The following is a 55,685-nucleotide window of genomic DNA, read 5'->3' as shown; positions in this document are numbered from 1 at the left end:
TGGGACCGGCTCGGCCGCGACGTGCCGACGATCGTCAACCTGCAGCCGTCCGGCAAGTACCTGATGGAAGAGTTCTACTATGCCGGCGGCCTGCCGGTGGTCATCAGGGCGGTCGGCGAGATGGGGCTTTTGCACAAGGATGCCATCACCGTCACCGGCGACACGCTCTGGAACGGCGTCAAGGACGCGGTGAACTATAACGACGACGTGATCGTGCCGCGCGACAAGGCGCTGACCAAGTCCGGTGGCATCGCGGTGCTGCGCGGCAACCTCGCGCCGAAGGGCTGCGTCCTGAAGCCGTCGGCGGCCTCGCCGCACCTGATGCAGCACAAGGGCCGCGCCGTCGTCTTCGAAAGCATCGAGGACTATCACGCCCGCATCAACCGCGACGATCTCGACATCGACGAGACCTGCATCATGGTGCTGAAGTATTGCGGGCCGAAGGGTTATCCGGGCATGGCGGAGGTCGGCAACATGGGCCTGCCGCCGAAGGTTCTGAAGAAGGGCATCACCGACATGATCCGCATTTCCGACGCGCGCATGTCCGGGACGGCCTACGGCACGGTCATCCTGCACACCGCGCCGGAAGCCGCCGATGGCGGCCCGCTGGCCCTGGTTCAGAACGGTGACATGATCGAGGTCGACGTTCCCGCTCGTTCCATCCGTCTTGATGTTTCGGACGAGGAGCTGGAGCGTCGCCGCGCCGCCTGGGTCAACCCGGTGCAGCCGGTGGTCGGCGGCTATGGCGGCCTCTATGTCAAGACCGTCATGCAGGCCGATACTGGCGCCGATCTCGACTTCCTCGTCGGCGCGCGCGGCGACCGCATTCCGATGGACCGCGACAGCCATTGAGCGGACCAACTTGAAAGCGGGCTTGCAATCCCGCTTTCGGTCCATACGCACGGCCCACAGGAGATGAGATCCGGCCCCAGATTCCCATGGCAAGGCGCCCGGTCAAACACCGCCTCTGACGGGCACTCCTATCTTCATGGCAGCCGTGGCAAGCGCCTGGTCCCTGGTGGCGAGGGCGGAACCCCTCCGGGCCGCCAGTTCCAAATACGCAGCATCATAGACCGTCAATTTCTCGGCTCTTGCAAGCGCAAGAATTTCACGCGTCGCTCGCATGACCGTTTGAGGATCGATTTCGATCGGCAACTGACTGATCAATTCCAGGCGCTGCGTAACGGACGCGGCAGTGATTCTGCCTCGCCGTTCGGCCTGGAGGAGGGCGTTGCCGATTTCGAGATGAAAAAGCGAGGGGACCAAGCCACCCGTCGTCGCCACTTCCTCGCCGATACGATCTGTCTCTTCGCTTGCCTCGTCTTCGAAGCACCATGAGAGCGCGATCGACGCGTCAATAACGATGCTCATCGACGGCCTTCATCGCGCAGGTCCTTCCAGGATACGTCGTCTCCCAACGTGGATTTTTGACGGAGTTCTTTCAGTTCCGCAAAGGCTCTGGTAGCCGCGGTGCTTTCCGTACCGGCGACGGCAACCAGCCTCGCCACCGCGTTTCCATGCTTGGTGATCACGATTTCCTCGCCGCGCGCGGCACGGTCCAGCAGGGAGGAAAACTGCGATTTCGCATCGAATGCGCCGATCTTCATGCTACGCTCCCTGTGCAAACAGGCCAGAAATTTAGGGCAGAATTAACGAAACGGCAATGCCCGAGGCCCCGATGAACTAAACTCAAAGCAAGCTTCAGCGCTTTGCCTTTGACGCACGAACGTTGCTTCGGTTACAGCCGGGACAATACGAGACATTCCGAGTTCCCCCATGTCCCTTGACCGTCTGGCTCCGGCCATCTTCGTCCTGCTCTGGTCGACCGGCTGGGTGGCGGCAAAGTTCGGCGGCATCTATTCGGATCCGCTGACCTTCCTCTCGGTGCGCTATGCGGTCGCGGCGGTGCTGTTTGCCTTGTTCTGCCGGATCGCCGGGGTGCGGTGGCCGAAGGACCGGGCAACGATCCTCCATGCGGTCGTCTCCGGCGCCTTCCTGCACGGCTTCTACCTGGCGGCGGTCTGGTGGGCGGTGGGGCAGGGCGTGCCGGCAGCGTTGTCCGGCATCATCGCGGCGCTTCAGCCGCTGATGACGGCGCTGACGGCGCCCTATATGATCGGCGAGCGGCTGTCGCCGATGCAGAAGGTTGGGATCGTGCTGGGCTTTGCCGGCGTGGCGATCGCCATCTTTCCGAAATTTGCCGGGATTGGCGGTACGGATATCCCGACCGTTGCGCTTCTCGTCAACGTCCTTGGAATGACCTCGGTGACCTATGGCACCATCTACCAGAAGCAGCACCTGCATACCGGCGATATCCGCGCGATTGCCACGCTGCAATATCTCGGAGCCCTGGTCGTGACCGTGCCGCTCGCCCTGCTGCTTGAGCCGTTCGAGGTCCGGCTGTCCTGGGAGTTCCTGGCCCTGCTCGGCTGGTCGGTGCTCGGCATCTCGATGGGGGCGGTGCTGGTTCTGCTCTACCTGATCCGCAGAGGCCAGGTCTCGCGCGCGGCCTCCCTCATCTATCTCGTGCCGCCGCTCGCCGCGATCGAGGCGGCGATCGCCTTTGGAGAGGAACTGACGACGCCGATGATCGTCGGCACGGGCATCGTCGTTATCGGCGTCTATCTCGCCAATCGCAAGGAAGCGCATACGGCGCCGGCCGAATAGCGGGCCACCTGTTAGATACAAAAATGGCGGGCCGAGGCCCGCCATTTGGTGTTCACAAGAAAAGAAACGTTACGCGTGCTCGCGCCGCTGGCCGTTCGGTCGGCGCGACTGGCTGCGATTGCCGCCGTTGTTGGCCCCGTTGCGGCCGCCGTGGTTGCGGTTGCGATGATCGCCCTGCTTCTGGGCGGGACGGCCGGGGGCGTGCCGGTTCGGCGCGCCGTCATGGGCGGCGAGTTCGCCGCGCTCCTGGCGCGGCTCCTGCCGCTTCTGCGGGCGGTCGGTGAAGCCACGGTCGACGATCTGGCCATCGGCCCGGGGGGCAGGACGCTCGCCATTGCGCTGCTGGCCGTTGGCGCCGCGGGCGCCCTGGCCCTGCGGCCTGGGCTGGCGCTGCTGACCGCCATTGCGCTGGCCGCCGCCATTGCGCCCCTTGCGCGACTTTCCGCCCGGACCGGGCAGATCGACCGGAGCCTCGCCGCTGGCAACCGCGATTGAAATGCCCATCAGCTTTTCAATGTCGCGCAGCAGGCGGATGTCGTCCGGCGCGCAGAACGCGATGGCAATACCGTCACGGCCGTTGCGGGCGGTGCGACCGATGCGGTGGACATAGGCGTCCGGCACTTCCGGCAGGTCGTAGTTGTAGACGTGGGTGACGCCCGGAATGTCGATGCCGCGGGCGGCGACGTCGGTCGCCACCAGCACGCGGATCTCGCCGTCGCGGAACGCCTTCAGCGCCCGCTCGCGCTGGCCCTGGCTCTTGTTGCCGTGGATGGAGGCGGCCTTGAAGCCGACGTGGTCGAGATGCTTCATCAGCTTCTCGGCGCCGTGCTTGGTGCGCGAGAAGATCAGCGACAGCCCGTCCGGATTGTCGGTCAGGGTCTGCTTGAGGATCTGCGTCTTGTGATCCTTGCCGGGCACAAAGTGGACGTATTGCTCCACCTTGTCGGCGGCCTTGCCGGGCGGCGTCACCTCGACCTTCAAAGGGTTGGTAAGGTATTCGCCGGCAAGTTCTGCGATCAGCTTCGGCATGGTGGCGGAGAACAGCAGCGTCTGGCGGTTCTTCGGCACCAGCTTCGAGATCTTGCGCAGGTCATGGATGAAGCCGAGGTCCAGCATCTGGTCGGCCTCGTCGAGGACGAGATAGCGACCCTGCGTCAGCGTCACCGACTTGCGGGCGACCAGGTCGAGCAGGCGGCCCGGGGTGGCGACGAGAATGTCGGTGCCGCGGCTCAGCATTTCCGACTGCTTGTTGATCGAGGCGCCGCCGACGACGGTGACGACCCGCAGCGGCGTCTTCTTGACGAAATCGCGCAGGTTGTCGGCGATCTGGTTCACCAGCTCGCGCGTCGGCGCGAGGATAAGGGCGCGGATGTTGCGCGGATCGGGGCGGCGGCCCTCGGCGAGCAGGCGCTCGATCATCGGCAGGCCGAAGGCCGCCGTCTTGCCGGTGCCGGTCTGGGCAAGGCCTATCAGGTCGTTGCCGGCGAGTACCAGCGGGATCGCCTTTTCCTGGATGGGGGTGGGCTTGTCGAAGCCGAGCGCAGCAAGCGCGTCAAGGACGTTCTTCGACAGGCCGAGGTCGTGAAAAGTGGTCAAGTCAATATGCCTTTCGGGGCGCCAAACGCGTCAGCCGGACAGGCACCATGCCGATCCGGTTTCGTCTGGCGTCAAGAACCCCGCGTGATCTGGGAACTTGTGGTTGATATATGCGTCTGGCGCAGTCTTCCGCGCGCTGGCGGAACAGTTCACTTGCGCGCATCCTTCTTCCGCGATCCAATCGGGGATATCGCAGGGCTCGCTCACGCGGCGGCCGGAAGGCAACGCAGGTTCCCATGTCGGTTTTTTGGGCAGGAAAGTCAAGCTCTAGTTTTCGCAGGTGCAGCATCTGGCGCTACCGTCCGGGGAGGGGAACCCCGGGCAGGAACCGTGCGTTGCGCCTAGGCATGTCACGCTATCGAGTTGCCACTGGCCGCGGCAACGAGTGCTGCAGCCGGAAACTGCCAAGGAGTGAAAGACGATGACGAAAACCTGGATCCTCGCCGCCGACGGCAACCAGGCTCGCCTGTTGAAGGGCGTCAATTTCCTCAAGGATGGGCAGAGGAGCCCGGAGCAGGAGATATTCCGCAGCGAGCCGAAGAAGGCGCAGGAGATCATGAGCGACCGGCCGGGGCGCAGCTATTCCTCGCATGGGCCTGGACGCTCGGCGATGGAATACACCAGCGATCCGGTGCGCGACGAGCAGCAGCGCTTCACCGCCGAGGTCGCCGAGAAGCTCGAGTGCTATGCCGGCGCCGACGCGTTCGACCGGCTGATCGTCTGTGCCGCTCCGCAGACGCTTGGGCACCTCCGCGCCATGCTGGGTGCCAAGTCGCGCGAGAAGACGACGGCGGAGATCGACAAGGACTTCACCAATCTTCCCACCGAAAAGCTCGTCGCCTCGGTGCGGTCGATCATGTTCGAGTGATCGTGTGCGGATAGGGATTACCGGCCGCCCCTGGGTGGCGAGCCCGTACGTCATACTCCCTTTGCCTCGGTTGTTCTGCCGGAGAGGCGTTTGCTATTGTTGCTGAATCCGCAGGGAGGTGCCGCCATGCACGTGATGCAAGGTCTGGTCATTTCAATGGTCTGCCTCTGTCCAGCAGCGCTGGCCGCGGCTGAAACGCCCGTCGAGCGCGGAAAATACCTGGTACAGTTCGGCGGCTGCAACGACTGCCATTCGCCGGGCTATTTCTTCGGCAAGACGACGCCCGAGAGCTATCTATCCGGCTCCGATGTCGGCTTCCAGCTGCCGAGCGGCACCTTTGTCCCGCCCAACCTGACGCCGGATGACGAAACCGGGCTCGGCAAGTGGACGGAAGAGGAGATCGTCAACGCCCTGCAGACGGGGGTGCGGCCGGATGGGCGGGTGCTGGCCGAAATCATGCCCTGGCGTGCCTTTGCCAAGTTGACCACCGCCGACGTCAAGGCGATCGCAGGGTTCCTTAAGTCGATGGAGCCGGTCTCCCACGAGGTGCCGGAACCGCTTGGGCCGGGCGAGAAGCCACCATTCCCGGTGCTGACGATCGTGCTTCCCGAAGGCATGGCCGCCCCAGGCAAATGAAGCGGGGCCAGCCGGGCAAGGCACTTCGCGGAACTATCAGGTCAGCGCCAGTGCGTTATGACATTGGCTCAACACATGTCTTCGCCGAGAACGGTCTTAGCTCCAGGAAGGCGTCGGTTCAGAGCTCCGTCGGCGCCCCGCCTTCCGCCTTGCGTCGGGCGACGAAGGCGTCGAGTTCTTCGCTGATCGCCGGATCCAGCGGCGGCTGCACATAGGCCTCGAGCTTTGCCTTGTAGATCCGGTTGGCATGGTCGTAGGTGGTCGGCCGACCGGCCTCCGCCCAGCTGTCGTAGCTCCGCCAGTCCGACAAAATGGGCGAGTAAAATGCGCTGGCGCTGCGGGCCAGCGTGTGCGGCGTGACGAAGTAGTGCCCCCCCGGGCCGACCTCGCGCATCGCATCGAGCCCGAGCGCATCGGGGCTTACATCCAGCGGCGTGAGGAACTCGGCCACCATCTGCAGCATGTCCACGTCGAGAATGAACTTTTCGAACGATGCGGTAAGCCCGCCCTCGCTCCAGCCTGCCGCGTGCATGACAAAGTTGCTGCCGCCTTGCGTCAAGGCCCAAAGCGAAAAGGCCGATTCGTAGGCGGCCTGGGCGTCGAGCGAGTTGGCGGCGTTGGTGTTGGAGCTGCGGTATGGAATGCCGTACTTGCGGGCGAGCTGGCCGCCGGCGATCACGGTCTTCATGTATTCCGGCGTGCCGAAGGCGGGGGTGCCGGTTCGAATATCCACGTTCGACGTGAAGCCGCCATACATGACGGGGGCGCCCTTGCGCACCATCTGGGTGAAGGCGATGCCGCACAGCGCCTCGGCATTCTGCTGGACCAGCGCGCCGGCGAGCGTCACCGGGGCCGTGGCCCCCGCCAGGGTATAGGGAGTGACCACGACCACCTGGTTGCGCGAGGACATCTCGATGATGCCCTGCAGCATCGGCCCGTCGAGGCGGAGCGGCGAGGAGGTGTTGCAGATGGTGAACAGCGACGGCTCCCGTTCCATCTGCTCCACGGTGACGCCGCGGCCGATGCGGGCGATCTCGAGACCATCGACGATGTGGCGACCGCTGAGCGAGGGGACTTGAAACACCTTGTCGGTCAGCTTCACGAGGTCGGAGAGGCAGTCGAGATGCCGCACCGAGGCGTGCAGGTCCACCGGCTCGACCGGGTAGCCACCCGTGGTATGGATGACGTCATAGGACTGCGCCAGCTTCAGGAGCTTACGGAAGTCCTCCTGGTTGCCGGCGCGCCGGCCGCCGTCGCGATCGGCGACGAAGGGAGCGGATGCGATTTGCGCGAAGACGACGTTGTCGGCCCCGATCGCCACGTTGCGCAAGGGATTGCGCGCGTGCATCGTGAATTGCGACGGGACGGAGGCCAGCATCTCGGCGATCAGTCCGCGATCAAAGCGTACCCGGTCGGTGCCGGGCGTTACGTCGGCCCCGGCCGCCTTCATCCGTTCGCGGGCCTCCGGCAGGATCACGTCGATGCCGATCTCCTCGAGTACCGTCAGCGACGCCCGGTGGATAGCTTCGAGGCCATCCTCGGACAGGATGGCGGACTTCGGCGCGGGATTGGTGAGGTTCAGATACTTCGGCGTCGCGGCCGACTGGCGCAGGCGCTCTGCGTTGCGGCCGGCGCGCCGGCGGCGCTCCGTCGGAGCCTCTGAGGCCCGTGCCAGGTGCGGACCGATATTTACGACGTCACCCATGGTGTGTCCCGGTTTGCGGATTCGCAATCGCATCGTGCCACGGGCCAAGTGCGAATGAGCGGTCAATTGCGACAGCAAACCGCGCCGACAAACAAGCGCGGCGACAATTAAAGCGTGTATCGGTGCGGCTCCGCGCACGCCTCGGCAATGCTTTCTTAACCATCTGTTCAAAACCTGCATGCTAGCGATTGCAGCGAAAGGATCCCGCTTCGACGGGAAGACGGGCATGGCCGAGAGTCGAGACGATTTGCTGTATGCCGCTTGCGAGCGGGTCCGATCGCAGGGATTGCCGGCCTATGTCAAGGGCAGCGGCATGCGATATCTCGCGGTCAATGCCGCCTATTGCGCGCTCTTCGGCCGGAGCGAGCAGGACTTCATCGGCCATGGCAGCGAGCAAATCGGCGAGCTCGAAGGCCACGAGGATCGCCACGAGCACGAGCGCCGCTGCCTGGTGTTCGGCAGCGACGAGACAGCGCTCTACCATCACGTGCAAAGCCGTTCCAGCTTCGTCATCACCATGCGTCGCGAGCACGTCTCCGCCGACCTTTCGATCGTCGTCGGCACCTTCGCGCCGGCGGAAGAGGCGCCGGCGGAACGCGTCCCCGTCCAGGCCGCTGTTGCACCTCCGGGCGATCTGGATACGGACGGGGGCGGCACGGCAGAACTAGCGCTGGCTTCGAACGTCGCCGACGGTGCTTCCAAGTCGGCGGCAGACGCAGCGGCCGAGCAGCTGCTCGACGCGATCGGCACCGGTGTTGCCGTCTTCGATCGGGCCGGGCTGTTGATGCATGCCAACCGCGTCATGCGCGAATTCTACCGGGCGCTCGTCGGCGATGCCGCTGACGGCGATCTCGACATACGCATGGTTGTCGAAGCTGTGCACGATGCCGAGGCGCCGGATGACGACGCTGCCGGGCGCGATGCCTGGGTCGCGGAACGGCTCGCCGAATACGAGTTGCCGCTGTTCGAGCGACTCAGTCGCACACTCGCAGGCGGCTGGATGAGGATGGTGACACAGCGACGGCCGGACGGTTCGCTCGTCGTGCTGTGCTCCGACGCTAGCACACTGAAGGAAAACGAGAGCCGGGTGCGCCAGCAGGGCCAGGAGATCGGCCTCTATCGTGCGCTGCTCGACGAATTGCCGGTCGCCACCTACGTGCGCGACGCGAACCAGCGGCTCGTCTTCGCCAACCGCGCCTTCCTGGACCTGGCCGGCACCACGGCAGCCGAAATCGTCGGCAAGACCCCGCAGGAGATGTTCCCCAAACAGGGCGCCCTGTTCCATGCGAAAAACCAGCGCGTGCTCGATGCCGGCGAACTTGTCGAGGCGGAAATCGATTACCTGCGGCCGGACGGAACCACCGTGCCGACCATCTCGCGGAGCTATCGCGTCACCTCGGCGGACAATCGCAACTACCTGATCGGTTCGATCACCGACACGACGCTTCTCAAGCGCCGCGAGAGCCAGCTGATCGAGGCGCGCCGCCAGGCCGAGGCGATCCGGTCGGATCTCGAGAGCATCGTTGCGTCGCTGCCGGTCGGCATCGTCGTGGTCGACGGCAATGCCACGATCGAACTGGTCAACGCGGCGTTCGAGAGCCTCTGGGACGGTGCGTTGCCGAACCTGCGAGGCCAGCAACTGACTGCATTGCTGGCCTTCAAGCGTGCCCGCGGCGAAGCGGCCCGCCCGCAGGCGGCTGCCTCCGACGCCGATGACGAGAGCTGGCTTCACCAGGTTCGGGAGGGTCGCCTTCCCACCCGGGAGCTGAGCTTTGCCAGTGGGCGGACGCTGATCGAATCCGGCCAGGCCATTTCCGGCGGGCGCTGCCTTCTGACGTACATCGACATCACCGAGCGTCGCGAGCACGAGCGCGAAGTGCTGGAGACGCGCAGCGTCCTGGAGGAGGTCGGCAGCCTCGTCAAGGACGCCATGGCGGCGATGAGCCAGGGGCTCCTGATCATCGACCAGGACCGCATCGAACTTGCCAACGAGCGCCTGCTCTGGATGCTCGACGTGCCATGCGAGTTGCTGCGGCCGGGCGCTCCGGTCGAAGACCTGACAGACCACTGTACCCGGCGGGGCGTGTTCGGGCTGGTCGGGGAGCAACGGGTGGAGGTGCGCGATTTCCTGAACCTTCTCGTGCGCGACAAGCAGGCTTCGATCGTCTTTCGCACCAGCAATGCGTGGCTGCAGCTGGAAGCGCGGCCGACGGATCACGGGCGGACCGTTCTGGTGTTTTCCGACATCAGCGAGCTGAAGGCTCGCGAGGACGAGTTGCGCAGCCTGGTGGAGCGCGCCGAGACGGCCGACCGGGCGAAATCGGAATTCCTGGCCAATATGAGTCACGAGATCCGCACGCCGATGAACGGCGTTCTGGGCATGGCCGAACTGTTGGCGAAATCGAACCTCGACACCCGCCAGAAGACCTTCATCGACATCATCGTGAAGTCCGGCAATGCGTTGCTGACCCTCATCAACGACATCCTCGACTTCTCCAAGATCGACGCCGGCCAGATGACGCTGCGCCGTGCCCCCTTCAATCTCCTCGATGCGGTGGAGGACGTGGCCACGCTGCTGGCGTCTAAGGCGGCGGAAAAGGACATCGAATTGATCGTGCGTGCTGCTGCCGACGTCCCGGCGGTCGTGCTCGGCGATGCGGGACGCTTCCGGCAGATCGTCACCAATCTCGTCGGCAACGCCGTGAAGTTCACCGACAGCGGCTACGTCCGGATCGACATGAGCGCGGATAACGTCCAGGACGCAAGGTTCGACCTGACCCTGCGGGTCGAGGATACCGGCGTCGGCATCCCGCAGGACAAGCTCGCGTCCGTGTTCGAGAAGTTCTCGCAGGTCGATTCCTCGTCGACGCGCCGGCACGAGGGCACCGGACTGGGGCTTGCGATCACCGACGGGCTTGCGAAGCTGTTCGGCGGTGTCCTCACGGTCGAAAGCATGGCCGGGCAGGGCTCCATCTTCACCGTTACGCTGCCGTTGGAAATAGAGCAGGCGAGCCGGTCGCAGACGGCCGTTCCGGTCAATATCCGCGGCGCACGAGTGCTCGTCGTCGATCGCAACGAGCAGACGCGGTCGGTCGCGCGCGAGTTGCTGACGGAATGGGGCTTCGACGCCACGGCGGTGTCGAACGCCGAGGAGGCGATGGCGCTGCTAACCGCCGCCACCGCCATCGACATCACCGTCGAGGCGGCGATCGTCGACAGAAACATGCGTGACGATGGCGGGCGCAATCTGATCGAGGTGATCCGCGAGCAATTTCCGGGCACCGCCCGGATCGCAGTGTCCGCGCTCGGAGCGCCGGCGCAGGACAACGGCCTCGAATCGCTCGACATCGACGCACATCTGACGAAGCCGATCCGCGCCGGGCTGCTGCGGGACGCGGTCTGCCAGGTGATCCAGACCGCACGTCAAGGCGGAGTGGCCGGCAAACGGCCTTTCAAACGGAAGCAGCCTGAGGCGGCGGCCGCATCGATGCAGGCCGTCGACGTGCTTGTGGCGGAGGACAACGAGGTCAACCAGATCCTCTTCCGGCAGTTGCTCGGAGGGGGCGGCTACAGTTTCGAGCTGGTGGCCAATGGCGAGCAGGCGGTCGAATTCTTCCGGACGCGCAAGCCGCGGATGATTTTGATGGACGTTTCGATGCCGGTGATGAACGGCCACGAGGCGGCCCGGGCCATCCGCAGCCTCGAGGAGGGGACGGGGGAGCGCGTGCCGATCGTCGCGGTCACGGCGCATGTGCTCGATGGCGATCGCGAGGCCTGTCGGGCCTCCGACATGGACGACTACCTGGCCAAGCCGATCAGCATCGACCGGCTTGAGGAAACGGTGCAGCGCTGGCTGAACCTGGCCGGTAACGGCGCGGAGCGTTCGACGCTCCACTGACAGCCCCCAGGCACGCGCGTGCCCGGAGCCTGCTGCGTGCTGCCGGCGGCGCTAGGGACGGCGGCCGCAGAGCATTTCACGTTTTCCCGCAAAGCCGGGCCGGCGCTCCACAGCGAAGCCGGCGGCGACGAGGTTGCGCCGGACGAAGCCGGCGGCGGCGTAAGTGGCGAAGGTGCCGTCCGACCGGGTATGCGCGAATACCTGCGCCATCAGTTCGGCCGACCACATGTCGGGATTGCGGGATGGCGCGAAGCCGTCGAGGTACCAGGCGTCAAAGACAAGGCCGCTGGTCGTAAGCCGTTCCAGCGCCGGGCCGCAGACGACGGTCAGTCGCGTCTGTTCGTCGAGGCGGAGCGTGATCGTGTCCCGGCTTGCCGCGTCCTTTGGCCAATGCGCGGTCAGCGTCTGCCGTTGCGCATCGATTTCGGGCCAGTGCGCAAGCGCCCGGTCGATTGCGTCGCGCGAGAGCGGAAAGCGCTCGAAGGAGACGAAATGCAGGCTGCTATCGGCGGGGCGCGCCGCGCGCCATTGGCGCCATGTCTCACAGAGGTTCAGGCCGGTGCCGAAGCCGAGCTCGCCAATGGCGAAATCGCCGCCCGGCGTCCAGCGTCCGGGCAGGCCGTTGCCGCCGAGGAACACGTGGCCGCACTCCAGCCGACCGTCCGCACGGCAATAAAAGTGGTCGCCAAACGCCTGGGAGTAGGGCATATCGCCCTCATGCCAGTCGAGGGTCAAGCCGCTCGCCGCGGAGGCGTTTTCAGGAGCATCGTCAGCCATGCCGCCAGTCGATAAGCGCACGACGCCCGCCGGTCAACCGGCGCCGGACGTGCTGGTCGTCGGGGCCGGGGTCATGGGCCTGTGGGCGGCGCTGATGGCGGGCCGCGCCGGGTTGTCGGTGCTCGTCGTGGAACGGCGCGGGATCGGCGCCGGCGCCAGCGGCGGCCTGCTGGGCGCCCTGATGCCGCATCTGCCGGATCGCTGGAACGCCAAGAAGCAGTTCCAGCTCAAGGCGCTCGTTTCGCTCGAGGCGGAGATCGCCGGTCTCGAGGCGGCGACAGGGCTGTCCGCCGGGTACCGGCGAACGGGGCGGCTGATCCCGCTGGCCGCCGCCCATCACCGCGAGCGCGCCCTGCAGCACAGCCGCGACGCCATGGACGCCTGGAACACGAATAGCAGGACTTTCCATTACCAGGTGCAGGATGCCGCCACCATTCCGGATTGGCCGGCGGCGGAGACGGCAGCGGCGGGTGTCGTGTTCGACAGTCTCGCTGCCCGGGTCTCGCCGCGAGGTCTGCTGCAAGCACTTCGTGCCGCTCTGGAGGCCACGCCGCGGGTGCAGCTGCTTGAAGGCGTCGAGGTCGTCGCCATCGAACCCGAAGCCTGCACCGCCGGCCTGGCCGATGGCGGGCAGATCGCGTTCGGGCATGTCATCGTCGCCGCGGGGACCAGCAGCTTCGAACTGCTCGCCGCGCTTGAGCCGTCGCTGCCAGGGTCGCTCGGTTCTGCCGTAAAGGGACAGGCGGCGCTGTTCCGGGGCGACATCGACCCGACTCTGCCGGTGCTTTTCGACCGCGGCATCTATGTGGTTCCGCATGAGGGTGGATACTGTGCCGTCGGCAGCACCAGCGAGAACAGCTTCGACGATCCTGTTTCGACCGATGCCCGGCTCGACGAGGTGATCGCGTCTGCCTGCCGGCTTGCGCCGGTCCTCAAGCGTGCCGCGCTGGTCGAGCGTTGGGCCGGATTGCGTCCGAAGGCGGTCGGGCGCGATCCGATGGCCGGCCGCCACCCGGACTTCCCCGCGGTCAGCCTGATGACCGGCGGCTTCAAGGTCAGCTTCGGCATCGCGCACGAACTGGCCCGCGCCGTGGTCGCGGAAATGGAAAGCGGCAGCCCTTGCAAGCTGCCGCCATCCTTCACCGTCGACGCGCATCTGGAGGCTGCGCGCCGCCAAAGGCCTCAGGATCACATCCAGTAGGGTGGCACCCCGTAATAGTCGTGAATGAGTTCGCCGTTGCGGCGGTTCCACTCGTACTCGGCGTCGCTCCCATAGTGCGGGGCGGCTTCGACCTGTTCCCTGGTCACGTCGATCCGGTAGCCTCCAAGCCCCTCGTCATAGTTCAGCTTCCCCCACGGCAAGGGATAATGGTCGTGGCCAATGCCGAGGAAGCCGCCGAAGCTGAGCACGGCGTAGGAAACCTGACCGCTTCGCTTGTCCAGGATCAGCCGCTCGACCGAGCCGATGTGCTTGCCATCGATGCCGTAGACGGCGGTGCCTTCGACCTTGTCGCTGGCGATGAGCGCGTCGGTTTCGTGGATGTTTGCATCCTGTGAGATCATGGCGGTTGCTCCTTCTGCTGTCGGAAGCGGAACGTGTGTTGCCGACCATTGTTCCGCCCCAGCCTCGCCCAAGGCATGGTCCGCAGGGGGAAACGCAACCGGATTCCGCCTCGACTTTCCGGCGGCTGATGCTACCGTTCGGCCGAACATCAAAGGGTGAATCATGTCCGGAGAAGTCTATCCGCGCGATCTCGTCGGCTACGGCCGCACGCCGCCGAACCCGCTGTGGCCGGGGGATGCGCGCATCGCCGTGCAGTTCGTGGTCAATTATGAAGAGGGCGGCGAAAGCTGCGTGCTCGACGGCGACCCGGCTTCCGAATGCCTGCTGTCGGAGATCGTCGGCGCGCAGGCCTGGCCGGGGCAGCGCAACCTCAACATGGAATCGATCTACGAATACGGCTCGCGCGCCGGCTTCTGGCGGCTTTGGCGGCTGTTCACCGGCCGCAACGTGCCGGTCACCGTCTACGGCGTGACGCTTGCGATGGCGCGCAACCTGGAAGCCGTGGCAGCGATGAAGGAGGCCGGCTGGGAAATCGCCAGCCACGGCTACCGCTGGCTGGAATACAAGGACGTGCCGGAAGAGGTCGAGCGCCAGCACATCCGCGACGCCGTGCGGCTCCACACCGAACTGACCGGATCGCATCCGCTCGGCATGTACCAGGGCAAGCCGTCGGACAACACGCTGCGGCTGGTGATGGAGGAGGGCGGCTTCGTCTATTCCTCCGATTCCTATGCCGACGATCTGCCCTATTGGGTGACGGGGCTGAAGGACGAGCCGTTCCTGATCATCCCCTATACGCTCGAAACAAACGACATGCGTTTCGCCACCCCGCAGGGCTTCAACTCCGGAGACCAGTTCTTCGCCTACCTGAAGGACGCGTTCGACGTCCTCTATCAGGAAGGCAGCGAAGGCAGCCCCAAGATGCTGAATATCGGCCTCCACTGCCGGCTCGTCGGCCGCCCGGGGCGCATCGCGTCGCTTGCCCGATTCGTCGACTACGTGCTGGCGCATGAAAAGGTCTGGGTGCCGCGGCGCATCGACATCGCCCGCCACTGGCATGAGCACCACAAACCCAAGGCAGGTGAGTTTTGATGACGCGTGACGATTTCATCATCCGATTCGGCGGTGTCTTCGAGCATTCGCCCTGGATTGCGGAGCGGGCTTTCGACGCGGGCGCGATCATCGAGCCGCTGACGGCTTCCGCCGTCCATGCAGCCATGACGGCCCAGTTCCAGGCAGCCTCGCCGGAAGAACAGCTTGGCGTCCTGCGCGCCCATCCCGACCTTGCCGGCCGGCTTGCGATCGCCGGCGAATTGACCGAGGACAGCCGCAAGGAACAGGCCGGCGCCGGGCTCGACCGGCTTAGCCCGGTGGAGCACGCCCGATTCACTGCGCTCAACACGGCTTATGTGGAAAAATTCGGCTTTCCCTTCATCATCGCGGTGAAGGGGCTGACGAAAGACGACATCCTTGCCGCCTTCGAGGTGCGCGTCGGCAACAGTCGCGAGCAGGAGTTCGAAACGGCAAAGGCGCAGGTGGAGAAGATCGCGCATCTGCGGCTTGCAGCATTGCTGCCCGGAGAAGCGGCGACTGGCGCCGCCCTCCCGGTTCGGGCCCTCACCAAGGAGGCCTTCGCCCCGTTCGGCACGGTCATCGAAGCCGACCCGTCGACGATGCGCTACATCAATGGCGGCACCACCGAGCGCTACCATGCCTTGGCCGAGGTAGAGGTGGCGGGCGAGGACGCGCGCGTCATCATCAATCTCTTCCGCGGCAGCCCGCGTGCGTTTCCCTACGCCATCGACATGATGGAGCGTCATCCGCTCGGCAGCCAGAGCTTTTCGCCGATCGACGACCGGCCCTGGCTGGTGATCGTCGCCGAGGATGAAGGCGGTCGGCCGGGGAGGCCGCAGGTGTTTCTTGCATCCGGCCGGCAGGGCGTGAACTATCGCCGCAACGTCTGGCACCATCCGCTGATGGCCGTCGGCGCCGCGAGTGACTTCATCGTCGTCGATAGAAGCACTTCGAGCGAGAATCTCGAGGAGCATTTTTACGATCGGCCGTACGTCATCGAGCAGCCGGCCGTGACCGAATGAAGGCGACAAGTCTGCGCCGGCCAAGGCAGGAGGCAGGGTGGGTCTACAAGTTCCAGACACAGGGCAACCGCCAGATGCGATCGCCTCCAATGCCGCTTTCACTGCTGATGCCGCGCGCTCAAAGCCCGGCCTTCATCGCCTTACCCGCGACATAGGTCTCGCGTACCGCACGGTCGTCGCCGAGCGTCTGCAGGAGGAACAGTTCGTCGGCCAGCGAGCGGACGATCTCCATCCTGAGCGCCATCGCCGGGGTAACAGCCGCGTCGAGTACGACGAGGTCGGCGTCGGTGCCGGGCTCCAGCGTGCCGATCCGGTCGGCGAGCGACACCGCTTCGGCGTTGCCGAGCGTCATGTGGTAGAAGCTCTCGAAGGGGTTCAGCCGTTCGCCGAGCAACTGCTGGATCTTGTAGGTCTCGTCCAGCGTCTTCAGCATCGAATAGCTTGTGCCGCCGCCGACATCGGTGGCAATGCCGATGCGCACCGGCTTGTCGCGGCGCACGAGCGATTTCAGCGGAAACAGGCCGGAGCCGAGGAAAAGGTTCGAGGTCGGGCAGTGCACGGCGACCGCGCCCGCCTCGCTCATCGCATCCGCCTCGCGCTCGGAGAGATGGATGCAGTGGCCGAACAGGCTCTTGGGGCCAAGCAGGCCATAGCGAGCATAGACGTCGGTGTAGTCGATCGCGTCGGGATAGAGTTCGGCGGTGTAGCGGATCTCCTCGTCGTTCTCCGACAGGTGGGTCTGGATGTGGAGGTCGGGAAATTCACGCGCCAGCAGCGCCGTCGCCTCCATCTGCGCCGGCGTCGAGGTGATGGCGAAGCGCGGGGTGATGGCGACATGGTTGCGGCCCCTGCCGTGCCATTCCTCGATCACAGCGCGGGTCTCGCCGTACCCCATCTCAGGCGTATCGAGCAGCCCTTGTGGCGCGTTGCGGTCCATCATCACCTTGCCGCCGATCATGCACATGTTCCGCCGCAGCGCCTCGGCGAAATAGGCGTCGGCCGAGGCCTTGTGCACGGAGCAGTAGGCCGCCGCCGTGGTCGTGCCGTGGCGGATCATCTCGTCGTAGAAATGGCGGGCGATGCGGGCGGCATGCGGCGGCTCGACGAAGCGGCACTCCTCCGGAAAGGTGTAGGTGTGCAGCCATTCCAGCAGGTTGGCGGCATAGGCGCCGATCACCTGCATCTGCGGGAAATGCACGTGCGTGTCGATGAAACCCGGCAGGATCAGGTGTGGCCGATGGTCGATCTCCTCGGCGTCGGCGGGGGCGTTGCGCCGGACCTCGGCATAATCGCCGATGGCGGCGATCTTGCCGTCCTCGATCAGCAGGCCGCCGTCGCTTTCGTAGCGATAGCTGCCGGTGTCGTCGATGCCTTCGGGCCTGCGAACGAAGCTGAGCAGGCGCCCGCGCAGCAGAGTGGCCGTCATCGTGTCTGTTCTCCGGAGACCGCGCTCTCGTACCAGGCGGTCAACAACTGGCGTTCCTCCGGCGTCACGCCGGTGAGGTTGCCGGGGGGCATGGCATGGCTGCGGCCGGCCTGCAAATAGATTTCGCGTGCCATGGTGGCGATCGCCGCATCGCTGTCGAGGATCACGCCTTTGGGCGCGGCCTGCAAGCCCTCCCAGGCGGGCTCTGCCGCATGGCACATGCTGCAGCGGCTGGCGACCACGTCGCGGGCGGCGGGGAAATGGGCATCGGACGCGAACTTCTCGAAAACCGGGGCGGGGGCGGCGGCCTGGGCCGTCTCGCCGGTGAGGACTTTCGGCACCGTCGACAGCCAGATGATGACGATGAAGAGCAGCGCCGTGGCAAGCCAGGTCCAGGTCGGCCGACCTTTTCGGGCGTGGGTGGTGTTGAACCAGTGCCGGATGGTGACGCCCATCAGGAAGACCAGCGCCGCGATGATCCAGTTGAAGGCCGTGGCAAAGGCGAGCGGATAGTGGTTCGACAGCATGAAGAAGATGACGGGCAGCGTCAGGTAGTTGTTGTGCAGCGAGCGCTGCTTGGCGATGACGCCGTATTTCGGGTCGGGCGTGCGGCCGGCGATCAGGTCGGCAACGACGATCTTCTGGTTCGGGATGATGATGAAGAAGACGTTGGCCGACATGATGGTGGCGGTGAACGCGCCGAGATGCAGGAAGGCGGCGCGGCCGGTGAAGACCTGCGTGTAGCCCCAGGCCATTGCGACCAGCAGGATGTAGAGCAGGACCATCAGCCCCCAGGTGTTCTTGCCGAGCGGCGACTTGCAGAGCAGGTCGTAGACAATCCAGCCGAAGGCCAGCGAGGCAAGCGAGATGGCGATGGCCACCGGTGCGGACACGTCGAGCACGTGGCGATCGATCAGGAACAGTTCGGCGCCGCCGTAATAGACCAGACAGAGCATGGCGAAGCCGGAAAGCCAGGTGACGTAGCTTTCCCATTTGAACCAGGTCAGATGCTCCGGCATGGTGGCCGGCGCCACCAGGTACTTCTGGATGTGGTAGAAACCGCCGCCGTGAACCTGCCATTCCTCGCCGTAGGCGCCGACGGGGAGGTGGGGGCGCTGCACGAGGCCGAGATCGAGGGCGATGAAGTAGAAGGACGAACCGATCCAGGCGATCGCCGTGACCACGTGCAGCCAGCGGACGGCAAAGGCGATCCACTCCCAGGCGATGGCGTATTCATACATGCGTTGCCCCTCTCAATGCTCGTTGCGGGCACTGTGCGAAAAAATCCGAGGCGAGGGAAGGGGAACAGTTGCGGGTTCCACCGTTGTCACGTCAATCGACGTAGGTCGGAACTTCGGACCGCAGCCAGTTGCGAAACAGCTTGATCTTCGGAACGTTGCGCCGGCTCTCCGGATAGACGAGCCAGTAGGCCTTGCCGTCGCTGCAGGCGATGTCGAACGGTCGATAGAGGCGGCCGAGCGCGATGTCGGTGGCATAGAATTCCGGGTTCAGCATCGCCACGCCGTGGCCGGCCATGACCGTGTCAGCCTCCAGCGTCTGCGTCCCCAGATAGGTGTGGGGCCGATCGCCGAGATCGACACCGGGAACACCGGCTTCGGCGAACCACTGGCCCCACCAGGGATCGGTGGGATCGAAGATCGGCAGCTTCAGCAGGTCCTCCGGCTCGTGGATGCCGCCGACGCTTTCGGCAAGTTTGGGGCTGAGCATCGGCGTGAAGGTCAGTTCCATCATCCGGTGCCTGGCGAGCCCCGGCCAGTTGCCGTCGCCATAGCGGAGCGCGACATCTACGGCTTCGCGGGAAAAGTCGACCAGATGCTGCTCGGTTAGAAGGCGGACGGCGACCGTCGGGTTCTGCAGGTGGAAGGAGCCCAGATGCGGCGCCAGCCATTTCGAGGAAAAGGTGTAGGTCGAACTGATCACCAGCGTGCCTTCGGTATCCTCGAGCACTGAGGCGAAGGCATCGCCGAGGATGGCGAACGCCTCGGCGACCTTCGGCGCGAGGCGTTGACCGGTTTCCGTCAGCACGATCTGGCGCGGACGGCGCAGGAACAGCGGCTCGCCGAGCAGATCCTCCAGCAGCTTGATCTGGTAGCTGACGGCCGTCTGCGTCATGCCGAGGTCCTCGCCGGCGCGGGTGAAGCTGCCGTGTCGGGCGGCGGCGTCGAAGACGCGCATGGCGTTGAGCGGGAATTGGCGCGCCAGTTTCATGGATAAGCTCTCTTGATGCATGCAGCCGGAGGTTCGATTGGAATTGCAGCACTCCGGGCGGCAAGCTGCAAGCAGATTCAACGATCCGCCATGAGGTGTCATTATGGCTTGCCAGGACATGGACTACGAGCGCCGGACCGCCGCCAGGCCGTTCGATCGGTTGGTGCGCACGATCGTCGACGCGCTGCTGCCGGCACTGCGGCAACGGGCGGCGCCGCTCGACGTCGACGCATTGCCCGATCACCTGAAGCGCGACCTGGGATTTCTCGACGGCCGTTCCAGCTATTGCGGGCGGGACTACTGAGGTGAGCGCCGCGGCTCTCGTTTTTTACGTCAGGAGCCGCCGCACCTTCCGGGGTAAGGGTCAGCCAACTCGGTCATTGCGCCGCCACCGACAGGATCTAGTGTAGCAATGTTGGCCGTCCGACGGTTGCCTCGCTTCTTCCCTCTACTGCGCCGTCCAGCCGCCATCGATGGAAATGTGGGTGCCGGTGATCGAGCGCGCCGCATCGCTGGCCAGATACTGCGCTGCGGCGGCGATTTCCTCCACGGCGACGAATTCCCTGGTGGGCTGGAACTTCAGCATCACGTCCGATTTCACCTGCGCCTCGCTGATGCCGCGGGCGCGCGCCGTGTCGGGGATCTGCTTTTCCACCAGCGGCGTCAGCACATAGCCGGGGCAGATGGCGTTCACGGTAATGCCGCTCTCGGCCACCTCCAGCGCCACCGCCTTGGTAAGTCCCATGATGCCATGCTTCGCCGCGACATAGGCTGATTTGAAGGGGGAGGCGACGAGACCGTGCGCCGAAGCGATGTTGATGATGCGCCCCCAGCCCTTGGCCTTCATGCCGGGGATGACGGCGCGGATCGTGTGGAACGAACTAGAGAGATTGATCGCGATGATCTGGTCCCATTTCTCGACCGGGAAATCCTCGATCTTCTCGACGTGCTGAATGCCGGCATTGTTGACGAGAATGTCGACGCCGCCGAACTCGGCGGCCGCGGTGGCGATCATGTCGGCGATCTCGGCCGGCCGGCTCATGTCGGCGGGGTGGTAGATCACCCTGCCGCCGCCGAGTTCCTCCAGGTGCCTGCGGATTTCCTCCACTTCGGTGAGGTTGCCGAGGCCGTTGATGACGACGTTGGCACCGCTGCCGGCGAACGCCGTGGCAATGGCCAGGCCGATGCCGCTGGTGGAGCCGGTGACGACGGCTGTCTTCATGTCAGTTCTCCCATTCCGATCCGGCGGTGCGTGCCGGCCACCCGGGTCGCGTGGTGGCAGCCTAAGCGGAAAGCTCGGCCGGTGGCAATTGGGTTTTCAGCATCGCGCCTCTGGCGCGGCGCGGCCGCGATTTGCGGTTTATTTTCTTTTGACATTCGTTTTTATGGCGTATTGAAGATTCCGAAGGGGCAGGGGAGCGCCCCGGCGAAGCTGGGAGGGTCTTATGGGCGGCTACATTCTCGCCATCGATCAGGGCACGACGTCGAGCCGTGCGATCGTCTTCGATAGCGGGCAGCGGGTGGTGGGCGTCGGCCAGCGCGAGTTTCCGCAGCTGTTTCCGCGCTCGGGCTGGGTCGAGCACAATCCCGAAGATATCTGGGAAAGCGTGATCTGGTCCGCCCGCGTCGCGCTCGAGAATGCCGGTATCGCAGCGTCCGAGCTCGCCGGCATCGGTATCACCAACCAGCGCGAGACCGTCGTCGTCTGGGAACGGGAAACCGGCCGGCCGATCCACAACGCCATCGTCTGGCAGGACCGGCGCACGGCGAGCCGGTGCGACGAGTTGAAGAGCCGCGGTCTTGAAGAGACTTTCACGGTGAAGACCGGTCTCCTGCTTGACCCGTATTTCTCCGGCACCAAGCTCGCCTGGCTCCTCGATAACGTGGAGGGCGCACGGGCGCGGGCGGCGCGCGGCGAACTGTGCTTCGGCACCGTCGATACCTTCCTGATCTGGCGGCTGACCGGCGGCCGGTCGTTCAAGACCGACGCGACCAATGCCAGCCGCACCCTGCTGTTCGACATCGCCCGCAACGCCTGGGACGACGAACTGCTCGAAATCCTCGACGTGCCGCGGGCGATGCTGCCGGAGGTGCTCGATTGCGCAGCCGATTTTGGCATGACTGAAAGGGAACATCTCGGCGCAGAAGTGCCGATCCTCGGCGTCGCCGGCGACCAACAGGCGGCGACCATTGGCCAGGCCTGCTTCGACCCCGGAATGATGAAATCGACCTATGGTACTGGTTGCTTTGCGCTTTTGAACACCGGCGCGGACATGGTGCGCTCGAACAACCGGCTGCTGACGACGATTGCCTACCGGCTGGACGGCAAGACGACCTATGCGCTCGAGGGCTCGATCTTCATCGCCGGGGCGGCCGTGCAGTGGCTGCGCGACGGGCTGAAGATCATCGGTGCCGCCAGCGAGGCGAGCGAGCTCGCAGCCAAGGCTGACCCGAACCAGCAGGTCTATCTGGTGCCGGCCTTCACCGGGCTCGGCGCCCCGCACTGGGATCCGGACGCGCGGGCGGCGATCTACGGAATGACCCGCGGCACGGGACCGGCCGAGTTCGCCCGCGCCGCGCTTGAGGCCGTCTGCTACCAGACCCGCGACCTGCTCGACGCTATGCGCGGCGACTGGACGAACGGCACCAGCGAAACGGTGCTCCGGGTCGACGGCGGCATGGTCGTCTCGGACTGGACGATGCAGCGCCTTGCCGACATTCTCGATGCCCCCGTCGACCGGCCGACCATCCTTGAGACGACGGCGCTGGGGGCTGCCTGGCTCGCCGGTCACCGCGCCGGCGTCTGGCCGGACAGGGCGGGCATCGCCGGCTCCTGGGCCCGCGACCGGCGCTTCGAGCCGCAGATGGACCAGACAACCCGGGCCGCGAAGGTCGCGGGCTGGAAGGACGCAGTGCGGCGGACGCTGAGCGGAGGGTAGGGGGCGAAGTTACCCCCTGCCTCAGGAAGACTGATCAGCAATTCAGCAGTTGAAGCAGACAGCAGATGTCGACCGATTGGTGCACGTTTGCCTGAGCAGAAGTGAACGTGGCCTGACGGACCGCACCGGCGGCTCTTCTTGACCTCGCTTCCAAATGCTATGCGTCGACCATGCTCCCGTCCCCGACCCTTGCTGCCGGCCGATCCTGCGGAACCTGCACGCTCTGTTGCCGGCTACCCGATATCGATTTCTTCGATAAACCGGCGAATGCCTGGTGCCGGCATTGTATCGAGGGCAAAGGCTGTTCGATCTATGCGGATCGGCCGTCGGTCTGCCGGGATTTTCTCTGTCTCTGGATGACGGATGAAGGGCTCGGGGAAGGTTGGGAGCCGTCCCGCTCGCACATGATGATCTACCGGCAGGGGCCTCAGATCACGGTGCTTGTCGATCCTGATCATCCAGACATCTGGCGGAGCGAGCCGTACCACACGCAATTGCGGGCGTGGGCCGATGAGGCGGAGCTCGATGGCGGCTATGTCATCGTTTTCTGGCAGGACGACGTGTTCAAGATCTGATCCCGCAGTGCCTTCTCTCAAGAATTGAAAATAATCCGGTGCACCCCGTCGGCATCGGCGCTACTCCTACGTCTTTCCATAGACAGGAGTGACCGATGCTTTATGCCGTGCTTTGCTACAATTCCGAGGAAGCCGTCGCCGCCTGGAGCCGTGAGGAGGAGGACAAGGTGATGTCCGATCTCGCGGCGGTCGAGAAGAAATATGCCGCCGCCGGCAAGCTCGGCCCGGTGGCGCGGCTGATGCCGACGACGGCGGCGACGACGCTGCGCAAGGCGGCCGGCGACAGCCTGGTGATCGACGGTCCCTTCGCCGAGACGAAGGAGCAGTTCCTCGGCTTCTTCCTCATCGACATTGAGACGCTCGACGAGGCGATCGTGTTCGCCAAGGAACTCGCCGTCGCGAACCCGGGCGTCGGAGCCTACGAGATCCGGCCGCTGCGTGTCTTCAAACCCGGTGGACCATTGGAGCCGATGTGAGCGAACTTGCCTGGATTGATCTGGCCCTGAGTTCAGCCCGCCCGCAGGCGATGGGGGCGCTGCTTCGCTACTTCCGCGACCTCGATCTGGCCGAGGAGGCGTTCCAGGAGGCCTGCCTGCGGGCGGTAAAGACCTGGCCCGACAAGGGGCCGCCGCGCGATGCCGTCGCCTGGCTGATCTTCGTCGGCCGCAACAGCGGCATCGACCACCTGCGCAAGCGCGCCAGGCAGCAGCCGCTGCCGCCCGAGGAGATGCTTTCGGACCTCGACGACGTCGAAGGCGATCTCGCCGAGCGGCTGGACGGCTCGCACTATCGCGACGACATCCTGCGGCTGATGTTCGTGTGCTGCCATCCGGACCTGCCGGCGACACAGCAGATCGCCCTGGCGCTCAGGATCGTCTCCGGCCTCTCGGTGCGCCAGATCGGCCGCGCCTTCCTCGTCTCGGAGGCGGCGATGGAGCAGCGCATCACCCGGGCAAAGGCGAAGATCGCCGCCGCCGGCCTGCCGTTTGAGACGCCGGACGCCGTCTCGCGCGCCGAACGGCTCGGCGTCGTCGCCGCGATGATCTATCTCGTCTTCAACGAGGGCTATTCGGCGGGCGAGCCGCAGCGGGCGGAGGCGCCGTTCTGCGCCGAGGCGATCCGGCTGGCGCGGCTGCTGCTGCGGCTCTTCCCCTCCGAGCCGGAGATCATGGGCCTGACCGCGCTGCTTCTGCTGCAGCATTCCCGCCTGCAGGCGCGGTTCGATGCCGATGGCCAGATCGTGCTGCTGGAGGACCAGGACCGCAGCCTGTGGGACCAGCGGATGATCCGCGAGGCGCTGGCGCTGATCGACAAGGCGCTCCGCCATCGTGCTCCGGGTCCCTACCAGATCCAGGCGGCAATCGCGGCGCTCCATGCCCGCGCCCCACAGGCCGAGGAAACGGACTGGGCCGAAATCGACCTGCTCTACCAGTCGCTCGAGCGGCTGCAGCCGTCGCCGGTTGTGACGCTGAACCGGGCCGTGGCGGTGTCGCGGCTGCAGGGACCGGAGGCAGCGCTGGCGCTGATCGAGCCGCTCGCCGAGCGCCTATCCGGCTATTTCTATTTCCACGGCCTGAAGGGCGGTTTGCTGAAGCAGCTTGGCCGGGCGCGCGAGGCCCATACCGCCTTCGAGCGGGCGATCACGCTTGCCACATCGCCGGCCGAAGCCGCCCACATCCGCCAGCATCTCGACAGCCTGGCGCGGGACATGGCGGCGGATGCCGGATAGCCAAAGGATTTTTCTGACCGATGTCGGGCTGGCGGCGCGCCGTCCGTCCTTGACGCGAAATGAGCCATTCAGCCACCCACGAGGAGAACGCACCATGGATACTTCCGCAGAGATCAGGCCCGCAGACGAGCGCGAGCTCGTGCTCACCCGCGTGCTGAACGCCACGCCCGCCCAGCTCTTCAAGGCCTGGACGACGCCGGAGCTCATGACGCAGTGGTTTGCGCCGAAGCCCTACGAGACGCCGGTGATCGAGATTGAAGCGTGGGACGGCGGCAAGTTCCGCTCCGTCATGCGTGGACCCAACGATTTCCACATGGATTCGACCGGCATGCTGCTCAAGGTCGAAAAGGACAGGCGCATCATTTTCACCGATGCGTTTGGTCCCGACTGGAAGCCGACCGAAAAGGCCTTCTTCTCCGCCGAGATCATCTTCGACGACCTCGGCGATGGCCGGACCCGCTACACCGCCATCGCCCGCCACTGGAACGTCGAGGACTGCCAGGCGCACGAGAAGATGGGCTTCCATGAGGGTTGGGGGAAGGTGGCCGAACAATTGGAGGAGGTGGCCTCGAAGCTGTGACGGTCGCGGGATTGCAGTCTGCCTGACATTGTAGGAATGTTGCTACAAATAGAGGGCGCGGGATGACGACGATGTCGAGCCGCGAGTTCAACCAGGATACCGGCCGGGCCAAGAAGGCAGCGGAGAAAGGGCCGGTGTTCATAACGGATCGCGGCCGGCCGGCCCATGTCCTGTTGTCGATCGAGGATTACAACCGGCTGTCCAGCCGACGGTTGAGCATTGCCGATCTGCTGGACATGCCGGGGGAGAGGAGATCGCCTTCGAGCCTCCCAAGCTCGGCGACGCTGGGATAAGACCGGCGGACTTCGACTGATGTATCTATTGGACACCAACGTCGTCTCGGAATTGCGAAAGAGAGCATCCGGCCGAGCGAATGCTGGCGTTCTGCGTTGGGCGGAGTCGGTTATACCGGAGCTTCTGTACCTTACCGTCGTCTCCACGCTCGAACTAGAGATGGGGATGCTGCAGATGGAACGACGCGATCAAAGGCAGGGCGAGGCGCTGCGCAACTGGTACAGAACTGCGGTCCTTCCGGCATTCGACGGACGGATCATGCCTGTGGATTCACAGGTGGCCAGCGAGTGCGCCCGCTTCCAGGTTCCCGATCCCCGACCCTTTCGGGACAGTCTCATCGCCGCCACGGCGTCGGTGCACCAATTCGTCCTGGTGACGCGAAACCTGCGTGACTTCAGGGAGATGGATATCGAATTGCTTGATCCATGGACAGACTGAAGGTCGCCATCCTGCGGGGCAGGAACCTGCTTCCAGATGCCAGCGCGTGTTGCATGTAGACGACGTTTTGGTTCGACTTCGGGCATTCTGCGTTTGCCCAGTATCGGTTGCGAGATCAAAAACGCATTGTTTCCACTCCCGCCCTTTCCAGGTCCGCTCGCCGCCCATATCTGTAGGCGGAATAGACAATCTGGAACGCACCCATGGAACTTGGCCTTCACACCTTCGCCGACGTCGATCCCGCAGCCGCCGACAGGGGCAAGGAGGGCGAGCGCCGATTGAAGCAGCTTATCGAGGAAATCGAGCTTGCCGATCAGGTCGGGCTCGACGTCTTCGGGGTCGGCGAACACCACCGGCCGGACTATGCGGCCTCGGCGCCGCCCGTCATTCTCGCGGCCGCCGCGGCGCGGACGAAGAACATCCGTCTTTCCAGCGCCGTCACGGTGCTGTCCTCCGACGACCCGGTTCGCGTCTTCCAGCAGTTTTCGACCCTCGACCTGCTGTCGCACGGACGGGCGGAGATCATGGCCGGCCGCGGCTCCTTCATCGAATCCTTTCCGCTGTTCGGCTACAACCTCGATGATTACGACCAGCTGTTCGAGGAGAAGCTCGACCTGCTGCTGGCGCTCAACGAGAGCGAGAAGGTAACCTGGAGCGGGCAGTTGCGGCCGCCGATCCGCGGCCTCGGGGTCTATCCGCGGCCGTTGCACGGAAAGCTGCCGATCTGGATTGCCGTCGGCGGAACGCCGCAGTCGGTGGCGCGCGCCGGCGCCTACGGGCTGCCACTGGCGCTGGCGATCATCGGCGGCACGCCGGCCCGCTATGCGCCGCTGTTCGACCTTTATCGCGAGGCGGCGAGCCGGGCCAGGCAGGATGCCTCGAAGCTCAAGACGAGCATCAACGTGCACGGCTTTATCGCAGATACGTCCGAGGCGGCGGCCGACCAGTTCTACGGGCCGCAGTCGACGGTGATGAACCGGATCGGCGCCGAGCGCGGCTGGGGGCCGACCAGCCGGGCGCAGTTCGATCTCGCGACCGGGCCGGAGGGACATCTGTTCCTCGGGGATCCCGAGACCGTGGCGAACAAGATCGTCGCCCACCACAAGATCTTCCGCAACGACCGCTTCGTGCTGCAGATGGCGATCGGGCTGATGCCGCACGACCAGATCATGCGCGGGATCGAGCTTTACGGCACGAAGGTGGCGCCGCTGGTGCGCAAGGCGCTGGCCGAACAACAGGCCGGCGAGACCGCCGGCTGAACAGTTGGAGCTTGCCGGCGGCCATGTTAAGGAACCGGCCGAAAGCGAGACGACATGACCCTGAACAACGATGATGACCTGCGCGGCATGCAGGCGATTGGACGCCTGTGCGGCAATGTCCTGCAGCACATGGGCGCCTCCATCCGCCCCGGCATGACGACGGCGGAGCTCGACCTGATCGGCCGGCGGATGCTGGAGGAGGCCGGCGCCCGCTCGGCTCCTGAAACCTGCTACGAGTTTCCCGGCGCGACCTGCATCAGCGTCAACGAGGAGGTTGCCCACGGTATTCCGGGCGATCGCGTCATCGCCGAGGGTGACCTCGTCAACATCGACGTCTCCGCCGAACTGGACGGGTTCTTCGCCGATACCGGCGCTTCCTTCGCCGTCGGCCGCGTGGCCCCGAACCTCGACCGGCTCTGCCGTGACGGCAAGCGCGCCATGTGGGTGGGGCTGAAGGAAGTGAAGGCGGGCCGGCCGCTGTCGGCGATCGGCAACGCGATCGGCGCCTTTGCCAGGAAGCACCGCTATACGCTGGTCAGCAACCTGGCGAGTCACGGCGTCGGCCGCTCGCTGCATGAGGAACCCTCGGAAATCGCCACCTGGCCCGATCGCCACGAGAAGCGGACGATGACGGACGGTCTCGTCTTCACCGTCGAGCCGTTCTTGTCGCTTGGCGCGCAGTGGGCCGAAAACGGTGACGACGATTGGACCCTCTACAGCGATCCGCGGGCGCCGACCGTACAATTCGAGCACACGGTGGTCGCCACGAAGAACGGGCCGCTGATCCTGACCCTGCCGGGCTGATGCCTGTCTTCCGGAAGCGCGAGGGCTGTTTCGAGATATTTATTGTATAACAAGCGCTTAAAGCGACGTGTTGATCCTATTGACGCGATTTTCTCCAGCGCATTTCCGGTTCGATTCACGGAGCTGCTCTAACGCTTTGTTTTTGTGCAATTCCCAATGGGAATTGGCAACGCTTCTGCCGGAACTGCTGCAGGCACCCGGTGCCTTCGCCATCGATCAAGAAAAAGCGGCGTTTCATCAGCATTAGTCGTTTGCCGGTTCGTGCTGCATTGCAATAGCGTGGCCTGATGCTGCACTCGAACCCGCCCGCCAGCCGCACCCTTCCCGTCGCGATCGCCGGGGCGATCACGCTCGCCGCCGTGATGGGCTTCGGCCGGTTCTTCTATACGCCCGTGCTGCCGGCGATGATGGCGGACCTCGGTCTCGACGCAGCCCAGGGCGGCCTGATCGCAGCCGGCAACTTCGCCGGCTACCTCGCCGGGGCCGTTTTGGCAGCCTATGGCTGGGCGGCGGGGCGCGAGCGGCGGCTGGCGCTGGCGGCGCTCGGCGCGAATGCCATCCTGCTTGCGGCAATGGGTCTTGCCAGCACCGTCCCCGCCTTCGTCATCATCCGCTTCCTGGCGGGCCTCGCCAGCGCCTTCGGCCTCGTCTTCACCTCCGGCATCGTGCTCTCCCATGGCCTCGCGGCGGGGGATGCGCGCGTCCAGGTCGTTCATTTCTCCGGCGTCGGCACGGGCATCGCGCTGTCCTCGCTGCTGGTGCTGGGACTTTCGCCGTTCGAAACGGCCGGTCTTGCGGCATGGCGGCTGGACTGGCTGGTCGCTGCCGCTTTCGCCGGTTTGGCGCTCGCGGCCGTCGCCCTGCTGCTGCCGCGTGGCGGAACCGGTGGTTCGGGGCGACCGGAGCCGCCCCTATCCTGGACCCGTCCGTTCATCGCTCTCACGGCGAGCTATGGCCTGTTTGGGATCGGCTATGTGGTCACCGCCACCTTCATCGTGGCGATCGTGCGCGAGGGCGGTGCCGCGCCCTGGCTCGAGGCGCTGACGTGGTTCGTGACCGGCGTGACGGCGGCGCTCTCGCTTGCCTTCTGGAAGGGGCCCGAGCGGCGACTGGGCCTGCTTGGAAGCTATCGCGCCGCGCTTGTGCTGGAGGCCATTGGCGTCGGCGCCACCGTGGTACTGCCGTCTCCCGCCTCGGTTCTGGTCGGTGGCGTGCTGCTCGGCGCGACCTTCATGGTGATCACCGCCTACGGCCTGCAGCTTGGTCGGGCGATGGCGCCGGAAAGTCCGCGCCGCGCCTTCGCGATCATGACCGCGGCCTTCGGGACCGGCCAGATTGTCGGACCGCTGGTGGCTGGCTGGCTCGCCACCCGCAGCGGAGGCTACGCGCTGCCGAGCCTGCTTGCGGCTGCCGTCCTGGGGCTCGCGGCACTGTCCACGTTGCCCGCGACCGGTGGCAGCTCGATTAAATCTCGGTAATGGAACGCCCCGGCGATTGTTGCGGTGGGTAAACTGCTCTAGTTTCCAGCCGAACCGGAGCGCGCCTGCCGTTCCCGCAAAGTGAGACGACTGCCTTGTTCCATTCCTTTTTTCCCCAGCCGAAAAAGTTCTTCCTCTCCGCGCTGCTGTGGGTCATCGCCGCGGTCCTGATCTGGTATTTCGCCGCGAAGGGTATCGGCGATTCCCTGGGATTTGGCGCGGCCGGCGAGCCTCCTGTCGGGGGCGCCTACTTCGTGACCGCCGACCAGATGTGGTTCAACCTGTACTTCCTGGTATGCGTGCTTTCGTTCGGCCTGTTCTGGAAGCTCTATGACGGCGCTCACCGCTGGTTCAACTGGTCGGTCTGGGGAAGTGCGCTGATCATCTTCCTGACCTACTTCGGCGTGCAGATCTCGCTTGCCGTCAACAATTGGCGGCGCCCCTTCTGGGATCTCGTACAGTCGGCGCTCGACCACAAGGCCGGGATCGAGGCGTGGGACTTCTACTATTTGCTGCTGAAGTTCTCCGAGATCGGCGCCATCGGCGTCACCACGGTCGTCATCACCCGCTTCTTCGCCAGCCACTACGTGTTCCGCTGGCGGACCGCGATGAACGAGTATTACACGTCGCGCTGGAACGAACTGCGCCACATCGAGGGCGCCTCGCAGCGTGTACAGGAAGACACGATGCGCTTCGCTCAGATCACCGAAGGGCTCGGTATCAGCCTGATCGATTCGGTGATGACGCTGATTGCGTTCCTGCCGCTGCTGTTCTCGCTGTCGCAATATGTGCCGGGGCTGCCCTTTATCGGCGAGGTACCGCATGCGCTGTTCTGGCTGGCGCTGTTCTGGTCCGTGTTCGGGACGGCCCTGCTGATGGTGGCGGGGATCAGGCTTCCGGGGCTGTACTTCCGCAACCAGCGCGTCGAGGCCGCCTACCGCAAGGAGCTCGTCTACGGCGAGGACAATATGGCCCGCGCCGAGCCCCAGACGCTGCGCGAGCTCTACGACAATGTCAGGGCCAACTATTTCCGGATGTACTTCAACTATCTGTACTTCAACGGCATCAGTGCGCTCTACAGCCAGGCCGACGCCATCTTCGTCTACTTCTTCCTGATCCCGACCTTCGTCGCCGGAACGATCACGTTTGGCCTTCTGCAGCAGATCCTGACCGCCTTTGGCCAGGTGTCCAACTCGTTCCAGTATCTCGTCAACCAGTGGTCCACGATCATCGAGCTCCAGTCGATCCAGAAGCGCCTGAAGGCGTTCGAGGCCGCGATCGAGGAGAAGCCGTTGCCGGACATCGACGAGCAGTTCATCGCCGCCGGCGGTGTGGAGGAGCTTGCCCGCTAGTCCCGGGCACGTGAAGGCGGATTGCGCTGTGCGACAGGGTGAAACCGCCTTCGCCGTTTAATCTGAACGTCCGCTCCGAGGAGGGGACGGGACAGGAGAAGGCTCAGTTTATCTCGGAGGCGGCCTCGGTCGCCTTGGCCTGGGCGGGTAGCCGGTCCATGGCGTCGCGGTGGCTGACGCAGGCGACGTCAGGCTTGGCGCAGACCTCGGTGAGGAAGCGGTCGAGGGCGCGCCAGTAGGCTCCGCCGTTCATCTCGACGAAGTGAAAGCCGAGCTGCAGCGGAATGCGCTCGCCGGAATACTGCTTTTCGAAGGCAGCCCGGAAGGCTGCCAGCGTGCGTTCCTCGTAAGTCGCGCTGTTTGCCGCGTCCTCTCTGGCGCGGGAATGGCGGACGAAAAGATTGTAGTCCATGCCGATCACGGGCTTTGCCGATGGCCCTTCCGGGATAAGCGGCAGGGCGAAATGGGTAAGGCCGTCGACGTCGGTCGGCAGCGCCGGTCCCTTCGAAACCTTGCTGGCATTGTAGCGGAAGCCGAAGGCGCGCAGCGCCTTGTCGAGGTCGGGCCCGGTCGACAGATAGGGCGCCCGGAAACCGGCGATCTCCCTGTCGGCAAAGTCCCGCCATTCGACCGGCTCGCGTTCGGGCACGCCGGCAGTCTGCCAGGCGTCACGCAGGGTGTTACGGAAGAAGTCGAACTCCTGGGCCCAATCCTCGGCGCTCCATTTGGCGCCGTCGAAATGTCCGCAGGCGTGGCTGCCGATGTCGTGACCCTCGCCGCGTGCGAGCCAGATGTGGTCGAGACGGGCGATCACGTCGGCATTGTCGGGGGCGAAACCGATGTTCGACTTGCCGCGCTTTTCGTGAGGCGCCTGGTAGCCCTTGCGGTTCTCCGCCGTCATCAGGAAGGTGCAGGAGAGAAAGTAGGTGAAGCGCGCGCCGGTGCGCTTCGCCAGCGCGCGGCTCTTTTCCCATAGCCTGTTGTCGTGGGCGCCATCGAAGGACACGATCACGAGCTGCTCGGGCCTGGAAACGTCCGGCGAGGGTTCGTTGGCGAGAGCGGGGAAGTTGGCGAGCGAGAGGGCGAGGAGGGAGGAAAGGCCTGATCGAAACATGGGTACCGCGACAATTTGCAAAGGGCGGTTCTTCCCCGGCGAATGCGGCAAAGGCGTGTTCGCACTGGAACTTGGCTGGGGATAGCGCTATCCCAAGTCTACGGTTGCAAACCGGATTTCAATGACGGAAGGCGGATTCCATGGCTTTGCTGGTTGCCGGTATCATTCTCTTCATCGTGACCCATCTCGTTCGACCATTCGCACCGGGGTTGCGCGCTGCCGCGATCGAGCGGTTCGGCAAGCCGGGCTTCATGGCCGCTCACGGCATCGTCTCGCTGCTCAGCCTGGTGATGATGGCCTACGGTTTCGTGCTGGCGCGCGAGAGCGGCGGCAGCATGCTCTATCAGCCGCCGGTCTTCATGGCCCACATTGCGCTGTTGCTCATGCTGGTTGCCTCGATATGCCTCGTCGCCGCCTTCCTGCCGGCGGGTTACATCCGCTCGAAGCTGAAGTTCCCCGCCCTGGTCGCGATCAAGCTCTGGGCATTCAGCCATCTGCTCGCCAATGGCGAAAGCTATTCGGTGCTGCTGTTTGGCGCGATCCTGGCCTGGGCCGTCGTCCTGCGCATCAGCCTGAAGCCGCGGATCGCCTCCGGCGAGACCAAGCTGCCGGTGTTCGTCTCGGCAAGCTACGATCTGATCTCCGTCGTGCTCGGCGTCGCGCTCTATCTGGCGATCGTGCTGAAGCTGCACGAATGGATCATCGGGGTCTCGCCTTTGGCGATGTGAGGCAGCCGGCGAATTCGCCGCTGCCCCCTTACAACGCGCCAAAAATCGGGTAGAAGCGCGAAAACCGATCATTTGAGTGAAGGCCGGGCGAGAATGGTAAACCAGGACGACAGCTTCATCCGCGAGGTTAACGAGGAACTCCGTTCCGACCAGGTGCGCGCCATCTGGCGGCGGTTCGGGCGTGTCCTGATCGGCGCGGCTGTGCTTCTCGTCCTCGGCACGATCGGCAAGGTCGCCTATGACTATTGGCGCGAAACCGAAGCGTCCGCCGCCGGCGACCGGTTCCTCTCCGCACTCACGATGATCCGCGAGGACAAGAAGGACGAGGCGCAGAAGGAACTGGCCGCGCTTGAGAAGGACGGCTTCGGCGCCTATCCGGTGCTGGCCCGCATGCGCTCGGCCTCGCTGCTTTCCGAAAACGGCGACACCGCCGGTGCCGTTTCGGCCTTTCAGGCGATCGCCAAGGACGGCTCGATCCCGCAGGCGCTGCGAGATACTGCCCGGCTGCGGGCAGCCTACCTGATGGTCGACGGGTCATCCTACGAGGACGTTGCGGCCGAGGCGGAGCAACTGGCGACCCCCGCCAGCCAAATGCGCCATTCCGCCCGCGAGGTGCTCGGCCTCTCCGCCTACAAGCACGGCGACTTCAAGCGCGCGAAGGAGTGGTTCGAAGAGATCACCGGCGATGCGCAAAGCCCGCGCAACATCGCCAATCGCGCCCAGATGATGCTGGACCTGATCACCGCCAGCGGCAAGGCCGCCTGACGCCGCGTTCGCGCGGCTCGACCGGAACGGAACGTCCCATGAGCTTTACCGTCGCCATTGTCGGGCGCCCCAATGTCGGCAAGTCCACGCTGTTCAACCGGCTGGTCGGCAAGAAGCTGGCGCTCGTCGACGACACGCCGGGCGTCACCCGCGACCGCCGGCCGGGCGAGGCGAAACTGGTCGACCTGCGCTTCCGCGTCGTCGATACCGCCGGTCTGGAGGAGGCCGCGCCCGAGACGTTGCAAGGCCGTATGCGCGCGCAGACCGAGGCCGCGATCGACGAGGCGGACCTGTCGCTGTTCATCGTCGACGCCAAGACCGGGTTGACCCCGGTCGACCAGGCGCTGGCCGAGATGCTGCGGCGGCATGGCAAGCCGGTGGTGCTGGTTGCCAACAAGTCGGAGGCGCGCGGCTCCGATGCCGGCTTCTATGACGCCTTCACGCTCGGCCTCGGCGAACCGACCCCCATTTCGGCCGAGCACGGCCAGGGCATGCTCGACCTGCGCGACGCGATCGTGGCGGCGATCGGCGAGGACCGCGCCTTTCCGCCGAAGGACGACGTGGCCGTCACCGACGTCGACATTCCGCGGGCGGCCGACGATGCGGCCGCCGAGGATGAGGAAGAGCCGGCCTATGACGAGACGAAGCCCCTGCGCGTGGCGATCGTCGGACGGCCGAATGCCGGAAAATCGACCCTGATCAATCGCTTCCTGGGCGAGGACCGCCTGCTGACCGGCCCGGAGGCCGGCATCACGCGCGATTCCATCTCGGTCGAATGGCAATGGCGCGGCCGTACCATCAAGATGTTCGACACCGCCGGGCTGCGCCGCAAGGCGAAGGTGCAGGAGAAGCTGGAAAAGCTTTCGGTCGCCGATGCGCTGCGGGCGATCCGCTTCGCCGAGACCGTGGTGATCGTCTTCGACGCCACCATTCCCTTCGAGAAGCAGGACCTGCAGATCGTCGACCTGGTGCTGCGCGAGGGCCGTGCGGCCGTGCTCGCCTTCAACAAGTGGGACCTGATCGAGGACCCGCAGGCGGTCCTTGCGGAGTTGCGGGAGAAGACCGAGCGGCTGCTGCCGCAGGCGCGCGGCATCCGCGCCGTGCCGATCTCGGGGCAGACCGGCCGCGGGCTGGACAAGCTGATGCAATCGATCATCGACACCGATCGCGTCTGGAACCGCCGCATTTCGACGGCGAAGCTGAACCGCTGGCTCGAGTCGCAGCAGGTCCAGCATCCGCCGCCGGCCGTTTCGGGCCGCCGCCTGAAGCTGAAATACATGACGCAGGTCAAGGCTCGCCCGCCGGGCTTCATGGTCTCCTGCACGCGCCCCGAGGCGCTGCCGGACTCCTATGTGCGCTATCTGATGAATGGCTTGCGCAACGACTTCGACCTGCCGGGCGTGCCGATCCGCATCCACTTCAAGGCGTCGGAAAACCCCTTCGAGCCGAAGAAGAAGCGCCGGAGCTGACGGCCGGCGCCGAGGCAGCGCCGACCGTGGAGCGGCGACGGCCGGGGATCATCGCCGCTCCGGCGGCGGCTACGGGGTGACCGTCAGGCGCGCCGCCATCCCGGCTTCGTAGTGACCTTTCAGATTGCAGAACAGAAGGTAGTTGCCGGGCTTAAGGTCGACGTCGAGCTTGCCGTCGGCGCCAGGCTTGAGGTCCGACACTTCGCCCAGGCTGTCGAGGCTATCCTCGTCGACCCGGTGCTTCTTGGCGTTCAAAGGGATCTTCTGGTCTGCTTCGATGAGCTTCACCAGGATCACCTCGTGCTCTTCGGACATGGCTTCGTTGTGCACCACGATGGTCGCCGGACCCGCCGGTATCTCGGCTTGATCCAGTTTGAGCGCCATCGGACCACCGCCTTCGCCGCTAGCGGTGACGTTGAGGGTCGTCGCCGCCAAGGATGGCGTGGCGCAAAGTGCCAGAGCGGTTACAACGGCCGGAGCGGCAAGCAGACGCGTGAAACGTATCATGGGCGTTCTTCCTTCCATGGAAACGGTTGCCCGGAATTTGTGCCGTGCGTTTCTGACGGCAACCTGAAAGAGCCGCTGGCGGGAAGAAAGTACCGCGAGGATGGGCGCTGCTCAGGGCAGCTTATGGCGGGGAACCAACGCGCCGTGGTGCTGGATGACGGCGGCGGCGACCTCAGCCGCGAAGCGCGCGGCCGGCTGCGGATCTGCACCGGTGGCAAGGCGGGCCAGGAAGGCACCGTTGAAGCTGTCGCCGGCGCTGGTCGTATCGACGATTGTCTCGACCTTTGCCGACGGCACGTGGGTCCGTTCGTCACCGAAGGCAAGGGTTATGCCGTTGCCGCCGTCCTTGAGCACGATGTTGGCGGTGCCGAGCATGCGGTAGCGGTCGATCGTCGCGTCGATCGAGGCATCGCCGAAATGCGTAACCTCGTCATCGAAACCCGGCATGACCAGGCTTGCTGCACGCGCGCCGTCGCTGATCGTGGCGCGCATTCGCTCGGCGCTGTCCCACAGGCGGGGGCGAATGTTGGGATCGAAGGCGACCAGCTTGCCGGAAGCCTTGGCGCGGCGAAGTTCGGAGAGGAGCGTTTCAACGTCTTCGGCCGGCAGGATCGCCAGCGTTATGCCGGAAAAGGCGATGACGTCGGAGGCCTCGATCGCGGCACGCAGTCGATCGCCATCACGCGCCAGCAGCCTGGCCGCCGAGGCCGAGCGCCAGTAGGAGAAGCTGCGCTCGCCGTCCTTCAGGTGGATCATGTAAAGGCCCGGCGAACGGCCCTCGATCCGGACGATGCGTCCGGTTCCCACCCCGTGCCCCTCGGCAAAGGCGAGCAATTCGTCGGAGATGGGATCGGTGCCGACCGCGGTGAAATAGTCAACGGACCAGTCCGCGGGCAGGAACAGGCGCGCGTAGTATGCGGTGTTGAAGGTGTCGCCCGCAAAGCCCTTTCGCAGCAGGTCGCCGCCGGCCTGCCGCAATTCGACCATGCATTCGCCGATGGACAGTAGCCGTCCCGCCATTCCTGCCGCCTCCTATCTGCGTCGGAACGAGGTGATACTGTCAAAGAGCGCCACCGGCAAGGTGATGCCGGCGCTGTCGGCGCGTTGTCTTGCCGATTGACGGGCTTCTCCCGGGACATGGACGCCGTAGTCGCGCGACAGGCGTTTCAGTTGCCGGGCAAGGCGGCTCTCGAAGTCGCCGGCGACGAGCTGTGGCGCGATGGCGATGATGAGCAGGCCGGCGCCCGGATTGTCGCTCCCGGCCCGGAAGTCCGGCGCGTCCAGTGACCAGTTGGCACCCGTCAGGCCGGCCGCGAGGACCTCGACCATCAACGCGATGTTGGCGCCGCGCGCCCCGCCGAAGGCCAGCAGGGCGCCGCCGATCGCCGCCTGCGGGTCGGTCGTCGGATTGCCGTCGGCATCCAGCGCCCAGCCTTCGGGGATCGGCTCGTCCCGTTCGGCCGCCTGCCGGACCTTGACGAAGGCGGTGGCGCTCGAGGCCTGGTCGATCAGGAGCGGCGGTCCATCGGCGCGCGGGGCCGCGAAGGCGAGCGGGTTGGTGCAGTAGATCGGCTTCCTGCTGCCGCCGCCGGCAATCAGGGCCGGCCCGTTGGTGGCGGCGAGTGCGACCAGTCCGGCCTCGGCGAGGCGGACGGCATACCATCCCAGCTCCCCGGTCGTGAAGCTGTTCTGCGAGGCATAGAGGGTGACGCCGAAGCTGCTGGCCTTCGCCACCAGGTCGTCAAAGGCTCGGTCGAAGCCGAGCTGGGCGATGCCGCCGCGACAGTCGCATCTCACCAGCGCCGGGATTGGTGAGGTGATCAGCGGTTCGGCATCACCGTCGATGCGCCCGCAGGCGAGCGCGTCCAGATAGTCGGGCAGGTGGGCCAGGCCGATCGCCTGCTTTCCGGCCGCTTCGGCATCGACGACCGCCCTTGCCAGGGAGCGGGCGAGCGCCTCGCTTGCCCCGGCCCGCAGCAGCGCCGAGGTGGCCAGGGTCGTGGCTTCCGGCAGGGTCAGCGTAACCGTGCGGTCGGACATGTGGAGGTCTCCTGCTCCAATGCGGCTTGGATCGGCGACATCATCCGTTCCGATGCCGTGCGCGTCAACCGCGCCGGACGCTCGAGCGTTGCGATTGACCCGCTCGTCACCCGGCCGCCCGTTTACGTCAGCCGCGCTCCCCGCTACACATGATGGACGATCATCTTCCGGGGGGCGTCGAATGTCCGCTTTGCAGAAGGCCGCTGGCGACTGGTGGCGCGGCGCGGTGATCTACCAGGTCTACCCGCGGTCCTTCCAGGACACGACCGGCGACGGCGTCGGCGACCTTAAGGGGATCCGCGAGCGGCTGGCACATATCGCATCGCTAGGCGTGGACGCCATCTGGCTTTCACCGTTCTTCAAGTCGCCGATGGCCGACATGGGCTATGACGTCTCCGATTATTGCGACGTCGATCCGATGTTCGGCACGCTCTCGGACTTCGACGAAATGCTCGGCGAGGCGCACCGCCTGGGGTTGAAGGTCATCATCGATCAGGTGATCTCACATACCTCCGACCAGCACCCCTGGTTCAAGGAGAGTCGGTCGAGCCGCGACAACGACAGGGCCGACTGGTACGTCTGGGCCGAGCCGAAGAAGGACGGGACGGCGCCGAACAACTGGCTTTCGGTCTTCGGCGGCCCGGCGTGGGAGTGGGACGGCGTGCGCCGGCAGTATTACATGCACAACTTCCTGACCTCCCAGCCCGACCTCAATTTCCATAACCCTGCCGTCCAGGAGGTGATGCTCAAGGTCATGCGCTTCTGGCTCGACCGCGGCGTCGACGGCTTTCGGCTCGATACCGTCAATTACTACTTCCACGACGCGAAGCTGAGGGACAACCCGCCACGTGAGCCGGATAGTGAGGCGGCCGGGCTCGACGCGCCCGACACAAATCCCTACGGCATGCAATCGCATCGCCACGACAAGACGCAGCCTGAGAACCTCGGCTTCCTGAAAAGGGTGCGAGCGCTGCTGGACGAATACGACGACCGGGCGACGGTGGGGGAGGTCGGCGACGGCACCCGGTCGCTGAAGACGCTGGCGGAATACACGAGCGGCGGCGACAAGCTGCACATGTGCTACACCTTCGACCTGCTGCATCCGGACTTTACGGCAAAACACATCCGTGGGTGCGTGGAGAGCTTCCAAAGGCTGGTAACCGACGGCTGGGTGTGCTGGGCCTTCTCCAACCATGATGTGGTACGTCACGTCAGCCGCTTCGCCGAGACGCCCGAGGAACGTGATCGCATCGCCAAGCTGGCGATCACGCTGCTGTCGACGCTGCGCGGCAGCATCTGTCTTTATCAGGGCGAGGAACTCGGGCTGCCCGAGGCCGAGCTCGAATACGAGGACCTGCGCGATCCCTACGGCATCCGCTTCTGGCCGGCCTTCAAGGGCCGTGACGGTTGCCGCACGCCGATGCCCTGGAAAGCCGACGCGCCCCATGCCGGTTTCACGCTCGGCCGGCCCTGGCTGCCGGTGCCGGAGGAACAGGCGCGGCTGGCGGTGGACGCCCAGGAGAAGGTGGCGGGCTCTGTGCTCAACCACTATCGCGAGACGCTCGCCTTTCGCCGCGCGCACGCAACCCTGCGCGACGGCGAGATGGCCTTCCTGCCTTCCAACCAGGACGTCCTGGCCTTCACGCGCGAGAAGGGCAACGAGAGGCTGTTCTTCGTCTTCAATCTGACACGCGAACCAGTGCCGTTCTCAATGCCGAAGCATCTGCAAGAGGTCGAGCCCGTGCACATGCCCGGCTTTGCGCCGGCACTGGACGATGGCATCGTCAAGCTCGGCGGACTCGACGCGTTTTGCGGCAGGCTGCCGTGAGCGATCAGGCGGCGCCGCCTAGCCTACAAGCTTATCGTAATCGGCGTGGCTGCCGATCCAGAACCAGATGAGGTCGTCTCCATCGGCAACAGCAAGCGCACGCCACGAGATTCCAACACGGACTGACCAGAAGCGGCCCACTTGCTTCAGATGCAGGGACGGATGCTTCGGATCAGCTTTCAAAATCTCGAAATTCTGATCGGCCAGCTTACGAACATGTGTGGGAAGCGCATTGTAGGCGCGCCAGAACGAGGGACTTGCGTGATGGTGCCTCAAAGACGACTGGTCCGTCGGGCGCGGTGGTCCTTCAGGGCCTGGTCCGCCAAGCGATCCAGGGCGCCGTCGCTACGGGCATCCCGCTCCAACTGCTGATCCCAACGCTCCGCCTGCAGCCTCTCGAACCATAGGGTAAACGCCTTGAACTCGTCGGCGTCGAGTTCGGTCACGCTTCTTTCGATCTGCTTCAGCTTGGACATTTGAAGTCCTCCAGTTTCTAGATAAGCGATCGCCTGGTGCCTGCCAAGCTGTCTCACCCGATCAGCGCGAACCGGTCGACGTCGACCATGCCGCGGTCGGAAATCTTCAGGTGCGGGATGACCGGCAGTGGCAGGAAGGCGAGTTGCAGGAACGGTTCCTCCAGGGTGGCGCCGAGTGCAAGGGCTGACTTGCGCAGGTGGTGCAGCGTGTCGCGCACCGTCTCGTAGGGCTCCAGGCTCATCAGGCCGGCAACGGGCAGGGCGATCTCGCCCGTCACCTTGCCGTCGGCGACGACGACGAAGCCGCCGCCGATCTCGCCGAGCCTGTTGGCGGCCATGGCCATGTCGTCCTCGTCGACGCCGACGACGCAGATGTTGTGGCTGTCGTGGCCGACCGTCGAGGCGATCGCGCCCTTCTTCAACCCGAAACCCTGGACGAAGCCGTTGGCGTGGTTGCCGTTCTTGCCGTGCCGCTCGATCACGGCGACCTTGACGATGTCACGGGAAAGGTCGACCGCCGTCTCGTTGCCCTTGGCCGGGAGGTGATAGCGGCGGTGCTCGGTGATGATCCGGCCCGGCACCACGCCGATCACCGGAACTTCGCCTTCGGTGACGGGCACTGCGAAATGTGCTGCCTTGACCGGTCGCGCCTTGACGCTGTCGAGGCCCACCGGGGCGACGGGGTTGCGGCTTGCAAACAGCGCGTCGGTGACGCGACGGCCGACTGAGAAGACCATTTCGGCGCGGCACTCCTCCAGCGTGTCGATCACCACGAGGTCGGCACGCCAGCCGGGCGCGATCAGGCCGCGGTCGCTGAGCCCGAAGGCGCGGGCTGCGGAGATGGAGGCGGCGCGGTAGACGGCGAGCGGCGACCGGCCGTGGGCGATCGCGGTGCGGATCATGTGGTCGAGATGGCCCTGTTCGGCGATGTCGAGCGGATTGCGGTCGTCGGTGCAGAGCGCGATGAAGGGCGAGAGCCGTTCGGTGATCAGCGGCAGGAGCGCCAGCAGGTCCTTCGATACAGAGCCCTCGCGTATCAGGATGTGCATGCCCTTCCTGATCTTCTCCAGCGCCTCTTCCGCGCTTGTGCATTCATGGTCGGTGCGGATGCCGGTGGCGAGATAGCCGTTGAGGTCGCGGCCGGAAAGAAGCGGCGCGTGGCCGTCGATATGCCCACCCTGGAACGCCTCCAGCTTGGCGAGACAGGTCGGGTCCTTGGCGATCACGCCCGGAAAGTTCATGAATTCGGCAAGCCCGATCACTTTCGGGTGGTTGCGGAACGGCAGCAGCCGTCCGACCGGCAGGTCGGCGCCGGAGGTCTCCAGATGCGTGGCCGGCACGCAGCTGGAGAGCTGCACCCGGATGTCCATGATCGTCTGCTCGGCTGAATCGAGAAAGTAGCGGATGCCCTCGGTGCCGAGCACGTTGGCGATCTCGTGCGGATCGCAGATCGCCGTCGTGATGCCGAGCGGCAGCACGCAGCGGTCGAACTCGTGCGGGGTGACGAGCGAGGATTCGATGTGCAGGTGGGTGTCGATGAAACCGGGCACGACGATGCGCCCGGAGATGTCGATCTCCTCACGCCCCGTGTAGGCTTCGCAGGTGCCGACGATGCGCTCGCCGCAAATGGCGATGTCGGAGGCGACGAGTTCGCCGGTGACGAGGTCGAAGAACCGGCCGCCCTTCAGCACGATGTCGGCGGGCTCGCGGCCGGTGCCCTGGTCGATGAGGGTTTCGAGGCGAGAGGTCATGGCATGCTCCGAATCCGTTGAAAGGCCAAGTCTAGCCGCGACGCGGCGGAAAGGGGAGGTTTGAACCGCCGTTGGCCGGTTCTGCCGAGCGCTTCAACAGAGCGAGCGGCTACGGTACCATGTATGGCCGGCGCGGGGCCCTTCCATCGCTTATGCGGGCGCCTTCCGTTTTCGCAGTCATTCAAACAGCAGTTTCGAAAGGACGAGCGACCATGACCAGCAGCTTCATCACCACGAAGGACGGTACCCAGATCTTCTACAAGGATTGGGGACCGGAGGACGCCCAGGCGGTCGTGTTTCACCACGGCTGGCCGCTGTCGTCGGACGACTGGGACGCGCAGATGCTGTTCTTCCTGCACCACGGGTTTCGCGTGATCGCCCATGACCGACGGGGGCATGGCCGCTCGAGCCAGACCGAAACCGGCAATGAAATGGATACCTACGCCGCCGACGTTGCAGAGCTCGCAAACCATATCCACCTGAGCAACGCCATCCATGTCGGCCACTCGACCGGCGGCGGCGAAGTTGCCCGGTATGTGGCGCGGCATGGCGGCAATGGCCGCGTTGCCAAGGCAGTTCTGATGGGCGCCGTGCCGCCGATCATGCTCAAGTCGGAAGAGAACCCCGGCGGCCTGCCGCTCGAAGTCTTCGACGGATTCCGCGCCGCCCTTGCCGCCAATCGCGCCCAGTTCTTCCGCGACGTGCCGGCCGGGCCATTCTACGGCTACAACCGTCCCGGTGCCCAGGTTTCCGAAGGGGTCATCCAGAACTGGTGGCGCCAAGGCATGATGGGCGGAACCAAGGCTCATTACGATTGCATCAAGGCGTTTTCGGAAACGGACTTCACGGAAGACCTGAAGGCGATTGACGTGCCGGTCCTCGTCATGCACGGCGACGACGACCAGATCGTGCCGATCGCCGATTCGGCGCTGCTGTCGGCCAAGCTTCTGAAGAACGGTACGCTGAAGGTCTATGAAGGACTACCGCACGGCATGGCGACCACCCATGCCGACATCATCAACGCTGACCTTCTGGCCTTTTTCGAGGGCTAGTGTTCAGGTTGATCGGGCCAAAAGAAAACGCCCCGCGGTTGGGAGACCCGCGGGGCGTTTCGAAGGCTTCATCGCGTTCAGGCGTAACGGCGCAGTTGCGTCGGCTCGGTGGCCGTCTGTTCGCCATAGAGTGAGTCGAGGGCGCCGAGGATTGTCAGAACGGCGTTCGACTTGCTGGAATAGTAGATCGTCTGGGCATCCCGCCGCGTGGAGACGAGGTTTTGCGCACGAAGCTTGGAAAGGTGCTGAGACAAGGCGGACTGGCTCAACCCGACCTTCACGGCGAGAGCGCCGACGGCAATTTCTCCGCGGACGAGCACCTTCAGGATGAGCAGGCGCTTTGGATTGGCCATTGCAGAGAGAAGGTTCGTTGCGACCTCGGCCCGAGCCTGTTCGTCACTTGAAAAAGCGTCCATTCGAAACTCCGTCATGAAATCAATTCTATATGTGCGGTGCCGTACTCTGTGACTGTTAGCATATAAACAAAACCAAACACATCAAGAGCCAGAAATTGGGGGTGGGCCGACGCAGGGCTCTACGTTTTCTCCGCCCGCGCCTGACGCAAAAGGTCGGCCAGTACAGACCGCAGTTCCGTCGGGTCGGAAAGTTCTTCAGGAAAATCAAGGCGCTCAAGCCGATCACCGGCGGAGAGGTCGATCCCGGCGGCGTCGATGCCGGCGATGACCCAGTCTCCCTCCCTGGCGCCGCAAAAATGGCGCGCGTAGAGGCCGGCTGCCTCGGCGTGATCGGTATTCATGTGCTCGATCGCGCCCGCCTCTTGCGCCGCCAGCGCCTCGCCCGCCGGCGAGCGAATCAGGAGGTCGTCGGCGGTCAGCACATAGGCCTTGCCGAAGCCGCCGTTCAAATTGGCCCGGAGCGGCTCGAGCCGGAAGAAAGTGAAATCGGGAAAGTCGACGTAGAGCCTGGCCTTCGGATGGCGGCGGACGAATCGCTCGCGGATACGCCGGTGCCGGTCGCTGTCACGCTCCACCTCTTTGGCGCCGGTGATCACCGTCAGCCGAGGATGGGCGAGGGGGTCACCCTTGCCGGGCTCGCCGGCAAGCAGTGACGCGCGCGGATCGCGGCGCAGCGCCTGTGTGTGGACGGAGAGCGCCGAGACCAGGATGACCGGCACGCCGTCGATGTCCAGGCCGGTCAGCACGCGGCTGGCGAAGGGATAGCCGGTTTCCGGTTCGAGTACGGCAAGCGTGGCGCTGCGCGCGGACCGCAGCAGTCTGCGGGCGAGCCTGCGCGCCTCGTCGTCGGTGTCGCGCAGCACCTTCGGAGCGTCTGCGGCTTTCTCCGTCATGGCAAGTTCCTCGGATCGATCTCGGGCCACCCGAACGGCGTGGCATCGCAAAGGCAAGGACGCAAGCCCGGAACCATTATGGACGGGTCGCCAGCGATGGTGGCGGAGCTGGCTTATTCCTGGCGGCGATGGCGGGTGAGGCTCTCCACCACGTTCTGCGCATTGATCATGCCGATGACGGCGCCGTTTTCAACCACGCCTATGTTGCCCGGTTGCCGGGCCATCGCGTCCAGTACGTCGACCAGCGGTGTGCCGGGCAAGGCCGTGGCGGTAACGCCGCTTGCCGGTCCGCCCAGGCCCTCCTGCATGACGTCGCGCGCCGTCAGCATGTTGATCGGGTTCATGTTCTGCACGAAATCGGCGACGTAGCGGTTGGCCGGATTCTTGACGATCTCCTGTGGCGTGCCGCACTGGATGATCCGCCCGCCCTCCATGATGGCGATGCGGTTGCCGATGCGAAAGGCCTCGTCCAGATCGTGGCTGACAAAGATGATCGTCTTCTTCAGCCGCCGCTGGAACTCGAGCAGTTCGTCCTGCAGGCGCGTGCGGATCAGCGGATCGAGCGCCGAGAACGGCTCGTCCATCAAGAGGATCGGCGCCCCGGTTGCAAACGCGCGGGCGAGGCCGACGCGCTGCTGCATGCCGCCCGAGAGTTCGTTGACCTTGCGGTTTGCCCACTGGGTGAGGTTGACGAGCTTCAGTTGCTCCTCGACACGGGCCCGCCGCTCGGCCTCGGGGATGCCTGCAAGCTCCAGGCCGAAGCCGACGTTGTCTGCGACCGTGCGCCAGGGCAGGAGTGCGAATTGCTGGAACACCATGGAGACGGTGTGCATGCGGAAATCGCGCAGCGCTTTCGGGCTGCACTTGTACGGATTGATCGGACTTCCGCCGGTCTTGACCTGCACCTCGCCGCGGACGACCGGCGCCAGCCCGTTCACGGCCCGCAGCAGGGTCGACTTGCCCGAGCCGGACAGCCCCATCAGCACCAGGATCTCGCCCTCGTTGATGGAGAGCGAGGCACCTGCGACGCCGAGCACGAGGCCGGTCTCCTTGCTGATCTCGTCGCGGCTCTTGCCGGCGTCCACCATGGCGATGGCGCGTTCCGGCTTCTCGCCGAAGATGATGTCGACGTTGCGAAAGACGACGGTCTCGCTCATGCGCCTTCTCCTTCATCGGACGTGCGGAAAAGACGGTCGAGGATGATCGCCAGGATGACGATGCACAGCCCGGCCTCGAAGCCCATCGAGATGTTGACGGTGTTCAGGGCGCGGACCACCGGAACGCCGAGCCCCTTGGCGCCGACGAGCGCCGCGATGACGACCATCGACAGGGACAGCATGATGGTCTGGGTCAGGCCGGCCATGATCTGCGGCCTGGCGAATGGAAGCTCCACCTTCCGCAACACCTGCGAGGGCGTGGCGCCGAAGGCCTGGGCGGCTTCGACGAGCGCGGGTGGCGTCGAGATGATGCCGAGCCGGGTCAGGCGGATCGGTGCAGGGATCGCGAAGATCACCGTGGCGATCAGGCCGGGAACCATGCCGAGCCCGAACAGAATCAGGGCAGGAATCAGGTAGACGAAGGTCGGGATGGTCTGCATGAGGTCGAGCACCGGGCGCAGGAAGGCGTAGAACCAGGCGCGGCGGGCCGCGGCGATGCCGAGCGGGACGCCCACCAGCATGCTGACGCCAGTCGCCGCCAGCACCAGCGCCAGCGTTTCGGTCGTTTCCTTCCAGTAGCCCTGGTTGACGATCAGGAGCAGGCCGGCGAAGGTGAACAGGGCCACCCCGACGGACCGACGCAAATACCAGCACAGCGCGGTGATCAGGACGATCAGCGCGAGCGCATAGGCAAACTGCCCCTGACCACTGGAAAATGGGCCCTGCAGCAGGAGCAGGATCGCGTCGATGCCGGATTGCATCACCACTTTCAGGAGGTCGAACAAGTTCTTGCCATGGGAAGTCAGCCAGTTGACCGCTGCCTTCGCCCAGGGCCCGATGGGCAGTTTGATGTCCGTCAGCCAGTTCACGAGTTTGAACCACTTCTTATCTTGCCGCGGAAGCCGCCGCTGCCCGGTCGGGCCGGAGCAGTCGAGCGGCGATACGGTCTTGTCGACGCATGACGATTGAGCCGACGTGCATCAGTTGCGCGCACGTCGGCCATGCGTCCTCGTTGAGCCCGTCAGAGGCCGAGCGATGCCTTGACCGCGGCGAGGCCGTCGCCGCCATCACGGGTGGTCACGTTGGCGAGCCATGGATCGAGCGAACTCGGGTTGGCCTTCAGCCAGTCGGCCGCCGCCGAGTCGGGCGACTGCCCGTCGTTGAGGATCTTGCCCATGATCTCGTTCTCCATCTGGAGCGAGAACTTGAGGTTCTTCAGGAACTGGCCGACGTTCGGGCATTCGGTCGTGTAGCCCTTGCGCACGTTCGTCAGGACCGTCGCGCCGCCGAAGTTGGGCCCGAAGATGTCGTCGCCGCCGGACAGATAGGTGAGCTTGAAGTTGCTGTTCATCGGATGGGGCTCCCAGCCGAGGAAGACGATCGGCTTGCCGTCCTGCTCGGCGCGGGCGACCTCGGCAAGCATGCCCTGCTCGGAGGACTCGACCACTTCGAAGCCCTTCAGGTCGAAGCTGCCCTTGTCGACCATGTTGATGATCAGGCGATTGCCATCGTTGCCGGGCTCGATTCCGTAGATCTTGCCGTCAAGATCATCCTTGTGGGCGGCGATGTCCTTGAAGTCCTTGATGCCGAGTTCCGCGCCCTTGGTGTTGGTGGCAAGGGTGTACTTGGCGCCCTCGAGGTTCTCGCGCACCGTCTCGACGGTGCCGGCGTCACGGAACGGCTTGATGTCGTTTTCCATGGTCGGCATCCAGTTGCCGAGGAAAACGTCGATGTCGTTGTTTGCGAGCGAGGTGTAGGTGACCGGCACCGAAAGCACCGTGGTCTCGGTCTCGTAGCCGAGACCCTTCAGAATTGTCGACGCCGTCGCCGTCGTCGCGGTGATGTCGGTCCAGCCGACGTCGGAGAAGCGGACCTTGCCGCAGCTTTCGGGCTCGGCGGCCAGTGCGCCGGAGACGCCAAGCGCCAGCAGCGAAACTGCGGTGAGGACAGACGTCCTGAGAGTGGATGCGGATTTCATGTTTCTGCTCCCCAACTTGTTCTGATGCGCAAGCGAAGCATCAAAAACATCATAATTCAAGCACTTTACCACGTGCGGAGCGGCGTTGGAGGGCTAGATTATTTCGCGGTGTTGCGCAATCGGGCACATGAATGTCGCTTTGGACGACGCATGCGAAGATCTGTGATTTTCGCTACGCCCCGGCTGGAAATTCGGCGGCGGCCGGGCCAAGAAAGCAGCCGGAGAATACCATGGCCAAGCTTTACTTCAACTACGCGACGATGAACGCCGGAAAGTCGACGATGCTGCTGCAGGCTTCGTACAACTACCGGGAGCGCGGGATGCGCACGGCGATCTTCATTGCCTCGCTCGACGAGCGCGCGGGAAGGGGGCGCATCTCGTCGCGGATCGGACTGCAGGCCGACGCGATCGCCTTCGATGCCGGCGACGATCTTTATGCGCTGGTCGAGACGCTCCGTGCCGACGGCAGCGGGCCCATCGCCTGCGTGTTCGTGGACGAGGCGCAGTTCTTGAGCGAGGAGCAGGTCTGGCAGCTTGCGCGCATTGCCGACCGGCTCGGCATACCGGTCATGGCTTACGGCCTGCGCACCGATTTCCAGGGAAGGCTCTTTCCCGGTTCCTATGCGCTGCTGGCGATCGCCGACGAGCTGCGCGAGGTGCGCACCATCTGCCATTGCGGCCGCAAGGCGACGATGGTCGTGCGGCTCGATGCGGAGGGCAAGGTGGTGAGGCAGGGCGCGCAGGTCGAGGTCGGCGGGAACGACAAGTATGTGTCCTACTGCCGGCGACACTGGGAAGATACGATGCAGCACGACTGATCCGTCCGGTCGGATCGAAAAACTGCGCACGCCACCAACCCTGCGGCTCGTTTCCGCCATACGTTGGCTGGTGCGCCGCATTGCGCTTTTTGCGGGAAATTCATCTCTTCCGGGGCTTGCGGGCACGCCCTGACTTCTCACATCATGTCGTCCATCGGACAGCGGCAGGATCGCTGCCGCGAAAGTGCAGGCTAAGTCTTCAGGAGTGATCCCGGCCGGCGCACACGCCTGCCTGGCGGAGGGGAGCAGGCATGGCCATATCGCAGCGTTTCGATGCCGATATTGAAAGGACCCGCACCGCCGTCGAGCAGATGCGGGACAAGGTGGAACAGGCCGGCCTCGCGCTCGACCGGTTTGCCAGGCAGGAGGCAAGTCCCGATGACATCCATTTCGACGTCGAGAATGCGCGGATCCAGGATGTGCTCGCCCAGCAGAAGACCATGGAAGCCTGCATCGCCGAACTGATCATCGGGCTCGAGAATGCAGCCAACGCCTCCGGCGCCGAGTTCGCAAGCCTGAAGACCTATACCGGTTACGAGAAGATTGTCGGCATCTTCTCCCGACCCAGGATGCAGCGCATGCACACCGACAGGGCACGCAAAACGTCGCTTGCCGGCAACATGCGCGAACTGCTCGCGAAGTGCGACACGGTCATCGGCCTTCTGAAGGAGCAGAAATCGTTTCTCAGCGACCGCTACAAGGCCGCCGAGGCAAGCCTGATACAGGTGATGGACCGACGCAAGCTGACGATCGTCGGCCTCGAGGGAGCTCAGAGACGGATCGAGGAACTGAGCTCACTGCTCTTCGAAATCGACAAGCGCATCACTGCAGCCACCGACCAGAGGAGGCGCACCCTGCTGGAGGGCGAGCGCTCGAAGCTCGCCGCCGAGCACAGCGAGAAACTGGCCGAGGAGCAGGAACTCTCCGCCGAGAGCCATACGCTGGGGCGATACACCACGAACTTCCAGACCTTCGTCGATTCGCTCAACGACCAGATCGCCGCGCAAAACACGCTCCTCAACAAGCTGACGATCGATACCCAGCAGCGGGTCGTCCTCTACAAGGCCTTGGAAGATTTCGCCAGGTCGACGGCCCCGCAGGACGTCGCTCACGGGATCAATTTGGTAGGCATCCCTGCGGGCGGCGCGGTGAAGGACATGACCGCAATCGGCTTTGCGGCGCAGGAGCACATCGGCGACCTCATCGCGATGCACGAGAAAGACATGCTCGCCACCCAAGACATCCAGCGCCGCAAGGAGCGCGCCGACAACGCCTTTGCAGGGCGCTTCCGGCAGGTCATGGAAAAGGACTCATCGACCCGATGAAGGTCCACGGGACCGGTCACGCCGTGCTCGCAGTTCACACCGCGATTTCGTCCGCTCGGCAAGTGACATCCATGCCTCCCGCGAGGCGCTCCGCGAAAATTTAAGAAGCACATGGTTGAAACGTTGGCGCGAACCTATTTGAAGGACAAGCCTGCCTTCCGGCAGATGTTCCACGGAATTGGAGAGGACAGAGGAAATGCTTGACCCGATCGTGGCGTTCTTCCAGCGCTTTTTCGCCGCCATCGGGCGCGGCATCGGCCACCTGATCTCATGGCTGGCCTGGCCGTTCATCGCGGCCGGCAACTGGTACCGCCAGCGCGACTGGATCATCAAGGGTCCGATCGCCATCGTGCTGATCGGCCTGGTCGGGCTTTATGGCTATTTCATCTGGCAGACCCAGTCCTGGCACAACTTCAACATCGACTATGTCAACGCATACAACTTCGCCGCCCGCAAAAACGACGCCGGGCTGCCGGTCAAGGTCGCGGCCGGCGAGGCGGCGCCGGCAAACAAGTGCGAGCGCTCAGCCATCGTCGACGTCACGGCCGATCTGATCGACTTCAACGTCAACCAGAACGCCTGGGTCTCCTCGATGATCCTCTACAAGCTCGGCCTTTTCGGCATGGACTGGGACGATACCCCCTGGTTGGACAACAAGGCTTCGTTCCAGCGCGGCATCAACCAGGCAATCCGGCGCACCTCGGTCGAACTGGTCGACACGCTCGGCCGCGTGCGCGGCACCTCCGGCGTCAACAACGAGCTGCAGTCTGCCCGCGGCAACATTCAGTTTGACGAGGAAACCTGGTATTTCGGCTTCAGCCCGTTCGGGCCGAAGACGCCGACGCCGAGCTTCTACCGGGCAGCGATGCGCGACCTGCACAAGTTCAATGACGCGCTTGCGGCCTGTAACGCCACCTTCGACGCCCGTTCCGACAACCTTGTCCAGTTCCTGGACCGGATCGCCAACGACCTCGGCAATACTTCGGCGATCATCCGCGAGCGCTCCGAGTTCCACAACGGCGGCTGGTTCGACACGCGCGCCGACGACCGCTTCTGGTTCGCCTTCGGCCAGCTCTACGGCTACTACGGCATCCTCTCTGCGGCCGGCGCCGACTTCGACGCCGTCATCACCCAGCGGGGACTGACGCAGATCTGGGCGGAGACCGTCAAGCAGCTGCGTGCCGCACTGAACATCCAGCCGCTGATCATCTCCAACGGGCGCGAGGACGGTTGGATCATGCCCACCCACCTGGCGACCATGGGCTTCTACATCCTGCGCGTCCGCTCGAACCTGGTGGAGATGCGGGATATCCTGACACGGTGAGTGACGGGGGGCGGCTGGAATTCACCGGCCGTCAGCCGGCCTTCCTCGGGCGGTCAGCCTTTGCTCCTGGACGCTTCATCAGCGCGGGTGTGAGGTCCCGCGCGCCCAGCACCGGAGCTTTCACCCCGGTGATGCTGGTCCTGGATGATCGAACGCGGAACGGCGGAAGTCGCTTCAGGTTTTTCGTCCCCTGACGGGTGCAAGCCGCCGTTTGTCGCGTTTGGTCGATTGAATGGCAATTTTGATATGGCGCAGCCGATCCATTCCGGCTCTAACTGGCCAGGATCGAGTTGCACGCGTGCATGGCAGCGTTTGCGGCCGGTATCGTGGACAGCACAAGGAAACGGCGCGGCGCTTCATGCGGCCGCAATGCCCGAGTGGAAGGGGAACGAGCGAAAGATGACCGAATTCAAATCCGATATCGAGATCGCCCGCGCGGCAAACAAGAAGCCGATCATGGAGGTCGGCGAAAGGCTGGGTATTCCGCCGAAGCAGTTGCTTCCCTACGGCCACGACAAGGCAAAGATCTCCGCGGAGTTCATCGCTGCGCAACAGGGCAAGAAGGACGGCAAGCTGATCCTGGTCACGGCCATCAACCCGACCCCGGCCGGCGAGGGTAAGACGACGACCACGGTCGGCCTGGGCGACGGCCTGAACCGTATCGGCAAGAAGGCGGTCGTCTGCATCCGCGAAGCTTCGCTCGGCCCCTGCTTCGGCGTCAAGGGCGGCGCGGCCGGCGGCGGCTATGCGCAGGTCGTGCCGATGGAGGACATGAACCTTCACTTCACCGGCGACTTCCACGCGATCACCTCGGCGCATAACCTTCTCGCCGCCCTGATCGACAACCACATCTACTGGGGCAACGAGCAGAACATCGACACCCGCCGCGTCGCCTGGCGCCGCGTCATGGACATGAACGACCGGGCGCTGCGCGAGATCGTCTGCTCGCTCGGCGGCGTCGCCAACGGCTATCCGCGCGAGGCCGGCTTCGACATCACGGTTGCCTCCGAAGTGATGGCGATCCTGTGTCTTTCGATGGACCTCAAGGACCTCGAAAAGCGTCTCGGCAACATCATCATCGGCTACCGCCGTGACAAGAGCCCGGTCTTCGCCCGTGACATCAAGGCCGACGGCGCCATGACGGTCCTGCTCAAGGACGCCATGCAGCCGAACCTGGTGCAGACGCTGGAAAACAATCCGGCCTTCGTGCATGGCGGCCCGTTCGCCAACATCGCGCATGGCTGCAACTCCGTCGTGGCGACGAAGACGGCGCTCAAGCTCGCCGACTACGTGGTCACCGAGGCCGGCTTCGGCGCCGATCTCGGCGCGGAGAAGTTCTTCGACATCAAGTGCCGCAAGGCCGGGCTGCACCCGGATGCGGCGGTGATCGTCGCGACGGCGCGCGCCATGAAGATGAACGGCGGCGTCAAGAAGGAAGACCTCGGCCGCGAGAACGTCGAGGCGGTCCGCAAGGGATGCGCCAACCTCGGCCGCCACGTGCAGAACGTCAAGAAGTTCGGCGTTCCGGTCGTCGTCGGCATCAACCATTTCGCCGGCGACACCGAGGCCGAGATCCAGGCGATCAAGGACTATGTCGCAACGCTCGGCGCCGAAGCCATCCTGTGCAAGCACTGGGCACAGGGTTCGGCCGGCATCGAGGAACTGTCGCGCAAGGTCGTGGAACTTGCCGAATCCGGGCACTCGCAGTTCGCGCCGCTCTATCCGGACGACATGTCGCTGTTCCACAAGATCGAGACGATCGCCAAGGATATCTACCACGCCGGCGAGGTGATCGCCGACAAGTCGGTACGCGATCAACTGCACGCCTGGGAAGCGCAGGGCTACGGACACCTGCCGATCTGCATGGCCAAGACGCAGTACTCCTTCTCGACCGATCCGAACCTGCGCGGCGCGCCCGAGGGCCATACCGTTCCGGTCCGTGAAGTCAGGCTTTCGGCCGGCGCCGGCTTCGTCGTCGTCATCACCGGCGAGATCATGACCATGCCGGGCCTGCCGAAGGTGCCGTCGTCGGAGAAGATCTTCCTCAACGAACTCGGTCAGATCGAAGGCCTGTTCTAAGAACCAACTTTGCGTCCGGCCGCCATTCGCGGCCGGACGCCGCCAGCCGAAAAAGGTCGCGTTATTCACGCGACCTTTTTGTGTTCTCATGCTGTCTTGATCCCGAAACCGCCGCACGGTTTCGGCAGGCCATCAGGCAGACGGGTCGAGATAATCGCGCTTGCCGATCGCGACGCCGTTGTGGCGCAGGATGTTGTAGGCCGTCGTGACGTGGAAGTAGAAGTTCGGCAGCGCAAATTCGAGCAGGTAGTTGGCGCCGATGAAGTTCACCTCCAGCTTGCCGACGGTCAGCTTGATCTCGCGGGTTTCGCTTCCCTGCATGTCGATTTCGCGGATCGTCTCGAGATAGGCGATCGTCCGTTCGACGCGCGCCTTCAGTTCCGCAAATGTCGTTTCCGTGTCGGGAAAGCTCGGGGCGCCTGCGCCGGTGAGGCGGCCGAGTGCGTTCTTGGAGGTGTCGCTGACGCGCTGGACCTGCGCCGAAAGCGGCAGCATGTCCGGTGCGAGGCGCGCGTTCACCAGCACCTCCGGCGCGATGCCGTTCGCCTCGCAATGGGCTTCTGCCTTGTCGAGCAGGTTTGACAGGACCCGCAGCCCGCGGACGAACACAGGGACGGAGAGGCGGTGCATGGACAGGGTCATCGGAGGATCCTTGTTTGTTTCGGCCGTTCATTCCTGCCGGCTCACGACTTCAGATGGGTGAGCGCCGGCATATTTTATAGTTCCCCGGGGCCAAAATCGACATTGATGAGCGGCTCACCAGCAGTACCGATAGCCGTTGGTCCGCTTCTTGACGTCGAGATGCAGATGGGTCTCGTGCGCGGCGTCGCTGCCGGGATCAAGCACGGTGGTGAAATAGAGGCAGGCGGAGGCGACCACCGCCCGCTGCAGGGCGCCCTCGATCGTTGCGTCCTTCTCGCGCGGAGCGATCGCCAGCCGGCTGCCGTCGGAATAGGTGAAGCCCGCGATGTCGACGGCATTGCCGAGCGCGTGCTCGGACAGTTTTCCATTCGGCTCGTTGTTTCGGTTGCGGCAGACATAGGCGGAGGCCTGGTTGAGGGCGACAAGCCGCTTCTGCGGCGTCGCCGCCTTGATGGCGGGTATGACGGCGTCACGGGTCCAGCGCTGGAGCTGGAGCGCCGTCTCGCAGCGGAGCGTCGCTTCCGGCTTTATCTCGATGTCCGAGGCGAGCTGGCCGACGACCACGGGCCGGGCGATGCCGCAGCCATTCTCCGGGTCGATCCGCGGTGCTTCCTTGACGACCGCGCCGGCCGATCTCAGTTCCGTCAGGCACGCCGCGACGGCAGCGGCATCCTCTTCGGGGATGGGTGGCGGCGGGGGCGGAGGTTCGGGCTTTTCGGTCTGAGTTGCCGGTGCTGGCGGACCTTGGACCGGTTTTTCGGGGGCTGGCTCCCCGGAACCAGCTTCGGGGGCCGGTTTCGACGCCTCTACCGGGGGCCGCGGCACCGGCATCGGGCCCTTTTCCGGCAGCGAAGCGCCAGAAAGCAAGAGGACGGACGTGACAAGCAAGACAGCCGGTCGGCAGGTTATGGTCGTAGTTCTCCGATTTTCTACGTACGGAAGAAATGCCGCCGAGGTGCATTCTGTTCCCCAACACCTGGGGAGGTCAGACGCAAGGCGAGCGCCGCCCGGGCGGGCGGAAAACGCAGTTGCGTTCGCCTTCGCTTCACGCTAACACTTCCGCCGATGATGAACGCACGCAACATTGCGATCTGGTGGTGGGCACGCTGAAAGCGGCCTCGACCAGTCACGCGTGATTGACAGACAAGCCGCCCGGAAACCACGAGGCGGCTTTTTTCATTTCAGGGGCGCTTCGGGACCGAGCCGAACAGGAGAGTAGGGGAATGGTGACGAAGCTTCTGGATGACGGCGCGGAGAGCTACGAGACGCGCGGTGGCATCACTGTGACGCGCAGGCGGCGGGAGGCGGACTACGCGAACGCCATCTCCGGCTACGTCGACAAGCTCGACGAACGGCGCGGCGCGGTTTTTTCCTCCAACTACGAGTATCCGGGCCGCTACACGCGCTGGGACGTCGCGATCGTCGATCCGCCGCTCGCCGTAAGCTCGTTTGGTCGCAACGTCTGGATCGAGGCCTATAACGGGCGCGGCGAGGCGCTGCTCGCCATGATCGCGCCTCGGCTTGCAACGGTTTCCGACCTGTCGCTCGGCGCATCCTCGCCGCGCCGGCTCGACCTGAAGGTGAACGAACCCGACCGGGTCTTCACCGAGGAGGAGCGCTCGAAGATTCCGACCGTGTTCACGGTCCTGCGCGCCATCACCGACCTGTTCCATTCGCCGGAAGATGCCAATCTCGGCTTCTACGGCGCCTTCGGCTACGATCTCGCCTTCCAGTTCGACGCGATCGACCTGAAGCTTGAACGTCCTGAAGACCAGCGCGACATGGTGCTGTTCCTGCCCGACGAAATCCTCGTCGTCGACCACTATGCCGCCAAGGCCTGGATCGACCGTTACGACTTCGCTAAGGGCGGGCTTTCGACCCAAGGCAAGGACGAGGCGATCGCGCCCGAGCCGTTCCGCGGCACGGACACCACACCCCCGCAAGGCGACCACCGGCCCGGCGAATATGCCGAGCTCGTCGTCAAGGCGAAGGAGAGCTTCCGGCGCGGCGACCTGTTCGAGGTGGTGCCGGGCCAGAAATTCTACGAGCGCTGCGAGAGCAAGCCCTCGGAGATCTCGGGGCGCCTCAAGGCGATCAATCCGTCGCCCTATTCTTTCTTCATCAATCTCGGCAACCAGGAGTACCTGGTCGGCGCCTCGCCGGAGATGTTCGTGCGCGTCTCCGGCCGGCGCATCGAGACCTGCCCGATCTCCGGCACCATCAAGCGGGGCGACGACCCGATCGCCGACTCGGAGCAGATCCTCAAGCTGCTCAACTCCAAGAAGGACGAGTCGGAGCTGACGATGTGCTCGGACGTCGACCGCAACGACAAGTCCAGGGTCTGCGAGCCGGGCTCGGTCAAGGTCATCGGCCGACGCCAGATCGAGATGTATTCGCGGCTGATCCACACGGT

54 protein-coding genes and 1 pseudogene (2 of these 55 running past the window's edge) are annotated in these 55,685 nt (G+C 64.8%); 31 read left to right on the top strand and 24 right to left on the bottom strand.

Going from position 1 to position 55,685, the window contains the following annotated elements:
- Positions 1 to 852, top strand: partial view of an L-arabinonate dehydratase gene (gene araD / locus C7449_RS17120; protein ID WP_108004116.1) — the 3' end only. It extends 894 nt beyond the left edge of the window; the window shows 852 of its 1,746 coding nt (coding positions 895–1,746); the start codon falls outside the window, past its left edge; it ends in the stop codon at positions 850 to 852.
- Positions 853 to 954: 102 nt separating this feature from the next.
- On the opposite strand, the gene C7449_RS17115 is transcribed toward araD, so the two are convergent.
- Both C7449_RS17115 and C7449_RS17110 read right to left on the bottom strand, forming a co-directional pair.
- Positions 955 to 1,371 carry a type II toxin-antitoxin system VapC family toxin gene (locus C7449_RS17115; protein WP_108004115.1) on the bottom strand — a complete coding sequence of 139 codons (417 nt, stop codon included), beginning with the start codon at positions 1,369 to 1,371 and terminating at the stop codon, positions 955 to 957.
- The gene (locus C7449_RS17110) at positions 1,368 to 1,607 is read right to left on the bottom strand and encodes a type II toxin-antitoxin system Phd/YefM family antitoxin (RefSeq protein WP_108004114.1); all 240 of its coding nucleotides are present in this window, start codon (positions 1,605 to 1,607) and stop codon (positions 1,368 to 1,370) included. The genes C7449_RS17115 and C7449_RS17110 overlap by 4 nt, the downstream gene beginning before the upstream one ends.
- 169 nt (positions 1,608 to 1,776) lie before the next feature.
- Here C7449_RS17110 and C7449_RS17105 point away from each other — a divergent pair, with 169 nt between their 5' ends.
- Positions 1,777 to 2,667: a DMT family transporter gene (locus C7449_RS17105; protein WP_108004113.1), complete on the top strand. Its 891-nt coding sequence runs from the start codon at positions 1,777 to 1,779 to the stop codon at positions 2,665 to 2,667.
- Between the two features lie 69 nt (positions 2,668 to 2,736).
- Here C7449_RS17105 and C7449_RS17100 read toward each other — a convergent pair whose 3' ends face one another.
- Positions 2,737 to 4,263, bottom strand: coding sequence for a DEAD/DEAH box helicase (locus C7449_RS17100; protein WP_108004112.1), 1,527 nt, complete (start codon positions 4,261 to 4,263; stop codon positions 2,737 to 2,739).
- 421 nt (positions 4,264 to 4,684) lie between these two features.
- Here C7449_RS17100 and C7449_RS17095 point away from each other — a divergent pair, with 421 nt between their 5' ends.
- Together C7449_RS17095 and C7449_RS17090 are read left to right on the top strand one after the other, a co-directional pair.
- Entirely contained in the window at positions 4,685 to 5,131 is a 447-nt protein-coding gene (locus tag C7449_RS17095; protein WP_108004111.1) for a host attachment protein, read from the top strand.
- 126 nt (positions 5,132 to 5,257) lie between these two features.
- Positions 5,258 to 5,767: a c-type cytochrome gene (locus C7449_RS17090; protein WP_108004110.1), complete on the top strand. Its 510-nt coding sequence runs from the start codon at positions 5,258 to 5,260 to the stop codon at positions 5,765 to 5,767.
- A gap of 118 nt (positions 5,768 to 5,885) precedes the next feature.
- Here C7449_RS17090 and C7449_RS17085 read toward each other — a convergent pair whose 3' ends face one another.
- Complete coding sequence (locus C7449_RS17085; protein WP_108004109.1) at positions 5,886 to 7,472, bottom strand: trimethylamine methyltransferase family protein; 1,587 nt, start codon at positions 7,470 to 7,472, stop codon at positions 5,886 to 5,888.
- A 226-nt stretch (positions 7,473 to 7,698) separates the two neighbouring features.
- Between C7449_RS17085 and C7449_RS17080 the strand changes: the two genes are divergently transcribed.
- Positions 7,699 to 11,370: a PAS domain-containing hybrid sensor histidine kinase/response regulator gene (locus C7449_RS17080; protein WP_170115920.1), complete on the top strand. Its 3,672-nt coding sequence runs from the start codon at positions 7,699 to 7,701 to the stop codon at positions 11,368 to 11,370.
- A 51-nt stretch (positions 11,371 to 11,421) separates the two neighbouring features.
- Here the strand turns inward: C7449_RS17080 and mnmD are convergent, their stop codons facing one another.
- The gene (mnmD, locus tag C7449_RS17075; RefSeq protein WP_108004107.1) at positions 11,422 to 12,147 is read right to left on the bottom strand and encodes a tRNA (5-methylaminomethyl-2-thiouridine)(34)-methyltransferase MnmD; all 726 of its coding nucleotides are present in this window, start codon (positions 12,145 to 12,147) and stop codon (positions 11,422 to 11,424) included.
- On the opposite strand from mnmD, the gene C7449_RS17070 reads away from it, so the two are divergent.
- Positions 12,146 to 13,348, top strand: coding sequence for an NAD(P)/FAD-dependent oxidoreductase (locus C7449_RS17070; RefSeq protein ID WP_108004106.1), 1,203 nt, complete (start codon positions 12,146 to 12,148; stop codon positions 13,346 to 13,348). The genes mnmD and C7449_RS17070 overlap by 2 nt on opposite strands.
- On the opposite strand, the gene C7449_RS17065 is transcribed toward C7449_RS17070, so the two are convergent.
- The gene (locus C7449_RS17065; RefSeq protein WP_108004105.1) at positions 13,336 to 13,710 is read right to left on the bottom strand and encodes a PRC-barrel domain-containing protein; all 375 of its coding nucleotides are present in this window, start codon (positions 13,708 to 13,710) and stop codon (positions 13,336 to 13,338) included. The two genes, C7449_RS17070 and C7449_RS17065, sit on opposite strands and share 13 nt — an antisense overlap.
- 163 nt (positions 13,711 to 13,873) lie before the next feature.
- Here C7449_RS17065 and puuE point away from each other — a divergent pair, with 163 nt between their 5' ends.
- The 3 genes and pseudogenes from puuE to C7449_RS17055 all read left to right on the top strand — a co-directional run bounded on the left by puuE (position 13,874) and on the right by C7449_RS17055 (position 15,807).
- Positions 13,874 to 14,803 (top strand): allantoinase PuuE, encoded by a 930-nt coding sequence (gene puuE / locus C7449_RS17060; protein WP_108004104.1) that lies wholly within the window; start codon positions 13,874 to 13,876, stop codon positions 14,801 to 14,803.
- Positions 14,800 to 15,288, top strand: a pseudogene (uraD, locus tag C7449_RS21965) (2-oxo-4-hydroxy-4-carboxy-5-ureidoimidazoline decarboxylase); the annotation flags it as partial. The gene puuE and the pseudogene uraD, both read left to right, overlap by 4 nt.
- On the top strand, positions 15,283 to 15,807 hold the full coding sequence (locus C7449_RS17055) for an ureidoglycolate lyase (RefSeq protein WP_108004242.1): 525 nt from the start codon (positions 15,283 to 15,285) through the stop codon (positions 15,805 to 15,807). The pseudogene uraD and the gene C7449_RS17055, both read left to right, overlap by 6 nt.
- Before the next feature lie 118 nt (positions 15,808 to 15,925).
- On the opposite strand, the gene guaD is transcribed toward C7449_RS17055, so the two are convergent.
- From guaD to C7449_RS17040, 3 genes are all read right to left on the bottom strand, one after another.
- On the bottom strand, positions 15,926 to 17,233 hold the full coding sequence (gene guaD, locus C7449_RS17050; protein ID WP_108004103.1) for a guanine deaminase: 1,308 nt from the start codon (positions 17,231 to 17,233) through the stop codon (positions 15,926 to 15,928).
- Positions 17,230 to 18,474 (bottom strand): urate hydroxylase PuuD, encoded by a 1,245-nt coding sequence (gene puuD / locus C7449_RS17045; protein WP_108004102.1) that lies wholly within the window; start codon positions 18,472 to 18,474, stop codon positions 17,230 to 17,232. The genes guaD and puuD overlap by 4 nt, the downstream gene beginning before the upstream one ends.
- A 91-nt stretch (positions 18,475 to 18,565) precedes the next feature.
- On the bottom strand, positions 18,566 to 19,462 hold the full coding sequence (locus tag C7449_RS17040) for a LysR substrate-binding domain-containing protein (RefSeq protein ID WP_108004101.1): 897 nt from the start codon (positions 19,460 to 19,462) through the stop codon (positions 18,566 to 18,568).
- Between the two features lie 103 nt (positions 19,463 to 19,565).
- Here C7449_RS17040 and C7449_RS17035 point away from each other — a divergent pair, with 103 nt between their 5' ends.
- Positions 19,566 to 19,766, top strand: a complete 201-nt coding sequence (locus tag C7449_RS17035) for a hypothetical protein (protein ID WP_245414428.1) — start codon at positions 19,566 to 19,568, stop codon at positions 19,764 to 19,766.
- 144 nt (positions 19,767 to 19,910) lie between these two features.
- Here C7449_RS17035 and C7449_RS17030 read toward each other — a convergent pair whose 3' ends face one another.
- Positions 19,911 to 20,684: a 3-hydroxybutyrate dehydrogenase gene (locus C7449_RS17030; RefSeq protein ID WP_108004100.1), complete on the bottom strand. Its 774-nt coding sequence runs from the start codon at positions 20,682 to 20,684 to the stop codon at positions 19,911 to 19,913.
- A gap of 223 nt (positions 20,685 to 20,907) precedes the next feature.
- On the opposite strand from C7449_RS17030, the gene glpK reads away from it, so the two are divergent.
- From glpK to sbmA, 11 genes are all read left to right on the top strand, one after another.
- Complete coding sequence (glpK, locus tag C7449_RS17025) at positions 20,908 to 22,401, top strand: glycerol kinase GlpK (protein WP_108004099.1); 1,494 nt, start codon at positions 20,908 to 20,910, stop codon at positions 22,399 to 22,401.
- A gap of 356 nt (positions 22,402 to 22,757) precedes the next feature.
- On the top strand, positions 22,758 to 22,976 hold the full coding sequence (locus C7449_RS22150) for a hypothetical protein (protein ID WP_245414427.1): 219 nt from the start codon (positions 22,758 to 22,760) through the stop codon (positions 22,974 to 22,976).
- A gap of 95 nt (positions 22,977 to 23,071) precedes the next feature.
- The gene (locus C7449_RS17015) at positions 23,072 to 23,452 is read left to right on the top strand and encodes a YciI family protein (protein ID WP_108004097.1); all 381 of its coding nucleotides are present in this window, start codon (positions 23,072 to 23,074) and stop codon (positions 23,450 to 23,452) included.
- Positions 23,449 to 24,705 carry an RNA polymerase sigma factor gene (locus tag C7449_RS17010; RefSeq protein WP_108004096.1) on the top strand — a complete coding sequence of 419 codons (1,257 nt, stop codon included), beginning with the start codon at positions 23,449 to 23,451 and terminating at the stop codon, positions 24,703 to 24,705. The genes C7449_RS17015 and C7449_RS17010 overlap by 4 nt, the downstream gene beginning before the upstream one ends.
- A 94-nt stretch (positions 24,706 to 24,799) precedes the next feature.
- On the top strand, positions 24,800 to 25,285 hold the full coding sequence (locus C7449_RS17005; protein WP_108004095.1) for an SRPBCC family protein: 486 nt from the start codon (positions 24,800 to 24,802) through the stop codon (positions 25,283 to 25,285).
- A gap of 62 nt (positions 25,286 to 25,347) precedes the next feature.
- Positions 25,348 to 25,578 carry a type II toxin-antitoxin system Phd/YefM family antitoxin gene (locus C7449_RS17000; RefSeq protein ID WP_108004094.1) on the top strand — a complete coding sequence of 77 codons (231 nt, stop codon included), beginning with the start codon at positions 25,348 to 25,350 and terminating at the stop codon, positions 25,576 to 25,578.
- A gap of 19 nt (positions 25,579 to 25,597) precedes the next feature.
- Positions 25,598 to 26,017, top strand: a complete 420-nt coding sequence (locus C7449_RS16995) for a type II toxin-antitoxin system VapC family toxin (RefSeq protein ID WP_108004093.1) — start codon at positions 25,598 to 25,600, stop codon at positions 26,015 to 26,017.
- A 203-nt stretch (positions 26,018 to 26,220) separates the two neighbouring features.
- Positions 26,221 to 27,276, top strand: coding sequence for an LLM class flavin-dependent oxidoreductase (locus tag C7449_RS16990; protein WP_108004092.1), 1,056 nt, complete (start codon positions 26,221 to 26,223; stop codon positions 27,274 to 27,276).
- 54 nt (positions 27,277 to 27,330) lie between these two features.
- Positions 27,331 to 28,080, top strand: coding sequence for a type I methionyl aminopeptidase (map, locus tag C7449_RS16985; protein WP_108004091.1), 750 nt, complete (start codon positions 27,331 to 27,333; stop codon positions 28,078 to 28,080).
- A gap of 287 nt (positions 28,081 to 28,367) precedes the next feature.
- On the top strand, positions 28,368 to 29,558 hold the full coding sequence (locus tag C7449_RS16980) for a YbfB/YjiJ family MFS transporter (protein ID WP_108004090.1): 1,191 nt from the start codon (positions 28,368 to 28,370) through the stop codon (positions 29,556 to 29,558).
- A 95-nt stretch (positions 29,559 to 29,653) separates the two neighbouring features.
- Positions 29,654 to 30,910: a peptide antibiotic transporter SbmA gene (sbmA, locus tag C7449_RS16975; RefSeq protein WP_108004089.1), complete on the top strand. Its 1,257-nt coding sequence runs from the start codon at positions 29,654 to 29,656 to the stop codon at positions 30,908 to 30,910.
- A gap of 103 nt (positions 30,911 to 31,013) precedes the next feature.
- Here the strand turns inward: sbmA and C7449_RS16970 are convergent, their stop codons facing one another.
- Positions 31,014 to 32,024 (bottom strand): polysaccharide deacetylase family protein, encoded by a 1,011-nt coding sequence (locus tag C7449_RS16970; protein WP_108004088.1) that lies wholly within the window; start codon positions 32,022 to 32,024, stop codon positions 31,014 to 31,016.
- 140 nt (positions 32,025 to 32,164) lie between these two features.
- Here C7449_RS16970 and C7449_RS16965 point away from each other — a divergent pair, with 140 nt between their 5' ends.
- The 3 genes from C7449_RS16965 to der all read left to right on the top strand — a co-directional run bounded on the left by C7449_RS16965 (position 32,165) and on the right by der (position 34,986).
- Positions 32,165 to 32,752, top strand: coding sequence for an NnrU family protein (locus C7449_RS16965; RefSeq protein WP_108004087.1), 588 nt, complete (start codon positions 32,165 to 32,167; stop codon positions 32,750 to 32,752).
- 93 nt (positions 32,753 to 32,845) lie between these two features.
- Entirely contained in the window at positions 32,846 to 33,517 is a 672-nt protein-coding gene (locus tag C7449_RS16960) for a tetratricopeptide repeat protein (protein ID WP_108004086.1), read from the top strand.
- Positions 33,518 to 33,555: 38 nt separating this feature from the next.
- Entirely contained in the window at positions 33,556 to 34,986 is a 1,431-nt protein-coding gene (gene der / locus C7449_RS16955; protein WP_108004085.1) for a ribosome biogenesis GTPase Der, read from the top strand.
- Between the two features lie 69 nt (positions 34,987 to 35,055).
- Here der and C7449_RS16950 read toward each other — a convergent pair whose 3' ends face one another.
- From C7449_RS16950 to C7449_RS16940, 3 genes are all read right to left on the bottom strand, one after another.
- Positions 35,056 to 35,493, bottom strand: a complete 438-nt coding sequence (locus tag C7449_RS16950; protein WP_108004084.1) for a plastocyanin/azurin family copper-binding protein — start codon at positions 35,491 to 35,493, stop codon at positions 35,056 to 35,058.
- 111 nt (positions 35,494 to 35,604) lie between these two features.
- Positions 35,605 to 36,513: a sugar kinase gene (locus tag C7449_RS16945; RefSeq protein ID WP_108004083.1), complete on the bottom strand. Its 909-nt coding sequence runs from the start codon at positions 36,511 to 36,513 to the stop codon at positions 35,605 to 35,607.
- 12 nt (positions 36,514 to 36,525) lie between these two features.
- Positions 36,526 to 37,533 carry an Ldh family oxidoreductase gene (locus tag C7449_RS16940; protein WP_108004082.1) on the bottom strand — a complete coding sequence of 336 codons (1,008 nt, stop codon included), beginning with the start codon at positions 37,531 to 37,533 and terminating at the stop codon, positions 36,526 to 36,528.
- A 181-nt stretch (positions 37,534 to 37,714) separates the two neighbouring features.
- Between C7449_RS16940 and bglA the strand changes: the two genes are divergently transcribed.
- On the top strand, positions 37,715 to 39,361 hold the full coding sequence (bglA, locus tag C7449_RS16935) for a beta-galactosidase BglA (protein WP_108004081.1): 1,647 nt from the start codon (positions 37,715 to 37,717) through the stop codon (positions 39,359 to 39,361).
- 18 nt (positions 39,362 to 39,379) lie between these two features.
- Here the strand turns inward: bglA and C7449_RS22145 are convergent, their stop codons facing one another.
- From C7449_RS22145 to ade, 3 genes are read right to left on the bottom strand one after another with little or no spacing between them, the layout of a single operon-like run.
- Complete coding sequence (locus C7449_RS22145) at positions 39,380 to 39,637, bottom strand: ParE family toxin-like protein (RefSeq protein ID WP_108004080.1); 258 nt, start codon at positions 39,635 to 39,637, stop codon at positions 39,380 to 39,382.
- Positions 39,634 to 39,837: a hypothetical protein gene (locus C7449_RS16925; protein ID WP_108004079.1), complete on the bottom strand. Its 204-nt coding sequence runs from the start codon at positions 39,835 to 39,837 to the stop codon at positions 39,634 to 39,636. The genes C7449_RS22145 and C7449_RS16925 overlap by 4 nt, the downstream gene beginning before the upstream one ends.
- 53 nt (positions 39,838 to 39,890) lie before the next feature.
- Positions 39,891 to 41,588 carry an adenine deaminase gene (gene ade, locus C7449_RS16920; RefSeq protein WP_108004078.1) on the bottom strand — a complete coding sequence of 566 codons (1,698 nt, stop codon included), beginning with the start codon at positions 41,586 to 41,588 and terminating at the stop codon, positions 39,891 to 39,893.
- 212 nt (positions 41,589 to 41,800) lie between these two features.
- Here ade and C7449_RS16915 point away from each other — a divergent pair, with 212 nt between their 5' ends.
- The gene (locus tag C7449_RS16915) at positions 41,801 to 42,640 is read left to right on the top strand and encodes an alpha/beta fold hydrolase (protein ID WP_108004077.1); all 840 of its coding nucleotides are present in this window, start codon (positions 41,801 to 41,803) and stop codon (positions 42,638 to 42,640) included.
- A gap of 77 nt (positions 42,641 to 42,717) precedes the next feature.
- Here the strand turns inward: C7449_RS16915 and C7449_RS16910 are convergent, their stop codons facing one another.
- The 5 genes from C7449_RS16910 to C7449_RS16890 all read right to left on the bottom strand — a co-directional run bounded on the left by C7449_RS16910 (position 42,718) and on the right by C7449_RS16890 (position 47,084).
- A complete protein-coding gene (locus tag C7449_RS16910) occupies positions 42,718 to 43,056 on the bottom strand; it encodes an ArsR/SmtB family transcription factor (RefSeq protein WP_108004076.1) in 339 nt (112 codons plus the stop codon).
- Between the two features lie 119 nt (positions 43,057 to 43,175).
- Positions 43,176 to 43,949: a HugZ family pyridoxamine 5'-phosphate oxidase gene (locus tag C7449_RS16905; RefSeq protein ID WP_108004075.1), complete on the bottom strand. Its 774-nt coding sequence runs from the start codon at positions 43,947 to 43,949 to the stop codon at positions 43,176 to 43,178.
- A 113-nt stretch (positions 43,950 to 44,062) separates the two neighbouring features.
- Complete coding sequence (gene choV, locus C7449_RS16900; protein WP_108004074.1) at positions 44,063 to 45,106, bottom strand: choline ABC transporter ATP-binding protein; 1,044 nt, start codon at positions 45,104 to 45,106, stop codon at positions 44,063 to 44,065.
- Positions 45,103 to 45,975: a choline ABC transporter permease subunit gene (gene choW, locus C7449_RS16895; protein WP_108004073.1), complete on the bottom strand. Its 873-nt coding sequence runs from the start codon at positions 45,973 to 45,975 to the stop codon at positions 45,103 to 45,105. Before choW ends, choV begins: the two co-directional genes overlap by 4 nt.
- 152 nt (positions 45,976 to 46,127) lie before the next feature.
- A complete protein-coding gene (locus C7449_RS16890; RefSeq protein WP_108004072.1) occupies positions 46,128 to 47,084 on the bottom strand; it encodes a choline ABC transporter substrate-binding protein in 957 nt (318 codons plus the stop codon).
- A 230-nt stretch (positions 47,085 to 47,314) separates the two neighbouring features.
- Between C7449_RS16890 and C7449_RS16885 the strand changes: the two genes are divergently transcribed.
- The 4 genes from C7449_RS16885 to C7449_RS16870 all read left to right on the top strand — a co-directional run bounded on the left by C7449_RS16885 (position 47,315) and on the right by C7449_RS16870 (position 52,630).
- Complete coding sequence (locus C7449_RS16885) at positions 47,315 to 47,902, top strand: thymidine kinase (protein ID WP_108004071.1); 588 nt, start codon at positions 47,315 to 47,317, stop codon at positions 47,900 to 47,902.
- Positions 47,903 to 48,153: 251 nt separating this feature from the next.
- The gene (locus tag C7449_RS16880; RefSeq protein WP_108004070.1) at positions 48,154 to 49,227 is read left to right on the top strand and encodes a hypothetical protein; all 1,074 of its coding nucleotides are present in this window, start codon (positions 48,154 to 48,156) and stop codon (positions 49,225 to 49,227) included.
- A 196-nt stretch (positions 49,228 to 49,423) separates the two neighbouring features.
- A complete protein-coding gene (locus tag C7449_RS16875) occupies positions 49,424 to 50,551 on the top strand; it encodes a DUF2333 family protein (RefSeq protein ID WP_108004069.1) in 1,128 nt (375 codons plus the stop codon).
- Between the two features lie 399 nt (positions 50,552 to 50,950).
- Positions 50,951 to 52,630, top strand: coding sequence for a formate--tetrahydrofolate ligase (locus tag C7449_RS16870; RefSeq protein ID WP_108004240.1), 1,680 nt, complete (start codon positions 50,951 to 50,953; stop codon positions 52,628 to 52,630).
- A 132-nt stretch (positions 52,631 to 52,762) separates the two neighbouring features.
- On the opposite strand, the gene C7449_RS16865 is transcribed toward C7449_RS16870, so the two are convergent.
- Together C7449_RS16865 and C7449_RS16860 are read right to left on the bottom strand one after the other, a co-directional pair.
- Entirely contained in the window at positions 52,763 to 53,272 is a 510-nt protein-coding gene (locus C7449_RS16865) for a DUF1993 domain-containing protein (RefSeq protein ID WP_108004068.1), read from the bottom strand.
- Between the two features lie 114 nt (positions 53,273 to 53,386).
- Complete coding sequence (locus C7449_RS16860) at positions 53,387 to 54,103, bottom strand: extensin-like domain-containing protein (RefSeq protein ID WP_108004239.1); 717 nt, start codon at positions 54,101 to 54,103, stop codon at positions 53,387 to 53,389.
- A gap of 392 nt (positions 54,104 to 54,495) precedes the next feature.
- On the opposite strand from C7449_RS16860, the gene C7449_RS16855 reads away from it, so the two are divergent.
- On the top strand, positions 54,496 to 55,685 hold the 5' portion of the coding sequence (locus tag C7449_RS16855; RefSeq protein ID WP_108004067.1) for an anthranilate synthase. 1,000 nt of this gene lie beyond the right edge of the window; 1,190 of the gene's 2,190 nt are visible here — the first part of the coding sequence; its start codon is at positions 54,496 to 54,498; the stop codon falls past the right edge of the window.

Origin of the sequence: Mycoplana dimorpha (genome assembly GCF_003046475.1) — a bacterium.
GTDB lineage: Bacteria > Pseudomonadota > Alphaproteobacteria > Rhizobiales > Rhizobiaceae > Mycoplana > Mycoplana dimorpha.
Note: the sequence above shows the minus strand (reverse complement) of the source record. Positions and strands in the feature narration are given on the sequence as shown.

Coding starts and splice junctions, on each gene's coding strand:
- guaD (WP_108004103.1), bottom strand. CDS start 17,233: ATGACGGCCACTCTGCTGCGCGGGCGCCTGCTCAGCTTCGTTCGCAGG.
- C7449_RS22150 (WP_245414427.1), top strand. CDS start 22,758: ATGACGGATGAAGGGCTCGGGGAAGGTTGGGAGCCGTCCCGCTCGCAC.
- C7449_RS17015 (WP_108004097.1), top strand. CDS start 23,072: ATGCTTTATGCCGTGCTTTGCTACAATTCCGAGGAAGCCGTCGCCGCC.
- C7449_RS16925 (WP_108004079.1), bottom strand. CDS start 39,837: ATGTCCAAGCTGAAGCAGATCGAAAGAAGCGTGACCGAACTCGACGCC.
- choV (WP_108004074.1), bottom strand. CDS start 45,106: ATGAGCGAGACCGTCGTCTTTCGCAACGTCGACATCATCTTCGGCGAG.
- C7449_RS16890 (WP_108004072.1), bottom strand. CDS start 47,084: ATGAAATCCGCATCCACTCTCAGGACGTCTGTCCTCACCGCAGTTTCG.
- ade (WP_108004078.1), bottom strand. CDS start 41,588: ATGACCTCTCGCCTCGAAACCCTCATCGACCAGGGCACCGGCCGCGAG.
- puuE (WP_108004104.1), top strand. CDS start 13,874: ATGTCCGGAGAAGTCTATCCGCGCGATCTCGTCGGCTACGGCCGCACG.
- C7449_RS16860 (WP_108004239.1), bottom strand. CDS start 54,103: ATGCCGGTGCCGCGGCCCCCGGTAGAGGCGTCGAAACCGGCCCCCGAA.
- C7449_RS16940 (WP_108004082.1), bottom strand. CDS start 37,533: ATGTCCGACCGCACGGTTACGCTGACCCTGCCGGAAGCCACGACCCTG.
- C7449_RS16945 (WP_108004083.1), bottom strand. CDS start 36,513: ATGGCGGGACGGCTACTGTCCATCGGCGAATGCATGGTCGAATTGCGG.
- C7449_RS17040 (WP_108004101.1), bottom strand. CDS start 19,462: ATGAAACTGGCGCGCCAATTCCCGCTCAACGCCATGCGCGTCTTCGAC.
- C7449_RS16960 (WP_108004086.1), top strand. CDS start 32,846: ATGGTAAACCAGGACGACAGCTTCATCCGCGAGGTTAACGAGGAACTC.
- C7449_RS16885 (WP_108004071.1), top strand. CDS start 47,315: ATGGCCAAGCTTTACTTCAACTACGCGACGATGAACGCCGGAAAGTCG.
- C7449_RS16915 (WP_108004077.1), top strand. CDS start 41,801: ATGACCAGCAGCTTCATCACCACGAAGGACGGTACCCAGATCTTCTAC.
- C7449_RS16910 (WP_108004076.1), bottom strand. CDS start 43,056: ATGGACGCTTTTTCAAGTGACGAACAGGCTCGGGCCGAGGTCGCAACG.
- C7449_RS16990 (WP_108004092.1), top strand. CDS start 26,221: ATGGAACTTGGCCTTCACACCTTCGCCGACGTCGATCCCGCAGCCGCC.
- C7449_RS17065 (WP_108004105.1), bottom strand. CDS start 13,710: ATGATCTCACAGGATGCAAACATCCACGAAACCGACGCGCTCATCGCC.
- C7449_RS17005 (WP_108004095.1), top strand. CDS start 24,800: ATGGATACTTCCGCAGAGATCAGGCCCGCAGACGAGCGCGAGCTCGTG.
- C7449_RS16995 (WP_108004093.1), top strand. CDS start 25,598: ATGTATCTATTGGACACCAACGTCGTCTCGGAATTGCGAAAGAGAGCA.
- C7449_RS16980 (WP_108004090.1), top strand. CDS start 28,368: ATGCTGCACTCGAACCCGCCCGCCAGCCGCACCCTTCCCGTCGCGATC.
- C7449_RS16950 (WP_108004084.1), bottom strand. CDS start 35,493: ATGATACGTTTCACGCGTCTGCTTGCCGCTCCGGCCGTTGTAACCGCT.
- C7449_RS17085 (WP_108004109.1), bottom strand. CDS start 7,472: ATGGGTGACGTCGTAAATATCGGTCCGCACCTGGCACGGGCCTCAGAG.
- C7449_RS16905 (WP_108004075.1), bottom strand. CDS start 43,949: ATGACGGAGAAAGCCGCAGACGCTCCGAAGGTGCTGCGCGACACCGAC.
- C7449_RS17030 (WP_108004100.1), bottom strand. CDS start 20,684: ATGAAGACAGCCGTCGTCACCGGCTCCACCAGCGGCATCGGCCTGGCC.
- glpK (WP_108004099.1), top strand. CDS start 20,908: ATGGGCGGCTACATTCTCGCCATCGATCAGGGCACGACGTCGAGCCGT.
- C7449_RS17090 (WP_108004110.1), top strand. CDS start 5,258: ATGCACGTGATGCAAGGTCTGGTCATTTCAATGGTCTGCCTCTGTCCA.
- C7449_RS17095 (WP_108004111.1), top strand. CDS start 4,685: ATGACGAAAACCTGGATCCTCGCCGCCGACGGCAACCAGGCTCGCCTG.
- C7449_RS17035 (WP_245414428.1), top strand. CDS start 19,566: ATGGCTTGCCAGGACATGGACTACGAGCGCCGGACCGCCGCCAGGCCG.
- C7449_RS16970 (WP_108004088.1), bottom strand. CDS start 32,024: ATGTTTCGATCAGGCCTTTCCTCCCTCCTCGCCCTCTCGCTCGCCAAC.
- C7449_RS16880 (WP_108004070.1), top strand. CDS start 48,154: ATGGCCATATCGCAGCGTTTCGATGCCGATATTGAAAGGACCCGCACC.
- C7449_RS17105 (WP_108004113.1), top strand. CDS start 1,777: ATGTCCCTTGACCGTCTGGCTCCGGCCATCTTCGTCCTGCTCTGGTCG.
- C7449_RS16870 (WP_108004240.1), top strand. CDS start 50,951: ATGACCGAATTCAAATCCGATATCGAGATCGCCCGCGCGGCAAACAAG.
- map (WP_108004091.1), top strand. CDS start 27,331: ATGACCCTGAACAACGATGATGACCTGCGCGGCATGCAGGCGATTGGA.
- bglA (WP_108004081.1), top strand. CDS start 37,715: ATGTCCGCTTTGCAGAAGGCCGCTGGCGACTGGTGGCGCGGCGCGGTG.
- C7449_RS16875 (WP_108004069.1), top strand. CDS start 49,424: ATGCTTGACCCGATCGTGGCGTTCTTCCAGCGCTTTTTCGCCGCCATC.
- C7449_RS16965 (WP_108004087.1), top strand. CDS start 32,165: ATGGCTTTGCTGGTTGCCGGTATCATTCTCTTCATCGTGACCCATCTC.
- puuD (WP_108004102.1), bottom strand. CDS start 18,474: ATGTATGAATACGCCATCGCCTGGGAGTGGATCGCCTTTGCCGTCCGC.
- der (WP_108004085.1), top strand. CDS start 33,556: ATGAGCTTTACCGTCGCCATTGTCGGGCGCCCCAATGTCGGCAAGTCC.
- C7449_RS17110 (WP_108004114.1), bottom strand. CDS start 1,607: ATGAAGATCGGCGCATTCGATGCGAAATCGCAGTTTTCCTCCCTGCTG.
- C7449_RS16865 (WP_108004068.1), bottom strand. CDS start 53,272: ATGACCCTGTCCATGCACCGCCTCTCCGTCCCTGTGTTCGTCCGCGGG.
- C7449_RS17000 (WP_108004094.1), top strand. CDS start 25,348: ATGACGACGATGTCGAGCCGCGAGTTCAACCAGGATACCGGCCGGGCC.
- mnmD (WP_108004107.1), bottom strand. CDS start 12,147: ATGGCTGACGATGCTCCTGAAAACGCCTCCGCGGCGAGCGGCTTGACC.
- C7449_RS17115 (WP_108004115.1), bottom strand. CDS start 1,371: ATGAGCATCGTTATTGACGCGTCGATCGCGCTCTCATGGTGCTTCGAA.
- C7449_RS17080 (WP_170115920.1), top strand. CDS start 7,699: ATGGCCGAGAGTCGAGACGATTTGCTGTATGCCGCTTGCGAGCGGGTC.
- C7449_RS17070 (WP_108004106.1), top strand. CDS start 12,146: ATGCCGCCAGTCGATAAGCGCACGACGCCCGCCGGTCAACCGGCGCCG.